The following is a 57,671-nucleotide window of genomic DNA, read 5'->3' as shown; positions in this document are numbered from 1 at the left end:
CGAGATTAGTCGGTCGGCTAGTTGAATTAAATGAAAAGCCTAAGCGAACGGTAACTAGGAATCGACGAGAGCCGGCAGTAACGGTAACTGAATTGAGGTCACTAAAATGATTGATATAATAGTGGTTGTGGATGGATTGAATTTAAGACATTAGAAATCGCTCACGCTAAAAAATAGCGGTATCTCTCCGTAACTGGGGGGATACCGTTATCTTAGAGGTCAATATTTTGTTAGAAAAACGTCAGTTTAAATCACCGAAGGAGTGTTAGTCAATGTTCCTCAACGTCACCCAAAAAAGCCGGGATCTCTTCCGTGATTACCCGGTCGTGCGTTCAATTGCCGCGGCGCAACGGGAAGCGCGTGTTAATCCCATGTTTTCCTGGCACGCCACGGCCATTACGGGTCACGGCCAACGGTTCGTGGTGATCAGTCATGATGCCAGTGCTTTATGTGTAGTCCTTAACGCCGCCGATCTCACTGCGTCGCAGCGGTTAAGCAACCTATTCTGGTCCCAGCTCGCCGCTCAGTGGGCCCAATACGGTTTAACGGCTGCCGACCTGGCCACTTACCGCGACGTTGCCGGGGATTGGCAACTTAACCAACCCCTCGACCATCAGCGGGTACGGCGGTTAAACGAACAGGGGATGTATGTCGATTTCTTGTGGCAGCAGGACATCACGTCCACCCTGGAAATGTCGTTACTGGTAGCCCAAACGCCGCCACTGGGCCGGCAGCAACCGCTACATCAGGTGGCGACCATCACCACCGACCTCGCGTCCGCCCGGTTTCACTGGCAACCGTAACTTAATCGGAGTGGCGACGGGGCCACACGTGGTGCCCGAACCACAGGGCCAGTGCAATTCCCAGGCAGGATAGGGCGGTGGACTTGAAGTCCGTCGTTAAGTGATAGATGAGCACGCCAAAAATGCAGATGAGGCCTAAAATGATCACGGCCTTGATCGTTACGGCTAGTTTGGCCATCGAAATCCCTCCTTACAAGTTAGTTTATGCGCTTCTTTTTAGGGGAACAACCGGCGCTGGGGTAAACTTTTAAAATTAAATCTGGTTTGAGACCGTTATGGACAGATGGTGACCGCCCCATTTTCTATACTAGAGATAGTGGTTACCCCCGTGGAGGTGACCTCAATTAGGACTGAGGAGTGAGTTGAATGACGGCAGCACAACCCGATTTAAATCAATTCATACAAGAAAATCATCTTTACGCTAGCCTATGGGTCTATCGTTACAGTCGCCCGGATATCATCCGGCCCGATGCCGGTGATACCGTAACGTTGTTATCACGCGAGCAGCGGCGCTTAACGGTCCCCGTGGCACGTTACAAGCTCCAACAGGCTGGCCTGACGTATGCCGACCAGGTCGACTTAGTTGATTTGCAAACGGCGGTGGACCGACTTTTGACGGGTGAAACGTTGCCCGTAATCATCGATAACGTCCCGGACCTGTCGGCCGTTGCCGAACTGATTCGCGGGGCCAACCAACGGGGCTTGCGCGTTGTCGGGAGGAACCAGGCGGCCGCCGCCCGGTGGGACGTTGACGATGATGAGACGAAACTGCTGAAGGGGCTGGCCGCTGAGGGAGAGCTAAACATCATGGCGAGCAGCGATGGGGCGTTCCAAGAAATCGTCAACCAAGACGACGAGGTGGCAGCGACCAGCAATGGTGAAATGAGACCCAACGAGCACCCCTTCATGCGAACGACCGCCTATTATGAAATTATTGATGAAACGGGAACCGCGCTGCTGCAACAGGTGCCCTTACGCGCGTTAGGGGCCGTGCTCTTCGCGTTAGCGCAAGGACTATCCGTGGCGACCGTTAAACGCCTCTTGTTGTGGCCGCAATTATCACGTGCGGACTTGGCCGGGGCGCGACTGGTCTTAGGCCGTAATTTCCGTTCACAACCTTACTTGGTGGCATCTGCCGATGAACTGCTGCAAATCCGCAAATGCTCAATTCTTACGGATGCCTCCGAATCCGTGAGCTTCTTGCAATATACCGGTGAAAGTGGACGCATGCCGTTGAGTTTACCCGTCAGTCTCGACGATGGTCGTGAGCTGCTGTCTCAAGTTGCGCACGGGATGACACCGGACGTGGACCAGCAGGGCCGGCAATTGGCAACGACCCTCAGTCAACTGGCTGAGGCGGCGGGGGTTCAGATTCGCCGATATGACCGCCAATTAACGGATATTTGTGATATTGACTACTTCAAAGTTGCCGCCGATGGTCACCAAATCGAGGACCTACAAGCCGATTCCCAAGAGAGCATGACCCGTCATCCAGTCGAAACCGTGTTTGACGTGCTGGATCCGGCCACGACGCGCTTGATTCGTTACGACCTGACGTTTTACCAATTGGTCACGTACCTGGTGGCCCAGACCACTCACCGCGATTGACCAGCTGCGACGAACAATTAAGGCGATTATTTTACTAAAAACACCCACCGCAACGCCAATTGACCGGCGTTACGGTGGGTGTTTTTACGAATCAGGTTAGTGGGGTTAGTGTTGGTTGATCGCGGCGAGGACTTTTTGGCGACTGTTATCGGCGGTCCAGTGACCGTTGTTGCTAGGAGAGTAGTGCGGGATAGTTTTGACCGGTCGGTGCGCAAACTTCACCAGGTTCTTGTAATGGGCGCCCTGACCTACGGCGATTAACGTGGCGTTGGCGGGGATGCCCAGGGCGTCGAGGTGACTTTCGAGGTCCGTCACGACCTGTTGGTTGAAGGCAACGTGTTGGGGATTGCTGTCGACCGTTTCGGAGAGGTCGGTCATGAAGGCGCCCCAGAGTGCGGTGCCGTAAAGGGCCGCGGCGAGCTTGTAATCTTGACTCTTACGCGCGCCGTGGAAGTTGGTAAACGACTGGTCGGGTTGGTCGGCTAAGCCGTTACCGGGGTTCATCCCCACCAAAACGTAGGACATTTGAGCCAGGTAGGCGGTCAGGTCCGCCGGTAACTGGTCCGTTGGAAAATCGTTGGGTAAGTAGTGGTCTTTAAACAGGGCCTCGCGGGCCTGATTATCTTGAACCTGGTCGGCGTCGGCTGGAACGCGCCAAAAAGCAAAACTATCAACTTTGGTGAACGGTGAAGTTGTCATGAGTATAGGAGTCCCTTCTCGATTTTAAGTTGTGGTGCTGGGTCGGTGATTATTGAACCATCGATAAGGTCAATATAGCATAGGGGCCTGACATAATTTGTCGTTGATTAGCCGCCTGGAAAATTTTTAGCAAGTTACGGGGACGACACTTGGACGTGCTATAATGGGACTACCCTTGGCAGGAGTGGCGAAACGGGCCACTGACGGACGGTCGAATTGACCGTCCGTTTTTCTGCCTTTTTTTAAAGACGTGCGAGAACGAGCGACTCGAAAAAAATTAAAAATTATTTCGGGCGGCCACCCCGTCGCGCCACATGGTGTCACCCTCAAATCGTAAACTAGACTCATCACTTCAACGAAAACGTTAGCGACCAAACACCAGCCGGTGGCGATTGATGAGACTTTTGGCGGAACTTATAGGAGGGTAACATGACTAGTCAGGAACGGATTATTCAATTATTATTTCGATTATTAGACGGTGAAAGCATCAACTTTCGCGCGGAAGCTCGCGACTACGGGTGCTCCGAGCGCACGATGACCAGAGATCAGGCCGTGATTGCTGACGCGCTGGTCCACGAAACGGAATTTGAGATGGGCTATAAGCCCAAGACGCGACAACACTATTTAGACCGGGAGGACCAGATCTCGCAAGCCGAAGCCCTTGCCTTAATCAAGCTGGTGATTGGGACCCGGGCGTTGAGTCGGGCAGAAATGCAACGACTGACGCACCACCTCTTGAACATGCTGTCGTTAAAGACCCAAAAGGCCGTGAAAAAAACGATCGCCACGACCATGGCGGCTTACATTCCCGTGGGCGACGACCACAAAATTTTGCCGCAACTGGCGAAGTTTAGCGACTACATCATCGAAAAACAGGCCATTAAGTTTTCCTATCAGAGTAGCGTGCCGCAGAACACCCATCCCAAATTTCAAGTGGGGCGGCCCCTCAGCCTTTATTTTGCGGACTACTACTTCTACGTGGTAATGTACCTCGAGGCCAGCAATAAGAGCGTGGTCTTTCGTCTCGACCGGTTTGACCAGGTCAAATCGTTGAACCGCCAATTAACGGTACCCGCCGATAAAAAAACGGACGAGGGGGCCTTGCGCCACAAGACCTACCTGCTTAACGGCGGCTACGAGTTGCACTACCGCTTCCAGTACTGGGGCTACCCGCAAACGGCGTTGGACAAGTTACCCAAGTCCGAGGTGACTCACCGGCATGACGACGGGAGCGTCACCATTGAAGGGGACCTCTTCTCGCAAGGCGCCCTGTTATGGGTGTTGGGTCAGGGCTCGCTGATCAAGGTCCTGGCCCCCCAGACGCTGATCAACGATGTGCAGGCCACGTTGCAGAAAACGTTAGCGTATTATGACTAAAATGACTCCCGCTATGCCGATCGTGCTGATCGACGTGGCGGGATTTTTTAGCGGTGAGTAAACGAATTCCGTGTTCTGGCCTGCACGGTTAAGATAATTAAGACTAAACTAGAAGGGGAAAAGAAAGCTAAGTGGTTTAAGGAGGAATGCACGATGACGGAACAAACAGTAATGATGGCACACCTACCGTCGCAGATGAAGGCCTGGCAGGTGACCACGCCAGGGCCCATCGACGGCCCGCAATCGCCGCTGGAATTGGTGACTAAACCGGTACCCCAACCGGGACCGGGCGAAACGTTAGTCCGCATCTTGGCCTGTGGGGTGTGTCATACTGATCTCCACGTGAGTGAGGGCGACCTACCCGTCCACCACGCCCACGTCACGCCGGGGCACGAAATCATCGGTGAGGTGGTTGGCAACGGCCCCCAAACCAATCGGTTCAAGCTGGGCGAACGCATCGGGGTACCGTGGTTACGCTGGACCTGTGGCGTGTGCCGCTACTGCCGGTCGGGTCGCGAAAACCTGTGTCCGCACTCCAAGTACACCGGCTGGGACCACGACGGTGGTTACGCGCAATACGTGACGGTGCCCGAGGGCTTCGCCTACCGGATTCCGGAACGGTTCGATTCCGTGACGGCGGCGCCACTGTTGTGTGCCGGCATCATCGGCTACCGGGCCTTCGAGCGGGCCAACGTGCCAGCCGGCGGAACCTTAGGGTTGTATGGTTTTGGTGGGTCGGCGCACATTACCGCCCAGATTGCCATCGACCAGGGGATTCAGGTCCACGTCTTCACCCGGGGTAAGGACGCCCAAAAGTTCGGCCTGCAACTGGGGGCCGCCTCGGCGCAAGGGGCGTACGACCCGTCACCGGTCAAGTTGGATTCGGCCATCATGTTTGCGCCAGTGGGCGACATGGTACCGAACGAACTGGCTAACCTGGCTAAGGGCGGTACCTTAGCGTTAGCGGGCATTCACCTCAGCGATATTCCGGTCTTGAACTACCAGGACCACATTTTCCACGAAAAGAACCTGACCAGCGTGGAAAGTAACACTCGGCGTGACGGCGAAGAATTCTTAACGCTGGCTGATCGACTCAACATTCAGCCGGCCACCACGTCGTACGCCTTTGACAAAGCCGATGAGGCCCTACGCTTTGTGAAGCAGGGCGATATCAAGGGCGCGTGCGTGTTGAAAATCGGGGAAGACTAATGAGATGATGAGAACACTAAAGCCCCGTCACGTGATTTCACGTGACGGGGCTTTAGTTTGTCTTGAGGGGCAACGAATTTAGTGGTTCCGCTTGCGCTTGAGACCCAGTCCCAAGGTGGCAAGCAACAGGGTCAGGCCGGCGACCAATGGGTTCACACTAGCTTGGTCGTTGGTCTGCGGTAACTTGGTGGTTGGCACCTTGGTCGGTTGAGCCGCGGCCGAATGGGTCGTAGCGACCGGCGCTGGAGTTACCGTTGCCGCAGCACTGGCGGTCGTAACGACCGCTGGCGTGATGGCGCGGTTAGCGGGACGAGCCGCTTGGTCGTTTTGAGCACCAGTGACGGGTTGGGCCTTGGCCGGTTGAGCGCCATGGGTTGGTGTCGTCGGTGTCGTCGGCTTAGTTGGGGTCGTTGGCGTTGGTGTTACCTGATCGCCTTCACCATTATTGTCGTCCGTCGTCACCTTATTGAAGACGAAGGTGATGGTTTGCGGCGTTTCGGCGTAGGTCCCGGATTGCGTAGCGGGCCCGGTGACTTGGTAACCGGTTAACGTATCGGCGTTAGCGGTGAAGGTGTCGCCAACCTTCCCGGTTAAGGTGTGTTGGCTCAAAACGTTACCGTTGGCGTCGACGTTCTTGACGATGACCGTTCCGTTCGTAGCTGGGATGTCACCGCCACCACCCGTGGTGATCTTTGCCAAGGTGAAGGTGATGGTTTGTGGCGCTGCGGTGTAAGTCCCGGTCTGCGTAGCGGGTCCGGTGACTTGGTAACCAGTGAGCGTATCGGCGTTGGCCGTGAAGGTATCCCCAACTTTCCCGGTCAAGGTGTGTTGCATGAGGACGTTGCCGTCGGGGTCAACGTTCTTGACGATGACCGTCCCTTGAGCGGCTGGTAACTGACTAAACGTGAAGGTGACCGTCTGGGGTACTTCGGTGTAAGTCCCGGTCTGCGTAGCGGGGCCAGTAACTTGGTAACCATCGAGCGTATCGGCGTTAGCGGTGAAGGTATCGCCGACGTTACCCGTTAAGGTGTGCTGATTAAGGACGTTGCCGTCGGTATCGACATTCTTAACGGTGACGGTGCCCTTGGCGATGGTGTACACGAAGGTGACCGTTTGTGGGTCTTCGGTGTAGGTTCCGGTGGCCGTTGGGTTACTGGTTAAGGTGTAGCCGTAAATCTTTTCGGCGTTGGCCGTGAAGGTGTCCCCCACGTTACCGGTTAAGGTCGTTTGGTTGAGAACGTTGCCGTTAGTATCGACGTTCTTAACGGTGACGGTTCCCTTAGCGATGGCGTAGACGAAGGTAACCGTTTGGGGATCTTCGGTGTAGGTGCCAGTGGCGGTTGGAGCGCTGGTTAAAGTGTACCCGGCAAGTTTGTCGGCATTGGTGGTAAAGGTGTCCCCCACGTTGCCGGTCAAAGTCTTTTGGTCGAGAACTTTACCGTTAGTATCCACGTTTTGCACGGTAACGGTTCCTTGCGTATTAGTGTAGTTAAACGTAATGGTTTGGGGCGCTTCGGTGTAGGTTCCGGCGACGGTTGGATTACCCACCAGCGTGTAACCGTAGTGCTTGCCGGCGTTAGCGGTGAAGGCGTCGTCGATGGTCCCGGTCAGGGTGCGTTGATCTAACACGGTGCCGTCGGGGGCAATTTCCTTCACGGTAACGGTTCCTAGCGTAGAGGCGTAGACGAAGGTAACGGTTTGGGGTGCGTCCGTGTAAATTTTGTTGACGGTGGCGGCGGTGCTGACTAATTTGTAATTGGCTAAATTGTCGGCGTTAACGGTGATCCGGTCACCGACCTTACCGTCGAGCACTTGTTGACTGATGAGGTTTCCTTGTTGGTCAACGTTTTTGACGGTAATGGTGCTGGCGGTTCCTTCGTCGATTTTAGAGGTGATAAAGGCGGAGTAATTATCGTCTTTATATTGGCCAATGTAGGCGGCCACCCGGAAGACGTAGTAACCACCAGGCAGGGCCTTCACGGGCGTTAACTTGTACTGACCGGTGTTACTCAGGGTGAATTTAAACCAAGAACGGGCGTTAGTCTGCTGGTCGGCCCAGTCGGCCCAGCTTGCATAGTCCTTTACGTTCGTGGGCGCGGTCGGACTGTAGATGATGGGGGTCGAGTTGAGATTACCAAACGAAATTAGACTGTATTTAGGAGAGAGAATGTCACCGGTGGTGGTGTCCTGGAGACTCGTGACACCAGCATCAGCAAACGGGTTAATGCCAGCCTGAGCTTGGCCCTGAGTATAGTCCGGGGTGGTTAAGTCTTGATTCCAGCCTTCGTAATGGAAGTAGTCCTCGTCTTGAGGATGGTAAAGACCGGAAGTGAAATGGTTTTGGGCGTAGGCCACGAAGCCAATATTACCGGTATCGGGGAAATCACCCGAAAAGTTGTTATCCGAAATGTTAAGGGTCGACAGCGATGGTAGGTTCGTCGGGTCGAAGGTCCCACTTAATTGATTGTGGTTAAGATTGAGTTCGAACATGTCTTTCGATTGCGTGAGATCAGGTAATGTCCCGGTGAGCTTGTTTTGAGTTAAGGTCACCATGGTTAAATCCTTGTACTTCACTAGGCCGGTTAAATCACCGGTAAGTCCCAGATTGTCTAAGGAAAGAAACTTTAAGTTAGTATTCTGGGGCAGGTAGGTGTTCAAAAAATCGTTGAGCGGTAAATTCCAGTTCAAGTTAGCGGTTTCATAGTTGTTGATGCGGAAGCTGGTCATGGCGGGGGCAAAGTCAAAGTTAATCATGCCGGCCGGTGTCAGTTTAGGATTCGTGACGTCTAGCGCTGTCAGATTAGTAAAGCGTTCCAATCCTTTTAGACTCGTGACGTTAGGTTGATTTTGATAAGTTCCGTCAGACAATTGGAATGAATCATTCACGAATTGATAGAGGTTTTCGTCGGTGACGAAGGTGCCTTTACGCACACCGTTAACTAGCATGGTGTGTTGTGCGGTCAAGGTGTCTTCAATCCATTGCCGCATGGCGGGATCGGGCATCCAGTTCACCGCGTTGTTGGGATCCGTCGTCGGATCAACTTCGGCTTCAGCTTCTGGTTTAACCGTTGCCGTTGCGTCGGTTGCGGCCTTAGCCGAGTTAGCCGTCGTGCCATCGGTTTCCCCGGTAGCTGGCGTGACCGCCGGTGTGGCTACGGGTGCGGCGGCTGCCTTGGGTGCGGGTGTCGCGGCTGGTTTTTCTACGGTTGGCGTCTCTGGCTTATTTTGATTGCTAACGGGTGTGGTCCCGGCTGGCGTGGTCGTTTCTGGTGTCGTGGTTTCTGGTGTCGTCGTTGCCGGTGTTTCGGCAGGGGCCTTAGTCGAGGTTTCCGTGCCGGCCGGCATCTCTGGTTTGGCGGTCGTTTGGGGATCCGTCGTAACAGCGGCGGGCGTCGTGTCTTTGACCGGTGTCGTTTCTGGTGCGGTCTTTAACGTGGTCGTGGCCGATGGTTGGGCCTTGGCGGTCGCGTCGACTTGCTCGGTGTCCACGGTCTGGGTGGTGTCCCCTGTGGTGGTAGTGTCAGCTTGCGCAACGACGGAACTTCCCAGTAGGCCTAACCCCAGCGTGGTGACCGTCAAGCAAGCGTAAACCCAGTGCTTGCCTGCCTTATAGCTCTTATAGTGTTCCTTGGTTTCGTTTAAGATGTTCTTCATGATTGAAATCCCCCTCAAGATATCAATTCAACGTTGTGACTGGGATGGCCGCATGACCATTCCCGTTTAAACAACTTAAGTAAGTGTCCAACAACTATTCTCTGGAAAAGATAACTAATTACCACATAATTAGTTAAATGGACAATCCAGATTTCACCTTCATTGTAGTCACTATTTGATTGAATATCAAGGGGGGTTATGACTTATGACAAATAAAGTTTAGGTGGGTAATGGTAATGGGCTATTTTCAAAAAATTTATAGTTTTCAATTTTCGAAGAAAGCCAGTATTACTGCAATATACATGAGTAAAGATAATAACTTAAGTAACATAATCACTAAAATGGTCTACCGGAAATTTAATCATTAATTCTCAAATTATATAGTCGTTGGTAGAACGATGAAGACCGGAATCAAACGTATAAAATGGGTAAAATGGTTTACGTAATGAGCAAATGATTAACGGCTATCCGGACGAATAGTAAAAGTCAAGACTGACGTTTTGCTAAAATTCGGCGTAGACTAAGGCGATTCGTGGGAGGTGGGGACATGGTACCCAGATTTTTAGTGAGCGGTTTGGCGGTCGTGACGCTATTTGGCGGGGGCGTTGCCGGGTGTCACCGGCAGCCGCGGTCTACGGCGACGACGGCCAATTCAACGGCCAACTCATCCCGGCCGGCGGTGAGCCCTTTGACGGTGCACGCCTTGCGCCAACAGCCTAAGCTTCTCTATAGTAGTGTGATCTATTATGCGGTGAAACATACGGGGGTTCAGCGTTGGCAGGAGGTCTCGGATTTTAAACTTGGTTGGCAGGTGGAAACGGAGCAGGTCCACGGCACCAAACGCTATTCTGTGTGGCCGGACGCCCACATTCAAGAAGCCCAAAAGAAGCTGGAACCAAACTGGTTTACGTTGAAGGGTCAACGGGTGACGTACGAAAGTTTTGTGGTGCATTCGGACGGAGACACACGGTGGCTCATACCACGCTGTCTCAGGTGGTTCAGCAGATTAACCGGGATCACGCCGCCCAGCGCGTGCGACACATGACCGTTAATTTGACAATTTTAGCGAAATAACACTCGGCGTAACCAATTGGCCGAGTGTTTTTTTAGCCGTCAAACGTTGATCTAGCGGGAATGCTACAAAGACTAGCTTGGCGAATCACATAAATTTCGCTAAGTTAGAAGGTGGAGGTGGGGCAAGTGAGCTTTGCGGAAAATTTAAAGGAACTACGGCATCGGCGCGGCATGACCCAGGCGGCCATTGCGACGCAGTTACATGTCTCGCGTAAGACCGTTTCCAGTTGGGAGACCGGGCGGACGTATCCGGACGTGACCATGTTGGTCCACATCAGCGACGCTTATCAGGTTTCGTTGGACAGTTTGTTGAAAGAAGACTTGGGGTTGTTAACCCACTTTCAGCAACAGGATCAGGCAAATTTGCGGCGGCAACGCTGGGGCCGGTGGTCGCTGGCCGTCAACGTGGGAGCCGTTTTGATGTATTATTTTTTGGCGTTTTTACGGGTAAACGTGGATTGGCTGAGCAGCTTGTTACTCTTAAACCTGATTGTGCTGTGGCAGAGTGGGCGGCAGTTTACGGATTGGTCGCCTAAGGGCTGGCGAATGGTGGCCATTATCGGGGCCGTTGTTTTGGTCAACGTCGCGTTCATGCTGATGGCTTACGCACACGTTCCACTGGCCTATACCGGGACGCAACCGAGTTCGGATTTCGCGGTCGGGGTGGTCATGGGGCGGCTCTTTGACCGCGCGGGAACGGTGATCATTCTGAGTCTGTGCGACACTTTTGCCATCTTTGGCCGAATGGCCCCCAGCCGTGACGAAAACTAGTGAGAACCCCGCGGATTTAACCGCGTTGGACGGAAAGCGACCGGCTGATTTTTAGAGAAAAACGCTGGTATTGCCCGGTCAACTAGCCTATCATTTAATTTAACCATGATTAAACGAGGGGGAACCGCTGATGATCGACAACCTGGATCAACGCCTGATTGGGCGTCAATTTGTGCTGAGTCACGCGGACGTGACGGTGGGGGCCACGTTTTACGGGATCTTCTATCGGTTGCACGCAACGGAACCGTTGCACGTTGGCGATACGGTGAAAGTGGTGCAAGCGGACCAGCACGGCTTGACGGTTCAAGTCGTCCCGGCCCAACGAGGAGGAGATTAACATGTGGGGTACCTTTATACTGATCATTGTTGTGTTAGTGATCGCGCTGGTCTTACTGAACATGGTCAAGATCATCACGCAACCGGACCGGGGCGTCGTCATCACGTTAGGGAAGTACAACAAGACCCTAACACCCGGGTTTCACCTGATTGCGCCGTTCATTTCGCACGTGATCCGGGTCAGCACGGCCCAGACGCCCGTGGATTTGGACGAACAGATCGTGATCACCAAGGATAACGCGGAGATTTCCGTGAAAATTTCGCTGAAATACCACGTGACGAATATTGAAGACTTCGTGTTTAAAAACGAGGATTCGGTCCGCAGTATGACCCAGGATACCCGGGCGTCATTGCGGGGGATTATCGGGAATAAGGAATTGAACGAGGTCCTAAACGGGACCGAAGAGATCAACCAAGCACTGTTCTCGGGCTTATCCGACGTCACGGCCGGTTACGGCTTAAACGTTGACCGGGTCAACATTGATTCGGTCAACCCGTCCAAGGACATCCAAGATTCGATGAACAAACTCTTAAAGGCTACCCGGGAACGGGACGCGGCGATTGCCACGGCCGAAGGGAAGAGTAAGTCAATCACGCTAGAAAACGAAGCCAATAACCAGGCCTTGTTAGCCACCAACACCGCGCAAAACACGGCGTTGGTCAACTCGGCTAAGGCTAAGGCCACGGCGATCCACACGGAAGCCGACGCGCAGGCCTACCAAGTAGCGAAGCTAGATGCGGCGTTGAAGTTGTCTTCACAAAACTACTTCATTTCGCAAAACATCGCGGCCTTTAAGGAATTGGCCAAGAGTGATGCCAACACCGTGATCATGCCCAACAGCACCATTGATAGTTTGGGGACGATTCCGGCGATTGCGAAGGCGTTCCAAGCCACCAAGGCTTAACTTAAAATTGATGGGACCACCGCTACGACGATATTTCGCTGTGACGGTGGTCTTCTTTTGCGGTTATAAAGGGTTTTATAGCCGATTATCGAATGTACGTTCGTTTTTGGGCCGAGATATGGTATGCTGAACTCAAAATAACCCTGGGGAGGGGACGCTATGCCGTCAATCGACTTTTTAGAACGTACCGCATCAGGCCAACGCAACTATTTCTATATTGTAGGCTATCCCGCCTACCGGTTCACCCCGCAGCACCAATTAGCCCTGGCGCCGGAGAACAGTAAGATGGGGAACGTGACGCGTATCGACCGGGATGCGGGTCAACGGTACGTGGTTCAATTTCAGAAGGGTCAGCAGATCCTGCTGACGGAAAAACGTGTGGCGCAGCACCATGAATTTGCAACGACCACAGCCTTGACCCAGTACTTACAAGACCGCGGTGTCGTGTTACCGGCCGTCGCTGAGGGTACCCCGTTGTCAATTTTTCAGTCGCTGCAGGTCACCCAACAACTCCCGCGGGAGTACGTGGTGGTCGATTGTGAGTTTGCCCAATTATTTCAGACACAACGTCAATCAGACCAGATTCACCGGACGCAAACCACGGTGGCAGGAATCAACTTTGGGGTGTTTCAACTAAGCGCGCTGGGATACGCCGGGGATCGTGCAATCGATCTATCCTTTAACCGGTACGTTGACCGGCCGGAATTTGCACCCGAGATGAAACTGCGCGGGTTGACGGAAACGGGAGTGACCATGGCAACCTATACACAACGGGCCGCGCCCTTAGCCGTGTTGCGGGCGTTCATTACCCAGGTGTTGGCCCGACGATTACCCTTGGTGTTTTGGAACTATCATAATGATCTCAAGGCGTTAGACGTGTTAATCCAAATGAACCTGCAGAAACTGACCGAGGCGGAGCGAGCAATCGTGCTGGCACCACTGACGGTTTTTGACGGGGAGACTTACATGAGCCGGGTCCTCAATCGGCATAATCTTTCCCGCAACACGGTGGCGTACCAGTTGCCGTTGAACGGGGTGGCAGGACTGTTAAACATTGTGAATCCGCATCAACACAATGCCTTGTGGGATGCCCAGACCACTCAGACAGTCTTGGTGGAACTGACCAAGTTACAGGGGCAGGCGGCTCAGGTGGTGACCGTCCCGACGGTAGAACCAGCACCGACAACCTCAGCGACACGAACGCAGCACTGGCTGTCGTGGTGGCCTCGACGATTGCAACGGGGGACACGACGGACTATCTCAGAGAACGAATAGAGAGTGTGAATGGGTGCTTTATAGTGGTAACTGATTAAACTCAAAGTCGCAGTTGATTAATCAATTCGGTATACTGAAATAAAACGAGTTGAAAGGTTGCGGCGCCATGGACTATCGAAAGTTAAAACTTGGAAAAAATGGGTTACCAACCTGGGATGCGTTGATTCCGATTATTTTGAAATTTGCAAACCAGCAAGAAGAATGGCGCGGAAAGGCGCTACGTGTGGCAGTTGCGGATGATCTTCAGTTACCCACTGACCTACGGCAACTAGAGTACACAACCTACCATGACAACATTATTGAGAATCGGGTGAGTTGGGCGTTAAGTGAGCTGACCACGGCGGGAATTTTACGACGAGTACGACGAGGGTACTATCAGATAACAGATTTGGGGAAACAATTGTTAACTAAATCAGATACGGTAGATTTTCGTATGGTTCATCAGTTACCTAAATACCAACAACATCAACAGGAAATTAAGGAACGTCAATTACGGGGAACTAGTGCTACGAATGTTGAAGATTTGGAGCCGGAAGTCACTAGTGCGGAGAGTATTACCCATATATTGAAAGCAAAAACTCAAGCATATAATGATGAAATTGCTGCGGAACTATTGCAACGAATTCGCGAGTCCAATCCTAGCTTTTTTGAAGAATTGGTCGTTAAATTATTGGTAGCAATGGGGTATCAGGGGGCCAATGGTGCTGCTTGGGTAACACAACAATCCAATGATAATGGGATTGATGGGGTTATCAATCAGGATGCATTGGGAACGAGGACGGTTTATATTCAGGCTAAACGTTATCAAGAAAGTAACGTGGTTCAACGTCCGGAGATTGATTCCTTCTACGGAGCTTTAAATCGACAACATGCGGATCGAGGCGTATTTATGACGACCTCTAAATTTTCAGATGGTGCAGTTCAAGCCGCTAAAAGCGATGCGATTGTATTGGTTGATGGGATTCAACTAACGACATTAATGTTGCAGTATCAAGTGGGAGTGCAACTTAAACAAAAGTACGTTCTATTCGAAATTGATGAAGATTTTTTTGATGAAGGCTAAGCCAAGACGATTAGTTATAAGTGTTTTATGTCGGCATAAATTCCAATAAACCATATTGGCCCATACGTAAAGTAGATGAGATTAAACCAGTTACCCCATTATAAAAATAGTTTTAGTAAAACGGTTGATTTATTAAGCGACGTGCGACATACTGAAGTTAGTTGGTTCGCCAAACTAGAAACCGGGAGATGTTCCCGTGTGCAAATCAAGAAATCACTAAGACTAAGCCGTGAGTTAGTTAGTTGGGGAATTTAACCCAACTAATTGGACCTGCCCGCTGTGACACGAACGCTTAATAATGGAGGGACGCAGTATGGTTCAGCGCAGTATGAATCGTAATCAGTTACACGACCAAAACTTAAAATTGGTCTTACAACAAGTTTTTAATAATCACCCAACTTCTCGAATTGAGATTTCACATCAATTACACCTGAACAAATCGACCGTTTCTTCCTTATATAACACGTTAATGGCTCAGGGGTACTTGCGGGAGTTGGGCTACGGAAACGCCTCGACGTCGGGGGGGCGTAAACCCACCATGGTCGCCATCAACCAGGACTACGGGTACACGTTGACGTTTGACCTGGGGTACCGGCACCTGCACGCGTTGGCCACGACCCTGAACGGTAAGGTTTGGAAATACGATCGCATCGAGACCCAGGGGCAATCCATTCACGAAATGGTGGCCCAGATCAACCAGTACATTGCCATGGTGCAAAAGGAAGATGCGTCGGCTAACGGTCTGTTGGGAATTTGTTTCTCAATTCACGGGATTATTAACGATAATAAGATCAAGACTTCGCCCTTCATCGACATGGATGGGGTCGACCTGGTCGACCTCTTTACCGCAACCTATGATGTCCCCGTTGTGTTGGAGAACGAAGCCAACCTGTCCGCCATCTACGAACGCGACTTTAACGGGGCCCGGGACTTGAACAGTGCGGTCACCATCAGTATTCACCGTGGGATTGGGGCCGGGGTGATTTTACACCGCGACCTGTTCCGGGGCGAACACGGGGATGCCGGGGAAATTGGGCAAACGGTCACCAGCCTAGAAATTGACGGGCAGGGGCAGGCCACCCCGGTCCGCGCCGAAGACATTAGTTCCGAAGACGCGATTATTCGCCAAGTGGAACAACATAAAGGGCTCAAGGACCTGGACCGTGAAGACATCGTCAAACTTTACCGGCAACACGACACGGATTTGGCGTTGATTCTACAGCGGTTCACCATCGCGATTAGTAGCCTACTGTATAACACCATGCGGACGCTCGATCCGGACGCGTTTTTCATTAATTCACCGTTAATCGAAGAAATTCCGGAGTTGCTGGAACAGATTCGGGCAAGTTATCGGCGGTTGGCCAACGAGGACTTTCCGATTGACTTGACCACGAACGCGCGGCTCGCGACGGTATTAGGTGGCTGCTCGTTGATTACCCATCAGGTACTTGGTCTGGAAGGGTACGCCTTGCAGTTCGAACGAATTCCCGAAAATCTTTAACGCAAAGTTAGACGTGACCGTGCTGGTCCGTCTTTTTTTTTACCCTTTTTTAGGCTGACCAATTCGGGCAACCCTTACGGCTCGTTTGGGTTGAGTTGGAGACCATTGTAAGCCATTACACAAAGTCGAAAATAATTTTCGGAAAACGCTTGCATTTATTTCGTTGGCTTGTATAATAGGATTTGTAAGTTGGTTGTCGCAACGAACTAACTAGGAGGGTTTTATTAATTATGGCAGAAGAATATTGGAAAGGTGTCGACAAGATTCAATACGTCGGCCACAAAGATAAAAAATCAGGTTTAGGCTTTCAGTACTACAATCCAGACGAAGTAATTGGCGGTAAGAAGATGCGTGACTGGTTACGGTTTGCCGTAGCTTACTGGCACACGTTCGACCAACGCTTAGTGGACCCATTTGGTGATGGGACCGCGCAACGTCCTTACGACAAGTACTCCGACCCAATGGACTTGGCTTTAGCCAAGGTAGATGCAGCATTCGAATTTTACGACAAATTAGGTGTTGACTACCTTTGCTTCCATGACCGTGACTTAGCGCCAGAAGGGGACACGTTACGTGAAACCAACAAGAACCTGGACAAAGTCGTTGACAAGATCGTGGAATACCAAAAGACTAGTGGTATGAAGGTTTTGTGGAACACCTCGAACATGTTCACTAATCCTCGGTTCGTTGAAGGTGCCGCAACTTCACCTTACGCTGACATCTTTGCTTACTGTGCCGCTCAGTTGAAGCACAGTTTGGAAATTGGTAAGCGGGTTGGCTCCGAAAACTATGTCTTCTGGGGCGGCCGTGAAGGTTACGAATCCTTATGGAACACCAACATGAAGGAAGAACAAGAACACGCAGCGAAGTTCTTCCACATGGCTAAGGACTACGCTAACGAAATTGGTTTCGACGCACAAATGTTGCTCGAACCAAAGCCAAAGGAACCTACGACTCACCAATACGACTTCGATGCCGCAACCACGATTGCCTTCATGAAGGAATACGGGTTGGACAAAGACTTCAAGTTGAACCTTGAAGGGAACCACGCTAACTTGGCTGGTCACACTTACCAACACGAAATTCGCGTTGCCCGTGAAGCTGGCTTGTTAGGTTCCTTGGATGCCAACCAAGGGGACAAGTTGATTGGTTGGGATATCGATGAATACCCATCTAACTTGTACGAAACGACCGCAGCCATGACTGAAGTCGTTGAAAACGGCTCAATCGGCCCTCGCGGTGGGTTGAACTTCGATGCTAAGCCTCGTCGTTCATCCTTCGAACCTAAGGACTTGTTCTACGGCCACATCGTCGGCATGGACAGCTTCGCCGCTGGTTTGCGGGTTGCCGTTGCCATGAAGGAAGACGGCTTCTTAGACAACTTGGTTAAGAACCGTTACAGTTCTTACGAATCCGGTATCGGTGCCGAAATCGAAAACGGTACGGCGGACTTCAAGTCCCTCGAAAAGTACGCGATCGACAAGCCACAATCTGAATTGTTGGCCGCAACGCATTCCGATCACTTGGAAGAAGTTAAGGATACGATCAACCACTACATCATCGACACGTTAAGCAAGTAATCTTTCGGTTACCTGTGACGCGAAATAACAGTAAAAAATGGTGGACGGACGGGAAGTCCGTCCGCCATTTTTAATCGGAATAAGCTTAAGGGACTGAACCAGACTCGGACTAAGGTCGGGGTCTGACCGGCAAAGTTCAGCTCCTGCATGTTTAAGAAGAACGATTAATGTATGGTTGGTTAGCTGATTGATAATAGGCAAGTTAAGAAGTATGCTGCCATTAACTCAATTGGAAAGCTGATTCTCCAGTGTACAGCCTGGAAGGCGACCAGCTTTATCTTAACTAGAATTACACATCATAGTTATAAGTGAGCGCACCATTCAAATACTGATTGGAGGAGCAATAATGGGAAAGTATGTACTTGGGGTGGACCTGGGCACCAGTGCCGTTAAGGTCTCAGCCCTCGACCACAGTGGTCAGATTGTCGCCCAAGAAAGCTTCGGCTACGACCTGATCCAACAACAACCCGGTTATAACGAACAGAATCCCGAAGACTGGGTTTCCGGCACGACCGTGGCCATCGTGCGGTTGATTCTGACCGACCACCTGGCCGCCGAAGACATCGAAGGCTTGAGTTTCTCGGGCCAAATGCACGGGTTAGTGCTGTTAGACGAAAACAAGAAGGTCTTACGGCCCGCCATTCTTTGGAACGATACGCGGACGACCGCGCAACGCGAAGAGATCATGGACAAGATGGGTGACGAGTTCATCGACATTACCCGTAACCAACCGTTGGAAGGCTTTACGCTGGCCAAGCTGCTGTGGGTGAAGGAAAATGAACCCGACATCTGGAAAAAGGCGAAGTACTTTGTCTTACCGAAGGACTACGTGCGTTACCGGATGACCGGTAACTTGGCGATGGATTACTCCGACGCGACCGGGACGGTCTTGTTAGACGTCGCTAAGGGACAATGGAGTCAACGAATCTGTGACGTCTTCGACATTCCGATGAGCATGTGCCCACCGTTGATCAAGTCGATCGATTTGGCCGGGACGGTGACGCCGGCCTACGCCGAGTTTTCCGGTTTGACCACGGACACCAAGGTCTTTGGTGGGGCCGCCGATAACGCGGCCGGTGCCGTGGGAGCCGGGATCTTACACCCCAACATGGTGATGTCCAGTATCGGGACGTCCGGGGTGGTCTTGAAGTACGAAGACAACGCGGACGTGAACTACCACGGCGTGTTGCAGTTTGAAGACCACGCCATTCCCGATAAGTTCTACTCGATGGGGGTCACGCTGGCCGCAGGGTACTCTCTGAGCTGGTTTAAGAAGACCTTCGCCCCAGCCGAAGACTTTAACGATGTGGTGGCTAGCGCGGGCAAATCGACCGTGGGGGCCAACGGCTTACTGTATACGCCGTATATTGTGGGTGAACGGGCGCCGTACGCCGATGCCAACATTCGCGGGAGCTTTACCGGGATCGACGGCATTCACCAACGCTACGACTTCGTGCGGGCCGTGCTGGAAGGCATCATCTTCTCGTTTAGAGACCTCTTCGACATCTACGAGGAAAATGGTGGGGACTTCGATACGGTCGTCTCCATCGGGGGTGGGGCCAAGAGTCCCCTCTGGCTACAGATTCAGGCCGACATCTTTAACCGTAAGGTCGTCAGCCTAAAGAACGAACAGGGACCCGGTATGGGCGCCGCCATGATGGCCGCTACCGGCCTGGGCTGGTTCGATTCGCTACAGGACTGTGCCAAGACCTTCGTCCATTTTGGCAAGGAATATCAACCGATTCCAGCTAACGTGGCGAAGTACCAACAGTTACACAAAATCTACAAACAAGTTTACGGGCAGACCAAGCAGATCAGTGAAGAACTGCTAGACTACCGTCGTGAAAATTTGAACTAAGTATTGAATTGTTCGGTAAAAAGGTGCGGGTGTGAGCCCGGGCCTTTTTGTACTTAAAATTGAACTGAGTTTTGTTAAAACAAGAACAATTATTGTTTTATTTATATAAACGTTCATTGGGAGGCAATTATCGTGAAAATCTATGTTGATGCTCAAGCAACCCGAGATGGCAATGGGACCAAGGAAGCCCCTTATCGACTCATTAACGAAGCGGCACAGGTGGCCGTTGCGGGGGATGAAGTCCTGGTCTTTCCAGGAACTTATCGTGAGTACGTCAATCCCGTTCATGGTGGTACGGACGACGCGCGGATTACATACCGTAGTGTAGACCCCCTGAAAGCCGTAATGACCGGGGGCGAAGCCGTTAAAAATTGGCAACCCTATCAAGGCAACGTCTGGGTCACCCGGATCAACAACGGGCTGTTCGGGTCCTATAACCCGTACACGACTTACGTGATGGGTGACTGGTACTTCGGTCCGGTCAACAAACACACCGGAGCGGTGTACATGAACGACCGGCAGTTCTACGAAACCACTTCCGTAGAAGAATGTTTAGCCGCAGAAGTTTACGGTCGGTCGTGGGAACGTAAAAATTCCGTCTACAAGTGGTACACCAAACAGGATGAGGCGACGGACGAAACCGTGATTTACGCGAACTTCCAAGGGCAAGATCCTAACCACGAAGACGTAGAAATTAACGTGCGGCGAGAAGTCTTCATGCCGCAAGCTACGGGGATCAATAACATTACCGTGAGTGGCTTTACTATCAATAAAGCGGCTACGACTTGGGCGCCGCCGGCATCCTATCAAGACGGGATGATTGGCCCACACTGGTCCAAAAACTGGATCATCGAAGACTGTGACATCAGCCACAGTCGTTGTGCCGGAATTTCCCTCGGGAAGTACGAGGATCCGGTGAACAACCAATACTTCACCTACAAGCACGTGAAGAGCCCAACGCAAATGGAACGCGATGCCGTTTGTCGGGGGCAATACCATGGGTGGCTCAAGGAAAACATCGGTCACCACATCATCCGGCGGTGCAACATCCACCACTGTGAACAAGACGGCATCGTCGGCCGACAAGGGGGCGTCTTCAGTCTCATCGAAGACAACCACATTCACGACATTAACAACATGCAAGAATTAGCCGGGGCCGAAATTGCCGGGATCAAGATGCACGCGGCGATTGACGTGATCATTCGGCGTAACCACATCAACGATTGCACCATGGGTATCTGGACCGACTGGGAAGCTCAGGGGACGCGCATCACGCAGAACCTGTTAGACCACAACTACGCCCCAGAAGGCACAGCACAACGGATCGTTGGTGCCATGCAAAGCCAAGACATCTTCGTGGAAGTCGGTCACGGGCCAACCCTGATCGATAACAACCTGCTGCTGTCTAAGGCGTCCTTACGGTTAGCCACGGAAGGGGTGGCCTGTGTGCACAACCTGATGCTTGGGTCCATCACGTCGATTGGTGCCAACACCGATTTCTTCGTGGACGGCAAGAACCAACCCCGGTTTACGCCCTACCACATCCAACACAGAACCGAAGTGGCGGGCTTCATGACCATCCTGCACGGGGATGACCGCTTCTACAACAACATCTTCGTGCAAAATTGGCCGGTCGAAGCAACCGATCATGAGACCTTGGTCGACCGGGAACCGGAAGATACCGAACAAGTCGGGACTAACGGGTTCGATGATTACCCGACCTATGACGAATGGTACGCTCAGTTCGAACGCTTGGACGGAACGATTGCCAAGGAAAACGACATGAACGACCTGATGAGTGCTCACTTTGGCCACTTACCCGTCTGGGCGGCCGGCAACATGTACTTTAACGGCGCCAAGGCTTGGAAGAAAGAAACCGATAATTTCGTGAACACCAGTGACAAAGTGACGGTCGACTTGGTTGAAAACGGTGATCAAGTAAACTTGAAGACCAACCTGTACGATCTGCTTGGTGACTACGCCGAGGGCATTATTACAACCGATACTCTGGGTGAAGCCTTCGAACCGGAACAACGGTACGAAGCGCCAAACGGTGATGACATCATCTTTAACCAGGACTACTTCGGCAACCACCGGGGCGTCTCAACGATTCCGGGACCGTTCGTTTCGGGCGAAGACACACAAGCGGCTTTGTGGAAATAACGAAGATGCTAGTTAATTGAATTAAGTAACTTGAAAGATAAAAATCCTTGTTGGCGAGTCACTGAGCCGACAAAGATTTTTTAAGTTAGTTGATGAATTTTTAAAAATTAGCGCTGATAAATCCCGTGGTTACGGGAATCCCAGTATATTGATAAGTAAACCGTTATAACCCAAAGTTAGGCTTGCAGAAAACCAATGATAAAAATTTGTCGCTTTAAGAAAACGCTTCCATAACCTGAAAAGATATGCTATAGTATCTTCAAGGTTGGTAGTGCGAACCAACCAACATAGTGAGCGGCAGTCACCAACTTACATTTTGACTGGGAAAGTAACGTATGCAAACACTAAGGAGCTAAAACTATGCGAAAAGTCTCTACTGGTTTTGTCTACTTCTTCGGCGCATTGGGCGGCCTACTCTTCGGGTACGACACCGGGGTGATCTCTGGGGCCATTTTGTTTATTCAACGGCAAATGCATTTGGGATCCTGGCAACAAGGTTGGGTCGTCAGTGCGGTTTTGTTAGGAGCCATTCTAGGGGCGGCCATCATTGGTCCGTCATCTGACCGGTATGGTCGGCGTAAATTATTATTAGTTTCAGCTATTATCTTCTTTGTTGGGGCAATTGGGTCGGCGTTTTCGCCCGAGTTTTGGACGTTGATCATCTCACGGGTCATCTTAGGGATGGCCGTGGGGGCCGCATCAGCGCTAATTCCAACCTACCTGGCTGAATTATCGCCAGCTAGCAAGCGGGGGACCGTTTCGAGCCTATTCCAGTTGATGGTCATGACCGGAATCTTCCTGGCTTATGTCACCAACTACACCTTCTCCGGCATGTATACCGGTTGGCGGTGGATGTTAGGGCTTGCCGCGGTGCCGGCCGCCTTACTGTTCTTAGGTGGGTTGATTCTGCCGGAATCACCACGATACTTAGTTAAAACGGGCCACGGTGACGCCGCTCGTGAAGTCTTGGATACCATGAACAAGCACGATACGGTGGCCGTCGACAAGGAACTGGCTCAAATTCACGAACAAGCCAAAATCAAGAGTGGCGGTTGGTCCGAGCTCTTCGGCAAGATGGTGCGACCGTCCCTAGTCATCGGGATTGGACTGGCAATTTTCCAACAAGTCATGGGGTGTAACACGGTACTGTACTACGCCCCAACCATCTTTACCGACGTTGGATTTGGGGTCTCAGCGGCCTTGATTGCCCACATCGGGATTGGGATCTTTAACGTCATCGTGACGGCCGTTGCCGTAGCTATCATGGACAAAATCGATCGGAAAAAGATGTTAAACATTGGAGCTGTCGGGATGGGGGTCTCCCTGTTCGTCATGAGTATCGCTATGAAGTTCTCCGGCGGATCCTTTACCGCTGCCGTGGTCTGTGTGATTGCGTTAACCGTCTACATCGCGTTTTTCTCCGCTACCTGGGGCCCTGTGATGTGGGTCATGATTGGGGAAGTTTTCCCGTTGAATATTCGGGGATTAGGGAACTCGTTTGCCAGTGTGATTAACTGGTCGGCCAATATGGTGGTCTCCTTAACCTTCCCATCGTTACTGGACTTCTTCGGTACCGGGAGTTTGTTTATCGGTTACGGGGTACTCTGCTTTGCTTCCATCTGGTTCGTTCAAAAGAAGGTTTTCGAAACGCGGAACCGGTCTTTGGAAGAAATCGAAGGAACGTTGCGGGAAAAGGCGGCGGAACACAAGACTGCCGTTGCACATTAATTTAGTTTAAACGACTAAGGTCGGGCTCGTGCCCGGCTTTTTTGGGTGGTTTTGAAAAATATTTTTCCGAAAAATATTAGCGGAATGTTCGCCTTTCGCAAAGAAAGAAAACCTTGATAATCATTAGTTTTTTCCACGATTTTATCTGGAAATCCGGGGGTTTTATTCGTACATTACTGCACAGATTTTAAATATAGCGCTTTCATTTTTGCGCCAAGCGCGCTATACTATGGGCATAGTTGGTTGCGTGCATCAACCAACTTACATATAAAGCCATTTCCGGTGACTTTAAATCTTACGGGCAACACCGCGAAAAGGGAGCAAAAAAAGATGCGAAAAGTTTCGACTGGGTTTGTGTACTTCTTCGGCGCCCTCGGGGGACTACTCTTCGGGTACGATACCGGGGTCATTTCCGGGGCCATCCTGTTCATTCAAAAGCAAATGAACTTGGGTTCCTGGCAACAAGGTTGGGTTGTTAGTGCCGTTTTGTTGGGGGCCATTTTAGGGGCCGCCATTATTGGACCATCGTCTGACCGGTTCGGTCGGCGGAAGCTTCTGCTATTATCTGCGATTATCTTCTTTGTTGGGGCCTTAGGGTCAGCGTTCTCACCAGAATTCTGGACGTTGATCGTTTCCCGGATCATCTTAGGGATGGCCGTTGGGGCCGCTTCAGCGTTGATTCCAACTTACCTGGCTGAATTGTCACCAGCCGATAAGCGGGGGACCGTTTCCAGTTTATTCCAGTTGATGGTCATGACCGGGATTTTCCTGGCCTACGTCACCAACTACACCTTCTCTGGCATGTACACCGGCTGGCGTTGGATGTTAGGGTTCGCGGCAATTCCAGCTGCTCTGTTGTTCTTAGGCGGGTTAGTCTTACCTGAATCACCACGGTTCTTGATCAAGCAAGGCCACATGGATACGGCGCGTGAAGTGCTGGATACCATGAACAAGCATGACCAAAAGGCCGTTGACAAGGAAGTTAGCCAAATTCAAGAACAAGCCAAAATCGTCAGTGGTGGTTGGAAAGAACTCTTCAGTAAGATGGTTCGTCCTTCCTTGATCATCGGGATTGGCTTAGCGATTTTCCAACAAGTCATGGGTTGTAACACCGTGTTGTACTACGCACCAACCATCTTCACCGACGTTGGTTTCGGGGTCTCCGCGGCGCTGTTAGCCCACATCGGGATCGGGATCTTTAACGTGATTGTCACCGCTGTGGCCGTGGCCATCATGGATAAGATCGACCGGAAAAAGATGCTGATCGGTGGGGCCATCGGGATGGGGGTTTCCCTGTTCATTATGAGTATCGCCATGAAGTTCTCTCACGGGTCCTTCACCGCAGCTATCGTCTGTGTTATTGCCTTGACCGTCTACATCGCCTTCTTCTCCGCAACTTGGGGCCCGGTTATGTGGGTCATGATTGGGGAAGTCTTCCCATTGAACATTCGTGGGTTAGGGAACTCGTTTGCCAGTGTCATCAACTGGACGGCCAACATGGTCGTTTCCCTGACGTTCCCATCCTTACTGGACTTCTTCGGTACTGGGAGCTTATTCATCGGTTACGGGGTACTGTGCTTTGTGTCCATTTGGTTCGTGCACAAGATGGTCTTCGAAACGCGGAACCGTTCTTTGGAAGAAATCGAAGCAACCTTACGGGCCAAGAGTGGTGAAAAGGAAGCCAAATTCTCTACACAAAACTAGTCTGAAATTTAATTGAATTACGCTTAAAGGTCACTCCGGAGAGGGTGGCCTTTTTTGGGCGACGAGGCTTAAAAATAACGACTTCGTCAAACCAGGAATAATGCCAATCGTTACTTAACGAAACAAAATAATTATTGGGGTTAAGCGTTGAGTTAGATCGTGGGTAAAAGCCCGTTTCTCTTTGTGAATGACTATGCGTAAGCGTTTTCTCCAAGCCCGGAATTATGCTATTATTTAAGTAATGAAAACGGTTGGTTTTTCTTTAAACTAGTAACGGAATGACCAAAATAGGTCACGAATAGACAAAAACTAGATTTGAAATGAAAGGTGATGGCTCCCATGGCAAATGATTTTGTGGCAATTCCCAGTTTGGAATCGAGTATCCGACTCTTCGGTGGTCATATGCGAACCGTAGCGGGTGGCTGGAAGTTTTTTGGGCAGCAGCATCAGTCGTTTGAGCTCATGTGCGTGGTGGACGGCCAACAGGTCACGGAAATGAAGAACGTCCCCCCGATGCTCTACGGGGCGGGCGAAGCCTTGATCATTTCGCCGGGGACCTGGCATATCAACGCCAATGCCAGTCAGAGCGCGCCGATGACCTACATCACCTGTCATTTTGATATGGAAGATTTAAGTCTGAAGTCGGAAATCATTAGTAATATCGCGAATTCCGTGTACCGGGCGGATAGCTTTTTTGGCCAACTCGCCTTTAAGACGGCCCAAAGTTTCGTGCAAATCAGTGCCGATAAGGGCCTCACGGCGGCGGAAAAACGCCTGAAGTTGCAGATTGTTTTCCTCTCGTTTTTGTTTGGCATCGTGCATAATGGCAAAAAATTCAAGAAGAGTGATATTAATTATACCGATCGTGAAGCCCAGTTGGCCCGTTCCCTGGCAACGTTGATTGCGGATGACCTGAAATCGGATCAGCCGAGCTTGAACAGTTTCGAGGAGAATTGCCAGCGTCTTAACATCAGTACCGGCTACGGTCACCGGGTCTTTCGCAAGGTGTACGGCATCACACCACTGCATTATTTAGAAGATAAAAAGTACAGTAAAGCCAAGCGACTCTTGGGATCGCCCGAATATACCGTGGAGCAGGTTGCCCGGATGGTGGGGGCGCAAAACCTCTCCGTTTTTAGCAAACAATTTAAGAAATGGTCGGGGATTACCCCCAGTAAATACCAGAAAAATGCCAAGAATAAACGGCGGGTGCAAACCGTTAAAGGGGGCGGATATTTCGAATGAAATAGGTCATGATTCGACAAAAAGCCGTCACTTCTGAATATAGCTTTTCGGCTTGTAACCGATTACACTAACCTTAGAGATTAGGAAATCAGTCATGGCCATGACGCTTATTTTTTTAATCTAACCGGAAAGCGCTTTCTTAAATAAAATGAGGGTTTTATTTGAAGGGAGTTCATACAGATGGCAGCAAATACGGAATCAACACCCGCAAAGCCGGAGACGACCGATGAATTTGCTAAGTTATCTTGGCGTGAGCGAATTAGTTATGGGGCTGGGGATTTAGCGCAAAACTTAATCTTCGGGACCGTTGGCTCAATGCTATTGTTCTATCTCACCACGGTTTACGGCATCTCAGCCGCCGCTGGGGCCACCATTTTCTTAGTTGTTCGGTGGGTCAACGTGTTCTGGGATCCTTGGGTGGGGGCCTTTGTTGATAAACACAACTTTAAGGCTGGTAAATACAAGCCTTACCTGATCTACGGTGGGATTCCACTGACGATCATGGCCGCCTTGCTCTTCTTGCCTAGCGCAAGTTTGCGGGGCAACATCATGTACGCCTTTATTTCTTACCTGGCAACTGCTTTAATTTATTCGTTCGTTAACATCCCTTACGGAGCTTTAAACGCTTCGTTAACGCGGGATAGCGACGAAGTTTCCACGTTGACCACGGTCCGGATGACCGAAGCCAACATCGGGAACCTCTTGGTTTACACCTTCTTGCCATTATTTGTTCAAATGGCGTCACCAAATCTGCAATCCAAGGACATTGGGTTCTTTGGGATTCACATGCAGTTAGGGGATTACACCTCGCCTAAAGCCGGGAAGGCCTACTTCCTGGTCATGGCCATCTACATGGTCATCGGGTTCATCATGTTAATGTGCACTTACGGTGGGATTAAAGAACGGGTTCTCCCAACTAAGGAAGAAACGTCAACCGTTAAGTACTCTGATTTATGGTTCGAATTCAAGAACAACAAACCGTTACAAGTTTTAGGCTTCTTCTTCCTGATTGGGTTTACCTTCATGTTCTTCGGCAACACCGTTTGGCCATTCTACATGCAATACAACATCGGCCACTCCGAATGGTTAGCTTCGATTAACTTGATCGGGTCGATCCCTGGGATTTTCTTGGTCTTCTTATGGCCAATCATCCGTAAGAAGATTGGGAAGAAACAATTCTTCTACGCTTTCTTACTCCTGTTCGTCATCGGGACCCTGGTTCTGTGGGCTTGGTCCTTACCAGCCTTCAAGAATAGCGTGGCCTTAGGATACATCGGCCGGTTCTTGATGCAATGGGGGATCACCGCCGCAACTGGTTACATGTGGGCCTTAGTACCTGAAGTCGTTTCTTACGGCGAATACAAGTCCAAGAAGCGGGTTGCCGGCATGATCAACGCCATCATGGGGCTGTTCTTCAAGATTGGGTTGGCCCTTGGGGGGATCATCCCTGGGTACATCAACGCCTTCTTCAAGTTTGACGGGAACAGTGCGACCCAAAGTGCGGGTGCCCTGATGGGGATTCAATGGTCCATGATCTGGTTACCAATCATCTTGGCCTTCGTTGCCATGTGGGTCATGAGTCGTTACCCATTGACTGACCAACAAGTCGTTGAAATCAACGAAACCTTGGAAAAGGAACGGCGCGAAAAGAAAATCTAACCTGTAATTTAAGTGAAGAAAGGATGCATGTCGTTATGAAAATTCAGAACCCCGTTTTACCTGGTTTTAACGCGGACCCCAGCTTCATCCGGGTCAACAACACGTATTACATTGCGAACTCGACTTTCGAATGGTTCCCCGGTGTGCGGTTACACGAATCCCAAGATCTAGTGCACTGGAACCTGTTACCGTCCCCGCTGTCGACCACAACGCTGCTGGACATGAAGGGTAACCCGTCATCCGGTGGGATCTGGGCGCCAGACTTATCCTATGCTGACGGTAAATTCTGGTTGGTTTACACCGATGTCAAGGTCACGGAAGGCCCCTTCAAGGACGTGCAAAACTACCTGACCACGGCCACCGACATTCACGGCCCGTGGACGGACCCAATCAAGCTGAACAACTTAGGCTTCGATGCGTCCCTGTTCCACGACAAGAACGGTCGGAAGTACTTGGTTCAACAGACCTGGGATCACCGTGAATACCACCACCCATTCAACGGAATCACGCTGACCGAGTTTGATACCAAGACCATGAAACTCAAGCCAGAAACGGCGCGCAACATCTACAACGGCGACGACGTTAAGTTAGTCGAAGGGCCGCATTTGTATCAAATCAACGGCTATTACTACCTGTTCGCCGCTGAAGGGGGCACCGTCTTTACCCACCAAGAAGTTGTCGCGCGTTCCAAGACGCTCGACGAATTATCCTTCGAAGGCGAACCGGACGGGCCATTCATCACCAACGTGGATACACCGGACTTCTACTTACAAAAGCAAGGTCACGGGGCATTGGTTGATACGCCAGAGGGCGAATGGTACTACGCATCGTTAGTTTCTCGTCCTTGGAACCACGCGACGGAATCGTCCCATGATCCACGGGGCTGGAGCACGCTGGGCCGGGAAACGTCCATTCAAAAGGTTGAATGGGACGACCAAGGCTGGCCACGCGTGGTCGGCGGTCACGGTGGCCAAGTGGAAGTCGATGCGCCTAAGGGTGCCATCGAAACCAAGGCACCGAAGGACCACTCCCAACACGATGACTTTGACAGCGACAAGCTGAATTTGAACTGGAACACCTTACGGCAACCCTTCACTGACAAGCTAGGGACGGTGGGCAACGGTAAGCTGACCTTAGTCGGCAACCACTCCCTATCCAGCACGTTCGACGTTTCCATGATTGCCCGGCGTTGGCAAGCCTTCAACTTTGATGCGGAAACCAAGGTGAAGTTTGACCCAGCCCGTTACGAAAATATGGCTGGCCTCGTCAACTTCTACAACGACAAACACTATTCTTGGATCTACATCACCCGGGATGAGAAGCGCGGTCCCGTGATTGAAATTGCCCAAAACGACAACAATAATTACACGTCCTTCTTGAAGGACCAAGCCATCCAGATTCCGGCCGGAACGGAATACGTTTGGTTCAAGACCAAGGTTCGCAAGCAATCGTACACTTACGAATACTCGTTTGACGGTAACGATTGGCACGAAATTCCAGTTGAATTAGACGCAGCAATCCTGTCTGACGATTACGTTCTGCAGACGTACGGTGGGTTCTTCACCGGGGCCTTCGTGGGCCTGGCTGCCGTCGACTACGCTGGTTACGGCCAGACTGCCGAATTCGACTACTTCGATTACAAGGAATTGGGCGACGATTAGTACCCAGTTTCACGCATCTTAGGCTCATTAGATTTACCCAGTCCAAAAGTGGCGTCCCGTGCACGGGGATGCCATTTTTGTGCGGAAAGGATTAGTGATTAAACGGAGGTTAAAGGTTGTTTGGGGTATAATGAATGAATAATTAAACTAGAAATGGAGCCCTGAAAATGACCTCACGTGAGCAACAAATCTTGGAATGGATTAAACAAAACCCAATGATTAGTCAAAATGAATTGGCGGAGTTAGCCGGTATTACGCGTTCAGGAATTGCGGCACACATCTCTAACCTCGTTAAAAAAGGTTACCTTCAGGGAAAGGGATACATTGTCGCTCCTGAAAGCTATGTCGTTGTGGTGGGGGGAATTACTTTAGATATCTTTGGGATTCCTGATGATGAAGTGATTGAAAAGAAATCGAATTCGGGAGTTATTTATTCTGACGTTGGGGGACTGGGACGGAACATTGCAGTTAATCTGACGAAGCTGGAGATTCCCAATTACTTTATTTCGGTGTACGGTCACGATTCGGCTGGGGAAGAATTTAAAAGAGACGCACTGGAGAAAAAGCTGAACATTACTTATGCCAGTCAGATTTCAAGTATGCCAACTTCCCGTTATCTTTATATTAATCAAACGAGTGCTAAACGAATTTTTGGGGTGGACGATAGTCGAATTCATGATGAAATTACACCTGAATTTTTGAAGAGCCGGCTGACAATTTTACGGAATGCGAAGATGATTGTCATTGATCCCAATCTTCCGGAAAAGACGATTACTTGGTTGTACCAGAATTTCCAACAGCCATTGTTAGCAGATTCTATCAATAAGGTAACCCGATTAAAACCGGGAATTGAAGCGTTGGATACGTTGGTATTGAATGCCGATGAGTCTCAGGCCATTACTGAAATTAAGATTGTGGACCGTAAATCCGCGCAACGTTGTGCGGATAAGCTGTTGGCTATGGGCATTACTAACGTCTTTATCTATGATGCGGAAGTAGGGTTTCTTTATCGAACGCCTAAAGAGACCTTCTACGCACCGGTTACGTTAACGAAGGTATTAAATACCAATGGAGTGGGAGCAGCAGCCTTAGCAGCGATTATTTATGCGCGACGACAGGGATTAACGACGAAGCAAACGGCCCAAGTGACGCAAGTGGCGGCTCAAAGCGCTATGACCACGTACTTAAACATTTATGAGGGAATGACGCCGGAGTTACTGGCAACGGTTTAGAACTCCTGACGAGACTGGTGAAAGAAACCAGTCTTTTTTTATTTTTTCATAAACAAATGTTTATCACTATAAATAAATGTTTACAAAAAGTGCTGAACGTGCTATTCTTTAATTGTGATAAGTAAGCGTTTACATAAACAATAAAACTCGCTAATTAGACGACGGTCACTTAGCGAAAATGGTGGTAAGAAAGCAGGGATGGCATGTTAGTCATTAACGTTACACCGCAAGATGACATGCAAACAGCAATTGATAAAATCGCCGCGGCTGGTGGCGGACAACTTAACGTAGAAGCGGGTCAACACCTTACGGGACCGCTTGAACTGACGACGAACTTAACGTTGAGTTTTCAATCGGGAGCAGTTCTCAAGTTTAAGGACGATCCTAATTTATACCCGCCGGTCTGGACACGCTGGGAAGGGGTCGAGTGCTATGCGATGCATCCGTTGCTGTACGCTAAGGATCAGCAAAATATTCAGATTTTGGGTGACGGAGTAATCGATGGTTCTGGAGCCCCTTGGTGGCAAAAGTTTAAACAGATTGAAACGGAGGACCGGACAACCCCACGAGAAACGTACGAATGGCGGCTAGCTAAGTTAAACCCCGATTATCAGACCCGAACTGGGGGCGGTGGGCGGCCCTCAACTCAGTTTTTACGGCCACCGTTGGTTCAATTCTGGCAATGCCGCGATATTTTAATGGATGGGATAACGCTAAAGAACTCGCCGTTTTGGACGCTACATATGGTTTATACCCAGCAAGTCACCATTCAGAACATGACGTTTATTAATCCAGCAGATGCGATTAATACCGACGCAATGGATATTGACTCTAGTGAAAATGTGACGGTCAGTCACTGTCTATTAGACGTTGGGGATGATGGTGTGACTTTGAAATCCGGTTCCGGTGAAGACGGTATTCGGGTTAACCGGCCAACTAAACACGTGAAAGTTTCTGACTGTCGAATTCTAGCCAGTCATGGGGGAATTGCAATCGGCTCAGAAACGGCCGCTGGGATTAGCGATGTTGAGGTCTCTAATTGTCGTTTTGAAGGAACTCGGCGTGGAATTCGACTGAAATCACGACGGACGCGGGGCGGGACCATTCAGAACATTAAATTACATGATTTAAAAATGGATGCGTGCTGGTGCCCGATTTCTTTGGAACAGTATTTTGCACCGGGAGTTCTTCCACAGGAAGAAGCAACCGTGTTGTCGTTACAACCGCAACCAGTAGATGAAACAACACCGCACATTAAGGACGTTGAGATTAGTCGGATTACGGCGACAAATGTTCGAGCAACAGCGGCGTTCATTGTCGGGTTACCAGAAGCTAATATTCAAAACGTGACGATCCAAGATTTTAAGTGGACGTTGGCAGGCAAAGAAAATCTCTTACCAACTGAACGTGCAGAAGAAACCGGTGGTCGATTCCACGATGCTGATCGTGGGGTTAAGACGATTAACGTCACTAATCTAGTGGTAAATGGTGAACAAGTAGGTTAACCCAAAGATAGGAAGTTGGAGAAAAATGGAAACGCAAAAAAAGCGGTGGGTGTATACCCCGCATAAAATTTCTGTTTGGCGGTCGATTGGGTACGGTATCAATGATATGAACGGGGCATCATGGGGGACGTTAGTGGGTTCTTATCTGATGTTCTTCTTAACGACTTACGGTAAACTGTCAGCGGCTTCAGTGGGGATGTTATTCTTAATTGGGAAATTTCTCAACGCCATTATGTCCATGTTGGCCGGCTCCGTTTCGGATCGGCTATACGCAACTAAAATTGGTCGACGATTTGGTCGACGGCACTTACTCTTATTGGTCGGAGCAATTATGACTATCTTGTTTTTCCCAATGTTATTTATGGTGGTTCCCGGCAGTTTTTGGTGGTATTTAATCGCGTTTGTTATGGTTGAAACAGCTAACGTCATTATTGGAACCGCTTACGAAACGTTGGCAACCGAAATGACGCCTAATGCGGATGATCGAGTAAAAATGTCGTCGATTCGCTTGTTTATTTCCGCATTTGCGACCTTTTCAGTATCGGCCTTACCTGCAACGTTATTAGCTGTATTAGGACAAGGCGCTAAAGCCTACACGATTTCAGGAATTGTGTTTGGGATTGTGTTTGCGATTTCAACCCTAATTACGTACCGGGCGACTTGGGAACATTCTCCCGAAGAAGTTGCTGCATTCGAAAATGGGTCCAATACCCATGAAGAAAATAGTTTTATGGGTTCCTTACGGGATTACTGGGAAATGCTGCGGAATAAATCAGCCCGGTATATGGTGTCGATTTACTTCATGACGTATTTTGCCAAAGATTGTTTCTCAACGGCTTTTCTATACTACGTTGTCTTTGTACTTGGTCTTTCTCAGACGGTTGGTCAAGGAATTTCATCACTGTCATTTATTGGGATGCTGGTAGTTCCAGTTGCTGCATTTATGCTAATTAAAACCAAAAATCCTAAGATTAATTGGTCAACGTCATTTAGCCTAATCTTCGTTGTGATGGCAGGATTCTTCGTGTTATCGCTACAGCATAGTAGTATGGGCAAAGGGACTACAATTATTACTTTAATTGTATTAGGGGTTCTGTGGCAGATTGGTCGGCAATTTCTAGAATACACGGCTTGGCAGGTGATTCCGTTAGTTCCCGATGTTGATACGATTGTCTCGGGGAAGTTACGAACGGGGACCTTTGCGGCTGTACAATCCTTTACCCGGCAACTTACGGGGGCACTAGGGTCAGCTTTGTTGGGGTTCATTCTTCAATGGGGCGGCTTCCAGGAAGGGGCGTTGCATCAAACTGCCCAGGCTCAAAATGCCATCATGGTTGTACTAATTGTGGTTCCCGTGATCTCAATTGCGATTGCGTGGTGGATGGTTTCTCGCTTTAACCTGAATCAACGGACGCATAAAATTTTACACGATGAAATTGATCGCTTGGATGCGGGTGGTGACAAGGCAGATGTTACGCCAGAAACCAAAGCCGTTGTTGAAAACTTGACGGGCTACAAGTGGAGTCAAATCTGGCAAGGTAAGTAAAAATAAGCACCGAGTCAGAGCAAACGCATCTTAGGTTCATTAGATTTACCCAGTCCAAAAATGGCGTCCCGTGCACGGGGACGCCATTTTTGTGTGGAAACGAAAGAGTCTGGAACAAAAGTCTCAGGTTTTTTTGTTCTCCGAATATCTGGTTCCGAAACGTGCGCCAAAAGGCAGCTGGTTCCGCTTAACCCCGTAAGTCAAATAATCCAAGTTCGGGATTATCCGCCTTACGAACCGTCGTTCATGCTCACCAGCTAATCGCCTTTTGGCCCACTCTCTAGTGGTCATACGGTTTATAATTTGGGTTGATCTTGATTCTCCGCGGTAACCTGGTGCATGTTGATGGGCTGACGGTCCAGGTCAGTTCGCACCACGAACACGTCGACCGGTGCCATGCGGCTGACGTACGCCGTCACGGACCCTTCGACCATCCGCGCCACGGCACTCAGCCCCGTAGCGCCCAGCATGATTAGGTCGTTATGGTGGTCCTTGATGAATTCACTGGCGATGACGGTCTTGGGGTTCCCGAACCGCACGTGGGGGGTGATATCGTGGAAGCCGGTGGCCGCACCGGTGGTTTCGACTAACGATTGCAGGTAGCCCACCGCGTCCTTGGTCAACTCGTGAATCACGTCGCCGGGCATCGACCCACTGGCGTAAAAGCCGTAGTGGTTGATGCGTAAGACGTTCAACAGGTCGATGTGGGCGTGGTGTTGCTGCGCCACGGTGACCGCCTTTTTTAGTGCAAGTTCTGCTTGGACGGAACCGTCGATGGGAACCAGGATATTTTGATAGTCAGATTGCATACTGAACCTTCCTTTTAGACCCGCCCGCGCAACGTAACAGTGGCGGTATCGAGCACGTGGCCGTTGATTTGGTGTAAGAGATCGTTTAACCAGAAGCCATCTTGTAAGTCGAGCTTAGTGTTGAGGGCGTAGACCGTCAGACTGTAGTCGTGATCTTGGTCCGGTGGGAAGGGCCCCGTGTAGTTTTGGAAAATGGCCGGATCGGTGTTGCCCACTAACGAGCCGGCGTTACTGTTGCGGCCGTGAACGTGGGGAATCGCGTTGGTCCGGGAGACGTCGGCCGTGATTTCGCGTGTTGTGCCCGGGAAGTTGGCGGCCACCCAGTGAATCCAGGGGAAGCCGGAGACGGGAACGGCGTCGAAGTCGATTAAGTTTAGCGCTAACGTTTGGGTCTTCTTGGGGATTTTACTGAGACTGATGGGAAATGATTTAACTGGGGTGCCCTGATAAACGTCATCCCCCGTGGCGTGCTTACTGAATTCATCGGCGAGGTAGCCGTTGTCGGTCGGTACAAAGATACGCATGAAATCCCTCCTATAAGTATAAGTACCTTCATTATACCGCAGGAAAGGGATGCCCCGCGAGAGAATTAGTTATACAACTTAATGTATAAAAATCCATATAATAAAAATAAATCGTATAAAATGTTAAAATATACTTGATTTTTGATTAAAATGGCGTAAGCTAAGTTTAATCATTTTTTCAGAGAAAGGATTTGACCCAGGATGACTCCCCAAGCCAAAATTGAAATTTTACAGCATTTGATTCAGATTCCGTCCGTCAACGCGCACGAAGCCGACGTTGCCGACTACCTCGCTAGCCTTTTTGCTCCGTACCCGCAGGCCCACGTCGACCGCCTGACCTATGCGCCGGGGCGGGACAACCTGGTGGTGACGATTGGCACGTCGACCGGTCCGCGCCTGGGTCTATCCGGACACATGGACGTAGTGGCGCCCGGTGACGAAAGTGCGTGGACTCACGCCCCGTTTGGCGGGGAAGTCGTCGGCGACCAGCTCTTCGGTCGGGGCGCCTCGGACATGAAGAGTGGGTTAGCCGCCATCGTGATCACCCTGTTGGAGTTTCTGGAACAAGGAACCCCGTTAGCCGGGAGTGTGCGGTTACTCGCCACGGTCGGTGAAGAGACCGGGGAATATGGTGCGGCCCAGCTGACCGATGCCGGGTACGCCGACCACCTAGCCGGTTTGGTGATCGCCGAACCCAGTGGCCTGGATCAAGTGGTTTACACGGCCCGGGGCGTCATCGACTACAAGGTGGTCTCGACGGGCAAGGGCGTGCACAGCGCGAGCCCAGAACTGGGGATTAATGCGATTACCAACTTAATGAAGTTTTACAACGCCGTGGGGCCGTTAATGGCCCAACATACCCAGACCGATCCCGTCTTGGGGGGCCTCTTGCATAACGTCGACCTGATCTCGGGGGGCGAACAGATTAATTCGATTCCGGCTCACGCCGAGCTGATGGCCAACATGCGGACGATTCCGGCGTACCCGAACCAAATGATCTACGACGAACTGGAAGGGCTGATTGCCAAACTCAACCAGGAACCCGGCGTTCAACTGAACCTGTCGTACAGCTTCCCCGAAGAAGCGATTCCGGGTGATCCGAACGCGCCACTGGTCCAACTGGCCAAACAGATTAGTGATCAGGTTTGCGGCCATGACACGCAAATCGTGGGGTCCGGGGGCGCCAACGACGGTGCGGAGTTCTTGCGAGCCAAGGGGGACTTTACCAGCATTGAAATTGGTCCCGGTAGCAACACGTCGCACCAGCCCGACGAATACATTTCCATTAAAGAGTACTTACAAGCCATCGACTTTTACGAAACCTTGGTGCCGGCCTTCTTGACCGCCCAAGCTAAAGTGAACGCTTAACGCCATTTAGCGGTCCTTCCCTAATTCCGGGAGGGACCGCTAAATTTTTGCTAAAAAAGGGCGCAATTTGGTAAAGTTTTGGCAGAAAGCTTGGCAGGTTTGACCGGAGCGACTATATTAGAGCTTAATCTAGTAAGGGGAGCGAAAAACGTGGCAACACAACGACGAGACCGACAGCGCTGGCTGGTGGGGTATCATTTGGTAATCACCGTTTTGACCCTACTATCCGTGGTGAACGTCAGCCTAATGTTGGGCCACTGGGGGCCGCTGGCGTCGGAGCGAGCAGTCAGCCATGGCTTGTTAGTCTTTTTTGCGGTCGACTACTTTGTTCGGTTGGCGGTGACCAAGAACCGTAAAATTTTTCTGGTTCAATCGGCCTTTGATCTGTTGGGAATTATCCCGCTGCACCCGGTGTTCGCCTTTTTCCGGTTGGGCCGGTTGGTGCGGTTGATTCGGACCCACCACCTGTTCTGGCGGTTGGGTCTTGACGGGGCGTGGACCAAGGCCTATCACCGGTTTATCTACAGTACGGGTTTCATTTACCTGTTTTCCATCAGCGTGGCCATTATCGTACTCAGCGCGTTTCTATTCTCCCTGTCCGAGAAACAGAGTTTAGCCAACGCGCTGTGGTGGGCGGTCACCACGGCGACCACGGTGGGGTACGGCGACGAAACGCCGCATACGGCCGTGGGCAAGATTATTGCGAGTGTTCTGATGTTTGGCGGTATCGGGTTTATTGGGTTACTGACCAGTACCATTACGGATTTCTTCACCAGTCGGGCCCGGCAAGCGCCTAGTGCCGCAACCACGCAACAGCAGGCCGACCTGACCGCGTTACTCCAGAAGGTCGATGCCTTAACTACCAAGGTCGATCAGCTCCAAATGCAAGTCCGGCAGCTAGAACGGCACCATTAAAAAAGGCGTCCCGTTACGAAAGGTAACGGGACGCCCACGATTAACGGACGAATTGTAAATTGTAATTGCCCTGACCATCGGACGTGATGGTGTAGGTCGAGTAGCCGGCCTGAAGCCACTGATTCTTCGAGGCCTGCGCCCAATTCTGGGCGTCGTTGACCGACGAGAAGGTGTGGGTGGTCCCAAACGAGGTCGGATTACTGCTGCTCTTAGCGGCCGAACTTTGCTCGGTCGCTGATGAGCTGGTTTCTGAAGCCTTGGGCACCTTGGCTTGATCGAGCAGTTTTTGCTCTCGGGCCTGAGTGGCACTGTTACTTTCGGCGTTGACGATGGCCTGCAACTTTTGTTGTTGGGCGGCGGTCAATGTGCCATTGGTCAAATACTTGCGGTATTTGGCTTCAAACTGATCATAGGCGGACTGTTTGGACGTTGACGACGAGTTGGTCGCCAACGAGGATTCGGCGCTAGACGCCGTCGCCGTGTCCGAAGACGAGGAAGACTTGTGGGTGTTGATGACCAGCACCAACACAACGGCGATGGTCAAGGTGAGTAACGTCATGATCCAGGGCCACCACCGACGTTGTCGCCGCCGTCGCCGGGGTAGGTGTTGATCGTCCGCATTAAAATTATAGCGTTGTACGCGTGATTTTGGGTCTTGGTTGTTCAACTGAAAAACCTCCATGTCCAGAAACGGTAAATTGGTCGTGACGCGACCAAGCCATCATGCCGTTAGTACCGGTGAAACCACTGTCTAATAGCGCCAGGACTGGCGTTAATTCTCTAATGAGTTAGGGTCATGATAGCATGCGAGTCGTTCCCCTAACTTAAATTACGGGAAACGTCGAGCGTTTCTTTGTTGTGAATCCAAAAAACGAGTTTACCGCCACGACGGTAAACTACCACACCCTTCATCTTACCGCAAAAGCCCCACGGAGAGAAACTAAAACCACCAATTTCTCATGATTAGATGGCCGAAAGTGGGGGAAAGCGGTCAACTATTGTATGATAGACCTACAAAGTTGAAAAGGTGGTTTTTAATGATGCATAATGAGATTCCAGCCTTACCATTAAACAATGGCAACCGGATTCCCCAGCTCGGTCTGGGGGTCTTTCAGGTCGACAACGCTGAAGATACCAAGAACGCCGTCAAGTGGGCGTTAGCGGCCGGTTACCGGCACATCGACACGGCGGCCTACTACGGCAACGAACAGTGGGTGGGCGAAGCCATCCGCGAAAGCGGCCTTAAGCGCAAAGATGTCTTTGTGACCTCGAAGTTGTGGAACAACGAACGGGGCTACGACCAGACCAAGGCCGCTTTTCAGGCGACCCTCGATAAATTGGGCTTCGATTACCTCGACATGTTCCTGATCCACTGGCCAGCGCCGGGCTACGAAGAAAGCTGGCGGGCCATGGAAGACCTGTACCAGGCCGGCAAGATCAAGAACATCGGCGTTTCAAACTTCCAACAACATCAAATCGAACACCTGATGGAAACGGCAACCATTAAACCGGTGGTCGATCAGATCGAAACGCACCCGTATTTCCAACAAAAAGACCTACACGCCTATTTGGAAACGCAGGGGATCTTGCACGAAGCCTGGAGTCCGTTGGGCGGTGGACGCAACAACGCCTTGCACGACGCCGTGATCAACGAGATTGCGGCGGCCCACGACGTTAGCGCGGCGCAGGTCATCTTGCGCTGGCACGTCCAACGGGAAGAAATCGTGATTCCTAAGTCCACCCACGAGGCCCGAATTGCGGAAAACCGCGACATCTTTGCCTTTGGCTTGGACGAAGACGAGATGCACCAAATCAGCGACTTAGACGCTGGCAAGCGGGTCGGCCCGAACCCAGACGACGAGGCCTGGCTAAAGCAGTCCCAGACTTACGCGGGACGCAAATAAGTTAACAAAATGACGATTCTCCGATAAACGGGGGAGCGTCATTTTTTTGACATTAACGGTATTTGGGGATGCCCTTTTCCTTTGCTTCGGCGCTTAGCTTGTCCCCAATGATGTTGGTCGCGGTAATCGGGACCTTGGTGAACGGGCTGAACAGGCGGGGCTTGTCCGGGTTAGGGACGTCCTGATTGTCCCGCAAGTTGGGGACCCAGGCTTTTAAATCGGCGTAGTGGTAGCCGAGTTTTTGGGCGTAGTAGATAATTTCACGGTAGGTGACGTTTTTAAAGTAGAAGTAGTACGCCAGTCCGGCGGCCACGAAGTACCACAGAATGGTCCATTGCAGGCCAATCTTGCTGGGGTTTAGAAAACCGGTGGTCACGGCAACTACGACGAAAGCCACGTAAAGCACGACGGCGGCAATCGCCCAGCGTAATTTGTGCGTCAAGTTAATCATCTCACTTCCAGTTGAGTTGTTCCCAGTGTACGGGGAGACGGCCGGTAAATTCAAGCGATTTGGTCAAATTTAACGGGGAATCCTCGAAATTTGGGCCTAGTCGTGTATAATAGCACAGTATTATGTTGGTGGATTATCTTAGTTGGGATGAAACTGCTGTTAAGATTAATCTAAGAGATATGGGACGTCATTCTATGAATTTGTGTAGGTGAGCCATCCTTTGATTAGGCGTATTCAATGAAACCCAAATTGGGTAACCACCTACTAGCCAGTTACTAGGGCCCGCCTTGAGGCTTGCTGATGACTGCTTGTTGAGAGTTGATTTCAAAGTGGTCATGATTGCCAGCATAAGCTGGAAGGTCAGTCAGAAATGGGCTCAGGGGTGACCTTTGTCTTAGCCGGAGGTTTTTGCCGGCTTAGACAAAGGTCGGTCTTCAAGACTCGGTTTGAGAGGCTTGAAGCCGTGCCCACCCCGTTCCAGCCCGTTGCTGACAGGGTTAGCCTGGAAGCGTTTGTTAAGGTAAGTCCTAGTCATCAAATTGTTGTGAGCCGCTGAGAAATGAGAGGTAGACGAATTGAAGTTAAGCTTTGAAACGATTCAACCAATGGATTTTGACCAAGTCGATCAGGTCGTGACGGACGCCTTTGCGCCGGTCGCCGAAAGCCACGGACGGGAGGTCCCTTTCCTTCACCAGCTGCGAACCACTTACGATTACCAACCAAGTTTTGAAATGGTGGCCAAGCCCGATACGACTCAAGTCGTGGGGCACGGGATGCTAACGCCGGTCACGGTCCGCGGCAACCAACACACCACCAAGATTTTGGCCCTAGCGCCGTTAGCCGTTCATCCCGATTGGCAAGCCCAAGGGGTGGGGAGTCAACTGTTAAGTGAGTTGGAAGTTCGGGCGCGCCTCGAAGGGTATCCCGCCATTAGCGTGGTCGGCGATCCCAACTACTACGGGCAACGCGGTTACGTGATGGCCGAAGAATTTTCGATTCATAATAGTCGGATGGTACCGATGGGTAATCACCTGATCAAACCGCTAACTCCCGGGGCCTTAGCCCATGTCGGTGGCATGCTAGAATATCCGGCGGCTTTCGATAAAATTTAAATTAAAGGTTGACGGTTTTTTCTCACCGTGCTATCATTTTAGTCAATCAAATAACGAACGCTAACTTCCATTACAAGTAGCGGATTATCTGGGTGTCAGAAAGTCGGTGGGTGCTGCGAACCGATCAGGGTAATCTCGACGAAATACAGTGGAACGTCCTGGTCCGCCAGGCGGAGAAACTAGAACCGTTACCTTCTAGAGAGTGGACTAACTGGACCCTACGGCGGACTGGTTAGTCAAGCTGGGTGGTACCACGGTAGAAGTCAATCAATCGTCCCTGTTGCAAGGAAACTTGCGGCAGGGACGATTTTTTTATCGAGAGAAAGAGGAGAGTGGTCGTATGAAACAAGCAAAGCAGTGGCAACCCGTTAAATTAGGGGAAGCCTTGATCGTGTTACTTCTGATGTTGGTGATCATGGGAACGGGGGTCATTAAATTTGGCCTGTCCCCGCAAACACCGGTCATGCTGGTGATCGCGCTGGTCATCTTGTGGGCGCGGGTCCGTGGCGCCGACTGGGAAAAGATTCATGGTGGTATCATCGACGGGATTAAGACCGGGATCATCCCCATCTTCATTTTTATCCTGATTGGGGCCTTGATCAGTGTCTGGATTCAGGCCGGCATCATTCCGTCCATGATGGTGGTTGGGTTTCACCTAATTTCCGCCAAATGGTTTGTGCCGTCGGTCTTCTTAGTTTGTGCCATCATCGGGTCATCCATCGGGAGTGCTTTCACCATCATCTCCACCGTGGGGATTGCCTTGTTCGGGATGGGCGCAACCATGGGGATGAACCCCGCGTTAGTCGCCGGGGCCATCATCTCCGGGGCCATCTTCGGGGATAAGACCTCACCACTGTCCGACTCGACCAACCTGGCGTCTGCCGTGGCCGAAGCCGACCTGTTCAGCCACATCCGGAACCTGATGTGGTCCACGATTCCGGCCTTCCTGGTCTCGCTGGTGATTTACGCCGTGATCGGGTCCGGTGCCGCCAGTGATAATGGGATGAGCAAGATTGCCACAACTTTAAACACGTTACAAACTCACTTCACCATTAGTTGGTGGGCCGCCTTACCACTGGTCATCATGGTCGTATGTGCCGTAATGAAGGTGCCGGCCATTGCCACGTTGTTCCTAAACATCGGGGTGGCCATCGTGATGATTTTTGTGGAACAACCCAAGACCTCGTTGTCCGGTTTGGCCACGACCATCGAATCTGGGTTCGTGTCCAAGACCGGGAACGCCAGCGTCGACGCCCTGTTATCCCGGGGTGGGGTCAGCTCAATGATGGGGACGGTTTCCCTGATTATCTTGACGCTGTCTCTCGGGGGCTTATTGATGAAGTTCGACCTGATCCAAACGGCCATGACGCCCTTGGTCAACCATCTGACCAAGTCCGGGTCACTGGTCACCGCCGCCATCTTAGGGGGCATCGGGGTCAACATCTTCGTCGGCGAACAATACTTATCCGTGATCTTACCGGGGAAGGCCTTCAAACAAGCCTTTAACCAACGTGGGTTAGCGAACTTAGCGTTGAGCCGGGTCTTAGAAGATGGCGGGACCGTCATCAACTACCTGATTCCGTGGGGCGTCGCCGGGGCCTTTGCGGCCAACACGTTAGGTGTGTCCACGCTGGCTTACCTGCCATTCTGTTTCTTCAGCCTGTTATCGCCAGTCTTCTCGATCATCAGTGGTTTCACGGGCATTGGCTTGAAGCGCCAGGCCCCCGCTGCGGCGACCAACGCCACCACGGCGGTGACGCCGGAAGCTTCTGGTCGGTAAGATTGTCGTAGTTAATCCGTCTTGCCGGTCGGTTACCGTGGTGTCAGCCGCTGCACTCTGCCGAGCCAGCGTTTCTGTAGTGGGCCCGATTCTGAAGCCCGCCAAGATCCGGCGGTCTCCAGAACTCGACCTTATCCTAAACCGACAAGGGACGTCTCTTAAGGATAATTTCACTACAGAAACGCCAGTCGGCGCCGTTGCGCTACGTTGCGAGTAGTCTCTCTGCCACTGGTCGCAAGCTTTCGCGGGTGGGGTATTCCCAACTCTAATGGGGATAATCCATCTTAGCCGAGAGGGAGGGGCCAGTGGGGCTCAGTGGTGAAATTTCTGTTAGTCGGGTGGTTTTTCCGGCTTACAGAAAGGTCGAGCTTGAAGACTCACGGTCTTGGTGAGGCTTCAAGTCGTGCCCACCACGTTCCAGCCCCGCTGGCCCCGACCGGTAAGGCGGCTAACAACGACCAATGGTCATCTCCAAAAGCCACCAAAAGAAAATTAAAATGAAATTAGTATTGACAAGATAAAATGAGAATGTTTTAATGTAATCAATCACTTAAACGGAAAGGAAAGATCATCATGACGAACTTACAGTTACCAACGACCGCGTATTATTTTGGCTTAGTTTACTTTAGGTAGCGTCCGTATCGCATTCCAGATACGGGCGGCACACACGTCCGTGTCTAGAGTTAGCGAAGTCATGATTGTCTTTGGCCAGCTAGACACGCTTCACCTAGCTAGGCTAAATCCAATTTCTCTCGAGAAAAACCGTCGTATGGCGGGGATTAGGTCAGCTAGATGAAAATCTAGCTGGCCTTTTTGTTTGCTTTAACCGTTAAATCAAGGGAGAGAGAGTTTATGAATAAACGCACGTTATCACTTAGCCTATACCTGAACTACTTCGTTCACGGGATCGGGTTGATCATTTTAACCCAAAACATGCAGGCGTTAAGCCAGCATTGGAATTCACCGTTAGCCACCGTGTCCTACGTCTTCTCGGGGATCGGAATTGGCCGGATCTTCGCTTACTTCATCTTCGGTAACTTGTCCGACCGCTTCGGTCGAAAGGTCTTCGTCAATATCGGGATGCTGAGTTACCTGGTCTTCTTCTTGGGCATGGCGTTCGTCAATAACATTCAAGTGGCCTACGCCTTGGCCATCGTCGCCGGGATCGCCAACTCGGCGTTAGATTCCGGGACCTACGCGACCTTCATCGAAATGGGGGGCAACCAGGGTTCTGCCAACATCTTGATTAAGGCCTTCATGTCCATCGGGGAATTCATCTTACCGTTGTTCATCGCGACGTTGGAAGCCAACCAAGCTTGGTACGGCTGGTCCTTCATGTTAGCCGCCGCAGTCCTAGTCTTCAACCTGTTCTTCTTGAACCGGCAGACTTTCCCGCAACGCAACTTGGCCGACGACGCCACGGCGGTCGCCGCCCAACAGTTACCTAAATCGCGCCGGATTCTTGCGTCCATCGGTTTAGCGGGTTACGGCTACACCTCAATGGCCTTGATGATTCTCTACACGCAATGGATTAGCTTGTTTGTCACCAAGACTTACGGCTTCGGCCCCGTCTTAGCGCACCTGTTGTTATCGCTGTACAGTATCGGCTCCATCACCGGGGTCATCGTCATCTTTATCCTGTTACGTACTGGCTTTACGGAACGCAAGTTGTTGGTCGGCATGAACATTGGCTCGCTGATCACCTTAGCGGTCGTCTGCTACGCTTCCGTGCCGTGGTTATCGATGATTGCCTCGTTTGCCTTCGGGTTCTTAGCCGCCGGGGGCGCGATGCAGATCGGGTTAAACATCTTCTTACGGTTGTACCCGCACATTAAAGGAACGATTACCGGAACGTTCTTCACCTTCGGCAGTGTCGCGGCCTTCACGATTCCCCTGATCACCGGTTGGTTGTCCAAGCAAAGCATTGCCGCGGCGATGCGGTCCGACTTAGTGGTCGCCGTTGCCGGCTTGATCTGCGTGGCGGTCACCGCTTGGGCGTTGCGGCCAACACACTCGTTAGCAACCGACCGGCAAACCATCAACCAGATCGACCAAAAGATCGTCCGGTTGCTCAATCAACGGTTCGAGACCGTCACCGATATCAGTGAACTTAAGCAACAAGCGCACTTACCCGTTTTAGACCAGAGCCGGGAAGACCGGGTCTTGGACCGGGTGGCACAGCGCAGTAGCGAAGCGGCCCACACGCCGTACCTACAAGCCATTTACCAAGCCATTATGAGTAATTCGCGGGCTTACCAAACGGCTCGCAAGACCACGACACAGCAGGTTTCACCATCGACGGCCCACGCGACCGGGATGACCACTAAGGAGGATTTACATGATTAATTACGTTACCGCAGGCGAATCACACGGGCCCCAACTAACTGGCATCTTGACCGGCATTCCCGCTGGCCTAACCTTAGACATCGACGCCATCAACGCGGGCTTATCCGCCCGCCAAGGCGGCTTCGGTCGGGGCAACCGGCAACAGATCGAACACGACCAGGTCACCGTAGTGGGTGGCTTGCGTCACGGGGTGACGTTAGGCTCCCCGTTGGCGTTGACCATTCAAAACCGCGACCACGCCCACTGGTCCAAGATCATGGATCCGATTAGCCCGGCCACCCCGGAAAACACCTTACGCCAGGTGACCCGACCACGGCCCGGCCACGCCGATCTCGTCGGGGGCATGAAGTACGGGCACCGCGATTTACGGAACGTCCTAGAACGTTCCTCGGCGCGTGAAACCGCCATGCGCGTGGCCATCGGACAGATTTGCAAACAACTCTTAGCGCAACTAGACATTCAATTAGTGGGTTACGTTCAACAGATTGGCCAGGTCAAGACGGACCCGCAAGCCAGTCTACAAGTGGCCGACTTAGAACAAGCCATCACCCAAAACGACCTGCGCATCACCGATAACACCAAGGTCGACGAGATTCACGACCTGATCACCGCGACGCGTAAAGCCGGTGACACGTTGGGCGGTGTGATCCGGGTGGTCGCCACCAACGTCCCGGCCGGTTTAGGCAGCTACACCAACTGGGATACCAAGTTGGATGGCAAACTCGCCGCGGCCGTGATGGGCGTCAACGCCATGAAGGGCGTCGAAATCGGCGACGGTTTCGCCGCCGCGGCCAGCCACGGTAGTCAGGTGATGGACGAGATCGACTGGAACGCCGAGGACGGCTGGTCCCGGTTGACCAACCACCTCGGCGGCTTCGAAGGTGGGATGACTAACGGCATGCCGATCATCGTCAAGGCGGCCATGAAGCCGATTCCGACCCTCTACAAGCCGTTGCAAAGTGTCGACATTGCCACCAAGGAAGTGAAGAAGGCCAGCGTGGAACGCTCCGACACCACCGCCATCGTCCCGGCGTCCATCGTGGTCGAAAGCGTGGTCGCCATCGAACTGGCCAAGGCGCTCACCGAAACGTTTGACGGCAGTAACCTGGAACGGTTAAAGCGGACCATTGCCGAGTACCGCGACGAACTCAAGCACTACTAAGGCGGGGTGGCGATGAGAATCCATACCCTGGGGCCCAGCGCGACCGACAGTTACGCTGCGGCCAGTCACTATAACCAAGTCACGTACGACGGGAGAGCCGAGATTGTCGGGCATCCCAGTTTCGAAGAAATTCTCACCAATTTAGCGGCGTATTCGCACGACGAGTTGGTGATTCCGGCGGCCTTCAAGTCGCCAACGTTACACGCCAGTTGGGGGGACGTCCACTACGCGTTACTCGACCATTGGACGCTTAAGACCAGTTTTATCACGCCGTTAGATCCTCTGGTGGTGGTCCAGCGGTTAGACGCCGACAACCGCATTGGCTACACCCACGCGGCTACGGCCCAGTTACTCCAACGAATCGTCAGTCAGGTGGACGTCCAGACCGCCACCAGCAAGTATTTAGCGTATCGCGCCTATCAGGATAACCGGGGCGCCTACGTGTTGACCAACGAAAAAAACGTCAGCTTAGGAGCCGACGAACGCATTTTAAAACGCCTCACACCAAGCATGGTGTGGTGCGTTTATCAAATTAAGTAAGGGTGAGACCAGATGATCAAAACATTAATGCGCCGGCCAAGCACCGGTTTACACGGCACGGTCACGGTGCCCGGGGATAAGAGTATCTCCCATCGCGGGCTGATCTTGGGGGCCATTAGTACGGGGACCACACGGTTGACCCACTTCTTAACGGCCGAAGATTGTCTCTCGACGTTAACCGCGTTACGTGCGCTGGGCGTGCCGATTCACCGCGACGGTACTACGGTCACGGTGGTTGGCCAGGGCTTACACGGCCTGCACGCCGCGGCCCAACCGCTCGACATGGGCAACGCCGGCACCGCTACGCGACTGATGACCGGGTTATTAGCCGGTCAGAGTTTCGATAGTACGCTGGTGGGGGATGCCTCATTGAGCCAACGTCCGATGGAACGGGTGCGCCAACCGCTCGCCACCATGGGGGCCGCCATTGACCTGACAGCCGGGCACCTGCCAATGCAAATTCACGGGCGGACACTCCACGCCACCCACGTGACCATGCAGGTGGCCAGCGCACAGGTCAAGAGTGCGCTAATCCTGGCGGCCTTACAGGCGGATGGTCCCAGCACCATCGTCGAAAAGTTGCCGACCCGCGACCACACCGAGCGACTCCTGAAGGCGTTTGGCGGCGACCTGACCACGGCGGCTGACGGGCGGACCATCACGGTGCAGGCCCAACCACACCTGACCGGCCAAACCATCACGGTACCCGGCGACGTTTCCTCGGCGGCCTTCTTCTTAACGGCGGCCAGTATCGTGCCGGGATCACAAGTTACCCTCAAGGACGTCGGGCTAAATCCTACCCGAACGGGAATCGTGTCCGTCTTGCAGCGGATGGGCGGGCACCTCGAGATTCATCCAACCGACCAGCCGGGCGAACCGCTGGGGGACATCACGGTCAGTGCCGCACAGTTACACCCGATTACGTTGACCGCCGCCGATATTCCGGCGGTGATCGACGAGTTACCGTTGGTGGCGTTATTGGCCGCCACGGCCGACGGCATCAGTAAAATTAGTGGGGCCGAGGAGTTACGCGTCAAGGAGACCGACCGAATTGCCACCATCGTGACCGAGTTACGCAAATTGGGTGTGCAAATTACCGAACAACCGGACGGCTTTACCATCGACGGCCGCCAACCATGGCGGGTCGCCGATGCCCAATTTGATAGTCACGGCGACCACCGTATCGGCATGATGATGGCGATTGCGGCGCTCCGGTTAACGACGCCGACCACTTTAGCGGACGCCGGGGCCATCAACATTTCCTACCCCAGCTTCTTTGACGATTTGACGCTTTTGGATGCCGAAACGGAGGCCGCACATGTCACAAATCTTAATTAAGGGCCTCGGCCTGATTGGCAGTTCGTTGGCCTTAGCGATTCGCGCGGCGCACCCGACCGACCGAATCGTGGGCTGCGACGTGAACGGGGAGAGCCTCGACTACGCCGTGTCCCAACACCTGATCGACGACCGGGCGGACGACTTCATGGCCGCCGCGCCGAGTGCCGACGTGATCATCCTGGCCGGACCGGTCAGCGTGATCTGTGATGATCTAGCGCTACTCGCATCGTTGACGCTGAAACCCGACGTCTTGATCACCGACGTGGGGAGCACCAAGCAAACCGTCTTACGGGCCGCCCAACCGCTCCAACAACGCGGTGTCACCTTTATCGGGGGTCACCCGATGGCTGGATCGCACAAGTCCGGCGTCACCGCCGGGCGGGCCGACCTATTCGAAAACGCGTTTTACTTTCTGGTGCCGGGCCTCGCGCCGACCAGCGCGGTGACCCGGCTACAAGACCTCTTGGTGGGCACCCACGTCAAATGGCTGACGGTGACCCCGACTCAACACGACCGCATCGTGGGGCAACTGAGTCACTTACCCCACATCGTGGCCGCCGCGTTGGTCAACCAAACGCAGGCCGCGTTGGCGGACTCACCGTTGGGCTTACGCCTGGCAGCTGGGGGCTTTAAAAGTATCACCCGGATCGCCTCGTCGGACCCGACCATGTGGACCGCGATTTTACTGAACAACGGGGCGTTGGTGGCCGATCAATTAAAGGCCTACCAAGCTGAACTGAACCGGATGGAAACGGCGATTACCACCCAGGATGTGGCACAGATCAAGGCGTTTTTCACCCACGCCAAGACCACTCGTGATCACCTGGGACCCGACCGGTTAGGTAGTCTCCCCAATTTCTTTGATTTATTCTTGAACGTTCCCGACCAGGTGGGGGCGATTGCGGACGTCACCCAACGGCTGGCCGCCGCGCAATTAAGCCTCGTGAATATTCATATTTTAGAGATTCGTGAAGAAGTCGACGGGGTCTTGCAGCTGACCTTCGGGGAAGCTGCGACCCGCGACCAGGCCGCCGAGTTACTACAGGCCGCCGATTACCAGATTGTGAGGAGGAGTTAAGATGCAGGCTATTTTGATTGGGTTCATGGGCAGTGGCAAGACCACCGTCGGCCGGTTGTTGGCCACGGAACTAGAAACGCATCATGCCGACTTAGACGAGCTGATCGTGAAACGCGCCGGTAAGACCATTAGTACAATTTTTGAAGAACGGGGCGAAGCCTACTTCCGGCAACTCGAGCAGCAGACGTTACGCGACGCCATCGCCCAACCGGGCATCCTCTCCACGGGCGGCGGCACGCCGACAATCGCAGCTAACGCGGCCATCTTAAAGGCCAGCCCGGTTCCCGTGATCTGTCTGACGGCCAGCGACCAGACGATTCTGGGACGCGTGGCCCAGGACACCGGCCGGCCCTTGGTTGACGAATTAGGCACCCAGGGGTTGATGGCGTTGAAGCAGAAACGGGCGGCCCTATACCGGGCGGCGGCCGATATTCTGATTACCACGGACAACTTAACGCCAGCGCAGATTGTGGCCGAAATCAAGGCCCGAATCTTACAACCGGTACACCGGGTAGCGGCGAACGGGTAAAAGTCATAATTAAAATTTAGCCGATATAAGAACCCCCTCAAACTGGGCATACAATCCAGTTTGAGGGGGTTCTTAGTTTTGTAAATAATGGGGGCCTTCAGTTATAAGTTATGACTTTCTGAGATACCAAAATTTACTAACTTGGTCTGATAAACCTGATTCTAGTTGAGCGTCTTCACCAGATCGTACCAGGTCTCTCCAGCGTGTTCGGAGCTGGAGACACCGACCTTGGCGTACCCGTTCTTCTGATAGAAGGGAATCCGGTCGGCCAGACAGGTTAACGCGAGGCTTGCACAGTGATGGGCCCTTGCGACCTTAGCAAGGGCGGTCAACAATTGGCTGCCAATGCCGCGTCCCTGGGCGTTAGGGGAGACCGCCACGGTCAGAATCATCTGGTGACCGCCGGTGGGGAGGTTGGTCGGGGCCTGTTCGTACATCCAATCTTCGACGAGCGGTTGGTCGACGATGGGGCCACAGATGAAACCTAGGACCTGCTCGTCGTCCTTAGCGACCAGAAAGGTTTCGGGAAAGGCCTTTAACCGCGCGGCGTAGGCGGCCGGACTGCCGGCCTCGGCGGGATTGAAGCCGGCGTTTTCAATGGTTAAGATCGCGGGAAGGTCCGCGGCGATAGCTTGACTAATTTGCAAAAAAATCGCTTCTTTCTACTATAAAGATATTCAGTATAATCAGTATAAAATGGGGCGTTAAACGCGGTACACTTAAAACAACAAAATCTAGTTTAACAAATTTCCGCCAGCCGGGACGTCAGCTTTGCCCCAACGGTTGCGGAATCCATGATTAAGGAGACCCATATGCGACCATTTTTTGCGGGAGAGGCACCCCAGCTCCAACTATTAACACAATTAGATACGCAGGCAACGGTCGTGACCGTGACGGCGCTGGCCCGGACATTAGGTTGGGACCGCAATACGGTGTCACGCCAATTGCAGGACCTGCAAGCGGCCTTAGCGCCGTTTGCCCCGGCCGTGCAACTGAACTGGGATGCGCGCGGCGTCCACTACTGGCGGCGCGGAGACTTTAACCTGGGAACCGTGGTGTCAACGTTAGTCCGCCAATCCTACGCGGGGCAGATCTTTGAAGACCTGATGTCCGCCACCTCCCCGTCGTTGATTGCCTTTGGCCTAAGGATTCATCTAAGCGAGTCGACCGTCCGGCGATCCCTGCGCCAGGTGACGAAAACTTTACGGGCTTATGGAGTGACGGTGGCGACGAGAGCCTGGCAGTTGCAGGGACCCGAGCCGGCAATTCGCTACCTATTGTTTCAATATACCTGGAATACTTACGGTACCGTCAGTTGGCCGTTTAAAACGCCAGTATCGGTTGTTCGCCGAACCCTGACCCTGACTTTAGCCCGTTTGGGGGTAACCCTCGCAGCGAGTGACCGATTGAAAGCGACCTTTTGGTTGGGCGTCAGTCAGGACCGCCAGCACTTGGGGCACCACTTAGCGGACGAAACGCAGTGGGTGACCGATCTGATCATGACGGAACTGCTACCGGCCGAACAGTGGTGGCAACGAGATTCGTTTGTGGAGGCTCATCGGTCTGAGGTTGCGCCACGGTTAGCGGCGTGGCAACGCGCCTTGCCGCCCTTAACGGCAACGGCAGCAACGGCCCTGGTTGCGGGCCTAACGCGGAGTCTAGTTTGGCAACACCGGTTTAATGACGCCCCCTTATTGGTGGGGGGCGATCAGTTATTGGCGGTCCGCCGGCAGCAGCCAACCTTTCAACGCGCTCAACGGCGGTTGCAAGCGGCCGGTCTTTGGCCACAGGAGGCGTATGGGCAACTGCGGGCCGAGCAATTACTCCGACACTGTTGGCCTCAGCTGGTGACGCCGCCAACCGTGACGGTGGTCTTGGCAGTCGATGCGGCCCCCGTTGACCGGCAGGCGTTTCAACGACAGTTACAACACCGGTATGCTGAGCAGTGGCGGGTGAAGATGACGACTGATACGGCGCACGCCGACCTGGTGGTGACGAACTACAACGTCACCACCACGCGGCCCGTGCTGTACCTGAACTTGCCCGTCACGCTGGGGGACTGGCAACGATTGGATACCTGGTTTGCCCAGTTGGTTCAGGGGTGAAAAGAGCTAGGCCGGGTTCGTAAAGTATGGGGGATAAGCGGTCATTCCGGGGGCGTTTTTTGGCCCCGGGGGTGGCCTTTTTTGCTACACTTTGGGCGATTAGGAGAGGAGAGAAGTAACTACTGAAAGCATAAGCTGGGTGTTTTCGTGATGGCGCAATGGACCCGGACAATGTGGCGCCCGGATTGAACCACTAATCACCACACCCGTCGAAAGGAAGTTTTTTTCATGCCGGAAACTACGACCAAGAAGCGTAAGCTGATCCAATACGCGAACGGGCGATCACTGGAGGAAATCAACGGAACCGTGGAAGTTCCGCACAATATTAGTTTTATGAAGGCGTTGTTTATGTATTCTGGGCCTGGGGCCTTAGTTGCCGTGGGGTACATGGATCCCGGGAACTGGTCAACGTCGATTACCGGTGGGCAAAACTTCCAGTATTTGTTAATGTCTGTCATCTTGATTTCAAGTTTAGTTGCGATGCTGTTACAGTACATGGCGGCCAAACTTGGGATCGTGAGTCAAATGGACTTAGCCCAAGCCATTCGGGCGCGGACGAGTAAGGCCCTGGGCATTGTCTTATGGATCATGACCGAATTCGCCATCATGGCGACCGATATTGCCGAAGTCATTGGGGCGGCGATTGCGTTATACCTGCTGTTCCACATTCCGTTGATCATCGCGGTGTTCATTACCGTTTTTGATGTTCTGCTTTTGCTCTTATTGACCAAGATTGGTTTTCGGAAGATTGAAGCCATTGTGGTTTGCCTGATCATGGTGATTCTCGTGGTCTTTGCGTACCAAGTTGCCTTGTCGAACCCGAACTGGGGTGGTGTCTTCGCCGGCCTGATTCCGACCGGCAAGACCTTCGCGGAGAGTCCAACTGTGGGGGGCTCAAATCCCCTGCAAGGAGCGTTAGGAATCATTGGGGCGACCGTGATGCCGCATAACCTGTATTTACACTCCGCCATTTCGCAAACCCGGAAGATCGATCATCATTCCGAAAAGGATATCGCGCGAACGGTACGGTTTGCCAGCTGGGATTCAAACATTCAACTGACGTTGGCCTTCTTCGTTAACGCGTTACTGTTGATCATGGGGGTGGCCGTCTTCAAGTCCGGCGCCGTCAAGGATCCATCGTTCTTCGGGCTGTTTCAAGCCTTATCCGATACTTCGACCATGAGTAACGGGCTGTTGGCCTCAGTCGCTAAGACCGGGATTCTGTCCACGTTATTCGCCGTGGCCCTGCTGGCCTCCGGGCAAAACTCCACGATTACCGGGACCTTAACCGGTCAGGTCATCATGGAAGGGTTCGTGCACATGCGAATGCCACTATGGTTACGGCGGTTAGTCACCCGGTTGATCTCCGTGATTCCGGTTCTGATTTGCGTCTCCATGACCAGTGGTAAGAGTGCGATCGACGAACACGTGGCCTTAAACGATTTAATGAATAATTCGCAGGTCTTTCTGGCCTTTGCCTTACCATTCTCGATGCTGCCATTATTGATGATGACCGACAGTAAGCTGGAAATGGGGAAGTTTAAGAACTCGTTATGGGTCAAGGCGTTAGGCTGGTTATCCGTGATTGGGTTGACCGTCTTGAACATGCAAGGATTGCCCGACCAAATTGCTGGTTTCTTCGGGGATAACCCGACGGCCGCACAAACGGCAACGGCTAACGTCATTGCCGATGGCTTGATTGTGATTATTCTCGCCTTGTTGTTGTGGACCATCGTGGAATTACACCACGGGAATAAGAAGCTCGCCGCTCACTTGAAGGCGGAAGGGCAACCATCTGCCGTGGAAGCGGCCATGACCGAGGGTGTTGACAACCACGAAGAGGATTAAAAAAGTTAACGCCCCGCTCCGATGATGGAACGGCCAGGATGAAAGATGTCGATATCTGGAGACGACCTTACCGAAGTAAAATTCGGTAGGGCCGCCTTTTTGTTATGGAACCATAAGGCAAAAGTTTAGGGCCCCTTAAAAATGTGTTACCAGAGTTAAAAAATTTTTTCGCAATTTTGAACGGTTAATATGATGGATTTTATCGCGGGAAACGCTTGATGCGGGGGCTTTTAAAACGGTAATGGTTACGCTTCCACATAAAATGAAATAGTGCAGAAATTAATTCTATTCATATGAAATTAAGTTTAGGGTCAACTAAAAAAGTCTTTTCACGAATTTAAATTTAATGTACAATGAGGTCGTTGTGTTAAGAGATATATAGGGAGAGGAGTTTTTTTACGTGTCTGATAACTCTGTAAAGAAACACAAGTTGATTCAGTACGCCAACGGTCGTTCGTTGGAAGAAATCAACGGAACCGTTAAAGTACCACGCAATATTAGTTTTTGGAAAGCTTTGTTTATGTACTCTGGTCCGGGTGCCTTAGTTGCCGTGGGGTACATGGATCCAGGTAACTGGTCCACGTCAATCACTGGTGGGCAAAACTTCCAGTACTTATTAATGTCTGTCATCTTGATCTCAAGTTTAGTGGCGATGTTGCTGCAATACATGGCCGCCAAACTTGGTATCGTGAGTCAGATGGATTTGGCCCAGGCCATTCGGGCGCGGACCAGTAAAGCCCTGGGCATCGTGTTATGGATCATGACGGAATTAGCCATTATGGCCACGGATATCGCCGAAGTTATCGGGGCGGCGATCGCGTTATATCTATTATTCAATATTCCCCTAGTTATTTCCGTGTTCATTACCGTGTTTGACGTCTTGCTCTTATTGTTACTGACCAAGATTGGGTTCCGGAAGATCGAAGCCATTGTGGTTTGTCTGATTCTGGTGATCCTGGTGGTCTTTGCCTACCAAGTCGCCTTATCAAACCCTGATTGGGGTGGCGTGATGAAGGGCTTGATTCCAACCGGCGCAACGTTTGCCGAAAGCCCAACTATTGGGGGCAACAACCCATTGCAAGGGGCCTTGGGAATCATCGGGGCCACTGTGATGCCCCATAACCTGTACTTACATTCGGCCATTTCCCAAACCCGGGAAATCGACCACAACGACGAAGCCGACATTGCTCGGACCGTCCGGTTTGCTAGCTGGGACTCCAACATCCAATTGACCTTGGCGTTCTTCGTCAACGCCTTGCTGTTAATCATGGGGGTTGCCGTCTTCAAGTCTGGTTCCGTTAAAGACCCATCGTTCTTCGGATTGTTCCAAGCCTTGTCTGACACGTCCACGATGAGCAACGGGGTCTTAGCCGGTGTGGCCAAGACCGGAATCTTATCGACGTTGTTTGCCGTTGCGCTGTTAGCTTCTGGGCAAAACTCCACGATTACCGGGACCTTAACCGGTCAGGTCATCATGGAAGGGTTCGTGCACATGCGGATGCCACTTTGGTTACGGCGTTTAGTTACCCGGTTGATTTCCGTGATTCCCGTATTGATCTGTGTCATGATGACCAGTGGGAAGAGCGCCATCGCCGAACATACCGCGTTAAACGACCTGATGAACAACTCGCAAGTCTTTCTGGCCTTCGCCTTACCGTTCTCGATGCTGCCGTTGTTAATGATGACCGACAGTAAGCTAGAAATGGGGAAGTTTAAGAACGCCATGTGGATCAAGATTTTAGGTTGGGTTTCCGTTGTGGGACTCACCGTCTTGAACATGAAGGGGTTGCCAGATCAAATCGCCGCGTTCTTTGGGGATAACCCAACGGCCGCACAAACCAACACTGCCAACATCATTGCCTACCTCTTAATTGCCGCAATCTTAGCGTTGTTAGTTTGGACCATCGTGGAACTCCACCGAGGCAACAAGCGGTTGGAAAACCATTTGAAGTCTGAAGGCGTTGACTCTGCCGTGGATGCTGCCATGGTGGATGGCGCCGACAACCAAGAAGAAGCATAAGGGGCGATAGAGATGGCAACAAAGTTTAACCGGATTTTAGTCGGGGTCGATGACTCGGCCGATGCACTGTTAGCCTTTGAATATGCGCTTCACCAAGCCAAGCGCGATGACGCGGAATTGTACATTGTTTCCGTACTGGAAAGCAACGACATGAGCGTCTACGAAGCCTTGAGTAAAGACTTCGTTCACGGGGAACGCCAAGAGCTCGAACAACATATTCAAGACTACCAAAAGCAGGCCAAGGAAGCCGGTCTCACGAAAGTTCACGCGTTGGTCGCGGACGGGGAACCTGGGGAAACCATCGTCAAAGACGTGATTCCTCACGTTAAACCAGATTTGTTAATCATTGGTTCGGAAGCTAAGCAGGGCGTTCGGCGCCACTTCGGGAGTCAAGCGGCCTACATGGCCAAGTACTCACCGATTTCGGTCTTAGTGATTCGGTAAAGTTAAACCTTATCAGCATCATTGATGGCGGCTTCAGCTGTGCTTCAGTACAGCTCAGCCGCCATTTCTAATGGGCGAAAAATAAAAGGTCGGGGTCACCGGTAAAACGGTAGCCACCACGTTCTGATACAAACGTTGGTGGTCGGCAAGCCCCGGCCTTTTTTGTCGTAAAAAATAATGAAAATTGACTGGTTTTCTTTGAACATATGTCATATGCGATATACAATATATGTTGAAACAAACTTAACGGAGTTGGGGCGATCAAATGAATTATTGGCTTTTAACGTTGACGTTTTTAAGCGTGAACTTAGACTTTTTCTTTATGCTGATCTTCTTGCTAAAGAAGTATCGGGTGTGGCAAGTCATGGTGGGCTACCTCTTAGGTAATCTCATCTTATTGACGGCCAGTTTTTTCGTGGGGAAGACGTTAACGCTGTTCTTACCGGAATGGTTGCTCGGGGTCTTGGGGTTCCTGCCCATCTGGCTGGCGATTCGCGACGATGACGATGACGATCAGGATAAGACGCGCAAGTCGCCGGTGGTTAGCGTGCTGGTGACCTACTTATCCGTCTGTGCGGGTTGTAACCTGTCCATCTTCCTCCCTGTTTTAGTCGGGGAGACTATGGTACACTTTCTAATGACCTTAGTCTTCATTGGAATCCTGACGTTAATCGTGGTGGTGGTCATCAAGCTGATTGCGGATATTTCGGTGGTCGAACGGGTCATGGAACGGCACGGCGAACGACTGATGAAGGTTTGCTACGTGTTGATTGGCCTCTACGTCTTCTGGGACAGTGGTCTAATCAGTCATTTAATCGCGCTGTTCTAATCACGTAGAAATGAGGGACCCGAACGTGGACGTAAGTGAACCAATTATTGAGGAAGCCGTGAAGATTTATAAGGTGCTGAGTAACGTTAACCGGATTAAGATTCTCTACTTCCTTGAAAATAACGAGGCGGACGTCTCGAGCATCGTCGCCCACGTGGGGTTACCGCAGCCGTTGGTGTCCCACCAACTGGCCATCCTGTTCCAGTATCAACTCGTCACCCGGAGTAAGCAGGGGAAGCACGTCTACTATTGTTTAGACGACCCCCACATTCTTAAAATGGTGGATGCGATGTTGGGTCACGTGCAACACGAAATCAAGCACGAACCGCACCATTATGCCTAAAAGTTAAAACTAATCAAAACGAGTTCGGGACATAACTCGAGTTCTATAGAAAAACAGGAAGGAAATTCTC

The 57,671-nt window shown here is 51.8% G+C and carries 47 protein-coding genes; 39 read left to right on the top strand and 8 right to left on the bottom strand.

All coding sequences use genetic code 11. The annotated features are described in order from the left end of the window. The first annotated feature begins 272 nt into the window (after positions 1-272). A complete protein-coding gene (locus FD25_RS04900; RefSeq protein ID WP_057801936.1) occupies positions 273-803 on the top strand; it encodes a DUF6933 domain-containing protein in 531 nt (176 codons plus the stop codon). A gap of 1 nt (position 804) precedes the next feature. Here FD25_RS04900 and FD25_RS14045 read toward each other — a convergent pair whose 3' ends face one another. Beyond that, complete coding sequence (locus tag FD25_RS14045; RefSeq protein WP_157050049.1) at positions 805-981, bottom strand: hypothetical protein; 177 nt, start codon at positions 979-981, stop codon at positions 805-807. 188 nt (positions 982-1,169) lie between these two features. Between FD25_RS14045 and FD25_RS04895 the strand changes: the two genes are divergently transcribed. Then, positions 1,170-2,411 (top strand): hypothetical protein, encoded by a 1,242-nt coding sequence (locus tag FD25_RS04895; protein WP_057801933.1) that lies wholly within the window; start codon positions 1,170-1,172, stop codon positions 2,409-2,411. A gap of 105 nt (positions 2,412-2,516) precedes the next feature. Here the strand turns inward: FD25_RS04895 and FD25_RS13880 are convergent, their stop codons facing one another. After that, positions 2,517-3,110, bottom strand: a complete 594-nt coding sequence (locus tag FD25_RS13880) for a hypothetical protein (RefSeq protein WP_083484091.1) — start codon at positions 3,108-3,110, stop codon at positions 2,517-2,519. Positions 3,111-3,539: 429 nt separating this feature from the next. On the opposite strand from FD25_RS13880, the gene FD25_RS04885 reads away from it, so the two are divergent. Together FD25_RS04885 and FD25_RS04880 are read left to right on the top strand one after the other, a co-directional pair. Beyond that, positions 3,540-4,487, top strand: coding sequence for a helix-turn-helix transcriptional regulator (locus FD25_RS04885; protein ID WP_057801931.1), 948 nt, complete (start codon positions 3,540-3,542; stop codon positions 4,485-4,487). A gap of 153 nt (positions 4,488-4,640) precedes the next feature. Further along, complete coding sequence (locus FD25_RS04880) at positions 4,641-5,696, top strand: zinc-dependent alcohol dehydrogenase family protein (RefSeq protein WP_057801929.1); 1,056 nt, start codon at positions 4,641-4,643, stop codon at positions 5,694-5,696. A gap of 78 nt (positions 5,697-5,774) precedes the next feature. Here FD25_RS04880 and FD25_RS04875 read toward each other — a convergent pair whose 3' ends face one another. Further along, complete coding sequence (locus FD25_RS04875; RefSeq protein ID WP_057801927.1) at positions 5,775-9,350, bottom strand: MucBP domain-containing protein; 3,576 nt, start codon at positions 9,348-9,350, stop codon at positions 5,775-5,777. Positions 9,351-9,897: 547 nt separating this feature from the next. On the opposite strand from FD25_RS04875, the gene FD25_RS04870 reads away from it, so the two are divergent. From FD25_RS04870 to FD25_RS04785, 18 genes are all read left to right on the top strand, one after another. Then, the gene (locus tag FD25_RS04870; protein ID WP_083484090.1) at positions 9,898-10,395 is read left to right on the top strand and encodes a hypothetical protein; all 498 of its coding nucleotides are present in this window, start codon (positions 9,898-9,900) and stop codon (positions 10,393-10,395) included. Between the two features lie 155 nt (positions 10,396-10,550). Next, positions 10,551-11,195 carry a helix-turn-helix domain-containing protein gene (locus tag FD25_RS04865; protein WP_057801925.1) on the top strand — a complete coding sequence of 215 codons (645 nt, stop codon included), beginning with the start codon at positions 10,551-10,553 and terminating at the stop codon, positions 11,193-11,195. A gap of 130 nt (positions 11,196-11,325) precedes the next feature. Beyond that, positions 11,326-11,532: a hypothetical protein gene (locus tag FD25_RS04860; RefSeq protein WP_057801923.1), complete on the top strand. Its 207-nt coding sequence runs from the start codon at positions 11,326-11,328 to the stop codon at positions 11,530-11,532. Position 11,533: 1 nt separating this feature from the next. Then, the gene (locus tag FD25_RS04855; RefSeq protein ID WP_057801921.1) at positions 11,534-12,436 is read left to right on the top strand and encodes an SPFH domain-containing protein; all 903 of its coding nucleotides are present in this window, start codon (positions 11,534-11,536) and stop codon (positions 12,434-12,436) included. A 159-nt stretch (positions 12,437-12,595) separates the two neighbouring features. Continuing rightward, on the top strand, positions 12,596-13,711 hold the full coding sequence (locus tag FD25_RS04850) for a hypothetical protein (protein ID WP_057801919.1): 1,116 nt from the start codon (positions 12,596-12,598) through the stop codon (positions 13,709-13,711). A gap of 106 nt (positions 13,712-13,817) precedes the next feature. Beyond that, positions 13,818-14,774: a restriction endonuclease gene (locus FD25_RS04845; protein WP_057801917.1), complete on the top strand. Its 957-nt coding sequence runs from the start codon at positions 13,818-13,820 to the stop codon at positions 14,772-14,774. Positions 14,775-15,087: 313 nt separating this feature from the next. Beyond that, positions 15,088-16,275, top strand: coding sequence for an ROK family transcriptional regulator (locus tag FD25_RS04840; protein ID WP_057801915.1), 1,188 nt, complete (start codon positions 15,088-15,090; stop codon positions 16,273-16,275). Between the two features lie 230 nt (positions 16,276-16,505). After that, entirely contained in the window at positions 16,506-17,855 is a 1,350-nt protein-coding gene (gene xylA / locus FD25_RS04835; protein ID WP_057732435.1) for a xylose isomerase, read from the top strand. A gap of 346 nt (positions 17,856-18,201) precedes the next feature. Then, entirely contained in the window at positions 18,202-19,713 is a 1,512-nt protein-coding gene (gene xylB, locus FD25_RS04830) for a xylulokinase (RefSeq protein WP_057801913.1), read from the top strand. Between the two features lie 132 nt (positions 19,714-19,845). Then, complete coding sequence (locus tag FD25_RS04825) at positions 19,846-21,876, top strand: right-handed parallel beta-helix repeat-containing protein (protein WP_057801911.1); 2,031 nt, start codon at positions 19,846-19,848, stop codon at positions 21,874-21,876. 360 nt (positions 21,877-22,236) lie between these two features. Next, a complete protein-coding gene (locus FD25_RS04820) occupies positions 22,237-23,604 on the top strand; it encodes a sugar porter family MFS transporter (protein ID WP_057801909.1) in 1,368 nt (455 codons plus the stop codon). Positions 23,605-23,934: 330 nt separating this feature from the next. Then, entirely contained in the window at positions 23,935-25,308 is a 1,374-nt protein-coding gene (locus FD25_RS04815) for a sugar porter family MFS transporter (RefSeq protein ID WP_057801907.1), read from the top strand. A 339-nt stretch (positions 25,309-25,647) separates the two neighbouring features. Next, positions 25,648-26,553 (top strand): helix-turn-helix domain-containing protein, encoded by a 906-nt coding sequence (locus FD25_RS04810; protein ID WP_083484089.1) that lies wholly within the window; start codon positions 25,648-25,650, stop codon positions 26,551-26,553. Positions 26,554-26,733: 180 nt separating this feature from the next. Continuing rightward, positions 26,734-28,212, top strand: a complete 1,479-nt coding sequence (locus tag FD25_RS04805) for an MFS transporter (protein WP_057801905.1) — start codon at positions 26,734-26,736, stop codon at positions 28,210-28,212. A 35-nt stretch (positions 28,213-28,247) separates the two neighbouring features. Next, positions 28,248-29,873, top strand: coding sequence for a glycoside hydrolase family 43 protein (locus FD25_RS04800; protein ID WP_057801903.1), 1,626 nt, complete (start codon positions 28,248-28,250; stop codon positions 29,871-29,873). A gap of 167 nt (positions 29,874-30,040) precedes the next feature. Then, positions 30,041-31,105: a PfkB family carbohydrate kinase gene (locus FD25_RS04795; protein ID WP_057801902.1), complete on the top strand. Its 1,065-nt coding sequence runs from the start codon at positions 30,041-30,043 to the stop codon at positions 31,103-31,105. Positions 31,106-31,308: 203 nt separating this feature from the next. Further along, positions 31,309-32,610 (top strand): glycoside hydrolase family 28 protein, encoded by a 1,302-nt coding sequence (locus FD25_RS04790; protein WP_057801900.1) that lies wholly within the window; start codon positions 31,309-31,311, stop codon positions 32,608-32,610. 25 nt (positions 32,611-32,635) lie between these two features. Then, positions 32,636-34,156, top strand: a complete 1,521-nt coding sequence (locus tag FD25_RS04785; protein WP_057801898.1) for an MFS transporter — start codon at positions 32,636-32,638, stop codon at positions 34,154-34,156. A 296-nt stretch (positions 34,157-34,452) separates the two neighbouring features. Here the strand turns inward: FD25_RS04785 and FD25_RS04780 are convergent, their stop codons facing one another. Beyond that, positions 34,453-34,965 carry a universal stress protein gene (locus FD25_RS04780; RefSeq protein ID WP_057801896.1) on the bottom strand — a complete coding sequence of 171 codons (513 nt, stop codon included), beginning with the start codon at positions 34,963-34,965 and terminating at the stop codon, positions 34,453-34,455. A 14-nt stretch (positions 34,966-34,979) separates the two neighbouring features. Beyond that, complete coding sequence (locus FD25_RS04775; protein ID WP_057801894.1) at positions 34,980-35,489, bottom strand: YbhB/YbcL family Raf kinase inhibitor-like protein; 510 nt, start codon at positions 35,487-35,489, stop codon at positions 34,980-34,982. Positions 35,490-35,690: 201 nt separating this feature from the next. Between FD25_RS04775 and FD25_RS04770 the strand changes: the two genes are divergently transcribed. Together FD25_RS04770 and FD25_RS04765 are read left to right on the top strand one after the other, a co-directional pair. Then, complete coding sequence (locus FD25_RS04770; RefSeq protein ID WP_057801892.1) at positions 35,691-36,857, top strand: ArgE/DapE family deacylase; 1,167 nt, start codon at positions 35,691-35,693, stop codon at positions 36,855-36,857. Between the two features lie 150 nt (positions 36,858-37,007). Further along, the gene (locus tag FD25_RS04765; protein WP_057801890.1) at positions 37,008-37,772 is read left to right on the top strand and encodes a potassium channel family protein; all 765 of its coding nucleotides are present in this window, start codon (positions 37,008-37,010) and stop codon (positions 37,770-37,772) included. Between the two features lie 40 nt (positions 37,773-37,812). On the opposite strand, the gene FD25_RS04760 is transcribed toward FD25_RS04765, so the two are convergent. After that, the gene (locus tag FD25_RS04760; protein ID WP_057801888.1) at positions 37,813-38,439 is read right to left on the bottom strand and encodes a hypothetical protein; all 627 of its coding nucleotides are present in this window, start codon (positions 38,437-38,439) and stop codon (positions 37,813-37,815) included. A 373-nt stretch (positions 38,440-38,812) separates the two neighbouring features. Here FD25_RS04760 and FD25_RS04755 point away from each other — a divergent pair, with 373 nt between their 5' ends. Next, complete coding sequence (locus FD25_RS04755) at positions 38,813-39,676, top strand: aldo/keto reductase (RefSeq protein WP_057801885.1); 864 nt, start codon at positions 38,813-38,815, stop codon at positions 39,674-39,676. 52 nt (positions 39,677-39,728) lie between these two features. Here FD25_RS04755 and FD25_RS04750 read toward each other — a convergent pair whose 3' ends face one another. Then, entirely contained in the window at positions 39,729-40,127 is a 399-nt protein-coding gene (locus tag FD25_RS04750; RefSeq protein WP_225428540.1) for a hypothetical protein, read from the bottom strand. Between the two features lie 575 nt (positions 40,128-40,702). Between FD25_RS04750 and FD25_RS04745 the strand changes: the two genes are divergently transcribed. From FD25_RS04745 to FD25_RS04710, 8 genes are all read left to right on the top strand, one after another. Beyond that, positions 40,703-41,239 carry a GNAT family N-acetyltransferase gene (locus FD25_RS04745; RefSeq protein ID WP_057801883.1) on the top strand — a complete coding sequence of 179 codons (537 nt, stop codon included), beginning with the start codon at positions 40,703-40,705 and terminating at the stop codon, positions 41,237-41,239. 340 nt (positions 41,240-41,579) lie between these two features. Then, positions 41,580-43,019 carry a Na+/H+ antiporter NhaC gene (nhaC, locus tag FD25_RS04740; protein WP_057801881.1) on the top strand — a complete coding sequence of 480 codons (1,440 nt, stop codon included), beginning with the start codon at positions 41,580-41,582 and terminating at the stop codon, positions 43,017-43,019. Between the two features lie 852 nt (positions 43,020-43,871). Beyond that, the gene (locus tag FD25_RS04735; RefSeq protein ID WP_083484088.1) at positions 43,872-45,365 is read left to right on the top strand and encodes an MFS transporter; all 1,494 of its coding nucleotides are present in this window, start codon (positions 43,872-43,874) and stop codon (positions 45,363-45,365) included. Beyond that, positions 45,358-46,527, top strand: a complete 1,170-nt coding sequence (aroC, locus tag FD25_RS04730; RefSeq protein ID WP_057801879.1) for a chorismate synthase — start codon at positions 45,358-45,360, stop codon at positions 46,525-46,527. Before FD25_RS04735 ends, aroC begins: the two co-directional genes overlap by 8 nt. A 12-nt stretch (positions 46,528-46,539) precedes the next feature. Next, positions 46,540-47,067, top strand: coding sequence for a hypothetical protein (locus FD25_RS04725; RefSeq protein WP_057801877.1), 528 nt, complete (start codon positions 46,540-46,542; stop codon positions 47,065-47,067). 12 nt (positions 47,068-47,079) lie between these two features. After that, positions 47,080-48,405, top strand: a complete 1,326-nt coding sequence (gene aroA / locus FD25_RS04720; RefSeq protein ID WP_057801875.1) for a 3-phosphoshikimate 1-carboxyvinyltransferase — start codon at positions 47,080-47,082, stop codon at positions 48,403-48,405. Continuing rightward, positions 48,386-49,483 (top strand): prephenate dehydrogenase, encoded by a 1,098-nt coding sequence (locus FD25_RS04715; RefSeq protein WP_057801873.1) that lies wholly within the window; start codon positions 48,386-48,388, stop codon positions 49,481-49,483. The genes aroA and FD25_RS04715 overlap by 20 nt, the downstream gene beginning before the upstream one ends. 1 nt (position 49,484) lies before the next feature. Continuing rightward, positions 49,485-50,012: a shikimate kinase gene (locus FD25_RS04710; protein ID WP_057801871.1), complete on the top strand. Its 528-nt coding sequence runs from the start codon at positions 49,485-49,487 to the stop codon at positions 50,010-50,012. A 161-nt stretch (positions 50,013-50,173) separates the two neighbouring features. On the opposite strand, the gene FD25_RS04705 is transcribed toward FD25_RS04710, so the two are convergent. Then, on the bottom strand, positions 50,174-50,659 hold the full coding sequence (locus tag FD25_RS04705) for a GNAT family N-acetyltransferase (RefSeq protein ID WP_057801869.1): 486 nt from the start codon (positions 50,657-50,659) through the stop codon (positions 50,174-50,176). Between the two features lie 165 nt (positions 50,660-50,824). Here FD25_RS04705 and FD25_RS04700 point away from each other — a divergent pair, with 165 nt between their 5' ends. The 6 genes from FD25_RS04700 to FD25_RS04675 all read left to right on the top strand — a co-directional run bounded on the left by FD25_RS04700 (position 50,825) and on the right by FD25_RS04675 (position 57,601). Then, a complete protein-coding gene (locus tag FD25_RS04700; RefSeq protein ID WP_057801868.1) occupies positions 50,825-52,117 on the top strand; it encodes a helix-turn-helix domain-containing protein in 1,293 nt (430 codons plus the stop codon). A gap of 228 nt (positions 52,118-52,345) precedes the next feature. Next, positions 52,346-53,965, top strand: a complete 1,620-nt coding sequence (locus tag FD25_RS04695) for an Nramp family divalent metal transporter (RefSeq protein ID WP_057801866.1) — start codon at positions 52,346-52,348, stop codon at positions 53,963-53,965. Positions 53,966-54,365: 400 nt separating this feature from the next. After that, positions 54,366-55,985 (top strand): Nramp family divalent metal transporter, encoded by a 1,620-nt coding sequence (locus FD25_RS04690; RefSeq protein ID WP_057801865.1) that lies wholly within the window; start codon positions 54,366-54,368, stop codon positions 55,983-55,985. Positions 55,986-55,997: 12 nt separating this feature from the next. After that, complete coding sequence (locus FD25_RS04685; protein ID WP_057801862.1) at positions 55,998-56,429, top strand: universal stress protein; 432 nt, start codon at positions 55,998-56,000, stop codon at positions 56,427-56,429. A 265-nt stretch (positions 56,430-56,694) separates the two neighbouring features. Further along, complete coding sequence (locus FD25_RS04680) at positions 56,695-57,258, top strand: cadmium resistance transporter (RefSeq protein WP_057801861.1); 564 nt, start codon at positions 56,695-56,697, stop codon at positions 57,256-57,258. A gap of 25 nt (positions 57,259-57,283) precedes the next feature. Beyond that, the gene (locus FD25_RS04675; RefSeq protein ID WP_083484086.1) at positions 57,284-57,601 is read left to right on the top strand and encodes an ArsR/SmtB family transcription factor; all 318 of its coding nucleotides are present in this window, start codon (positions 57,284-57,286) and stop codon (positions 57,599-57,601) included. Positions 57,602-57,671: the final 70 nt, after the last annotated feature.

Origin of the sequence: Levilactobacillus acidifarinae DSM 19394 = JCM 15949 (genome assembly GCF_001434835.1) — a bacterium.
GTDB lineage: Bacteria > Bacillota > Bacilli > Lactobacillales > Lactobacillaceae > Levilactobacillus > Levilactobacillus acidifarinae.
The sequence above is the reverse complement of the archived record's forward strand: the minus strand, read 5'-3'. Positions and strand labels throughout refer to the sequence as shown.

Excerpts from the sequence above, each read along its gene's own strand:
- FD25_RS04900 (WP_057801936.1), top strand. The coding sequence starts at position 273 with ATGTTCCTCAACGTCACCCAAAAAAGCCGGGATCTCTTCCGTGATTAC.
- FD25_RS14045 (WP_157050049.1), bottom strand. The coding sequence starts at position 981 with ATGGCCAAACTAGCCGTAACGATCAAGGCCGTGATCATTTTAGGCCTC.
- FD25_RS04895 (WP_057801933.1), top strand. The coding sequence starts at position 1,170 with ATGACGGCAGCACAACCCGATTTAAATCAATTCATACAAGAAAATCAT.
- FD25_RS13880 (WP_083484091.1), bottom strand. The coding sequence starts at position 3,110 with ATGACAACTTCACCGTTCACCAAAGTTGATAGTTTTGCTTTTTGGCGC.
- FD25_RS04885 (WP_057801931.1), top strand. The coding sequence starts at position 3,540 with ATGACTAGTCAGGAACGGATTATTCAATTATTATTTCGATTATTAGAC.
- FD25_RS04880 (WP_057801929.1), top strand. The coding sequence starts at position 4,641 with ATGACGGAACAAACAGTAATGATGGCACACCTACCGTCGCAGATGAAG.
- FD25_RS04875 (WP_057801927.1), bottom strand. The coding sequence starts at position 9,350 with ATGAAGAACATCTTAAACGAAACCAAGGAACACTATAAGAGCTATAAG.
- FD25_RS04870 (WP_083484090.1), top strand. The coding sequence starts at position 9,898 with ATGGTACCCAGATTTTTAGTGAGCGGTTTGGCGGTCGTGACGCTATTT.
- FD25_RS04860 (WP_057801923.1), top strand. The coding sequence starts at position 11,326 with ATGATCGACAACCTGGATCAACGCCTGATTGGGCGTCAATTTGTGCTG.
- FD25_RS04855 (WP_057801921.1), top strand. The coding sequence starts at position 11,534 with ATGTGGGGTACCTTTATACTGATCATTGTTGTGTTAGTGATCGCGCTG.
- FD25_RS04850 (WP_057801919.1), top strand. The coding sequence starts at position 12,596 with ATGCCGTCAATCGACTTTTTAGAACGTACCGCATCAGGCCAACGCAAC.
- FD25_RS04845 (WP_057801917.1), top strand. The coding sequence starts at position 13,818 with ATGGACTATCGAAAGTTAAAACTTGGAAAAAATGGGTTACCAACCTGG.
- FD25_RS04840 (WP_057801915.1), top strand. The coding sequence starts at position 15,088 with ATGGTTCAGCGCAGTATGAATCGTAATCAGTTACACGACCAAAACTTA.
- xylA (WP_057732435.1), top strand. The coding sequence starts at position 16,506 with ATGGCAGAAGAATATTGGAAAGGTGTCGACAAGATTCAATACGTCGGC.
- xylB (WP_057801913.1), top strand. The coding sequence starts at position 18,202 with ATGGGAAAGTATGTACTTGGGGTGGACCTGGGCACCAGTGCCGTTAAG.
- FD25_RS04820 (WP_057801909.1), top strand. The coding sequence starts at position 22,237 with ATGCGAAAAGTCTCTACTGGTTTTGTCTACTTCTTCGGCGCATTGGGC.
- FD25_RS04815 (WP_057801907.1), top strand. The coding sequence starts at position 23,935 with ATGCGAAAAGTTTCGACTGGGTTTGTGTACTTCTTCGGCGCCCTCGGG.
- FD25_RS04810 (WP_083484089.1), top strand. The coding sequence starts at position 25,648 with ATGGCAAATGATTTTGTGGCAATTCCCAGTTTGGAATCGAGTATCCGA.
- FD25_RS04805 (WP_057801905.1), top strand. The coding sequence starts at position 26,734 with ATGGCAGCAAATACGGAATCAACACCCGCAAAGCCGGAGACGACCGAT.
- FD25_RS04800 (WP_057801903.1), top strand. The coding sequence starts at position 28,248 with ATGAAAATTCAGAACCCCGTTTTACCTGGTTTTAACGCGGACCCCAGC.
- FD25_RS04795 (WP_057801902.1), top strand. The coding sequence starts at position 30,041 with ATGACCTCACGTGAGCAACAAATCTTGGAATGGATTAAACAAAACCCA.
- FD25_RS04790 (WP_057801900.1), top strand. The coding sequence starts at position 31,309 with ATGTTAGTCATTAACGTTACACCGCAAGATGACATGCAAACAGCAATT.
- FD25_RS04785 (WP_057801898.1), top strand. The coding sequence starts at position 32,636 with ATGGAAACGCAAAAAAAGCGGTGGGTGTATACCCCGCATAAAATTTCT.
- FD25_RS04780 (WP_057801896.1), bottom strand. The coding sequence starts at position 34,965 with ATGCAATCTGACTATCAAAATATCCTGGTTCCCATCGACGGTTCCGTC.
- FD25_RS04775 (WP_057801894.1), bottom strand. The coding sequence starts at position 35,489 with ATGCGTATCTTTGTACCGACCGACAACGGCTACCTCGCCGATGAATTC.
- FD25_RS04770 (WP_057801892.1), top strand. The coding sequence starts at position 35,691 with ATGACTCCCCAAGCCAAAATTGAAATTTTACAGCATTTGATTCAGATT.
- FD25_RS04755 (WP_057801885.1), top strand. The coding sequence starts at position 38,813 with ATGCATAATGAGATTCCAGCCTTACCATTAAACAATGGCAACCGGATT.
- FD25_RS04750 (WP_225428540.1), bottom strand. The coding sequence starts at position 40,127 with ATGATTAACTTGACGCACAAATTACGCTGGGCGATTGCCGCCGTCGTG.
- nhaC (WP_057801881.1), top strand. The coding sequence starts at position 41,580 with ATGAAACAAGCAAAGCAGTGGCAACCCGTTAAATTAGGGGAAGCCTTG.
- FD25_RS04735 (WP_083484088.1), top strand. The coding sequence starts at position 43,872 with ATGAATAAACGCACGTTATCACTTAGCCTATACCTGAACTACTTCGTT.
- aroC (WP_057801879.1), top strand. The coding sequence starts at position 45,358 with ATGATTAATTACGTTACCGCAGGCGAATCACACGGGCCCCAACTAACT.
- FD25_RS04725 (WP_057801877.1), top strand. The coding sequence starts at position 46,540 with ATGAGAATCCATACCCTGGGGCCCAGCGCGACCGACAGTTACGCTGCG.
- aroA (WP_057801875.1), top strand. The coding sequence starts at position 47,080 with ATGATCAAAACATTAATGCGCCGGCCAAGCACCGGTTTACACGGCACG.
- FD25_RS04715 (WP_057801873.1), top strand. The coding sequence starts at position 48,386 with ATGTCACAAATCTTAATTAAGGGCCTCGGCCTGATTGGCAGTTCGTTG.
- FD25_RS04710 (WP_057801871.1), top strand. The coding sequence starts at position 49,485 with ATGCAGGCTATTTTGATTGGGTTCATGGGCAGTGGCAAGACCACCGTC.
- FD25_RS04700 (WP_057801868.1), top strand. The coding sequence starts at position 50,825 with ATGCGACCATTTTTTGCGGGAGAGGCACCCCAGCTCCAACTATTAACA.
- FD25_RS04695 (WP_057801866.1), top strand. The coding sequence starts at position 52,346 with ATGCCGGAAACTACGACCAAGAAGCGTAAGCTGATCCAATACGCGAAC.
- FD25_RS04685 (WP_057801862.1), top strand. The coding sequence starts at position 55,998 with ATGGCAACAAAGTTTAACCGGATTTTAGTCGGGGTCGATGACTCGGCC.
- FD25_RS04680 (WP_057801861.1), top strand. The coding sequence starts at position 56,695 with ATGAATTATTGGCTTTTAACGTTGACGTTTTTAAGCGTGAACTTAGAC.